This is a genomic window from Haloferax chudinovii, assembly GCF_042663345.1.
GTDB classification, from domain to species: Archaea; Halobacteriota; Halobacteria; order Halobacteriales; family Haloferacaceae; genus Haloferax; species Haloferax chudinovii.
Window position 1 is genome coordinate 110,848 of sequence record NZ_JBHTAB010000010.1, and the last position, 54,349, is coordinate 165,196.

The window sequence follows — 54,349 nt, forward strand, 5'->3', positions numbered from 1 at the left end:
GAGGATGATGGGCGCGCCGGTCAAAGAGCCGAAGACGGCCTCGGCGAGCCACCGCGTCGCGCCCGTGGAGGCGAACGCGTCGGCCAGCGAGATGCCGCCGCCGAAGAGGAGAATCGTCCCCCAGTCGATGTCGACCAGTTCGTCCCACTCCATCGTGTCCGCGAGGACGAGCGCCGGGATGGAGACCATCCCGACCATCACGTAGTACAGGAGGCCCTGATGGCCCTCGACGCCGAGGAGCGTCATGCCCTCGCCGGTGCCGAACAGGGTGTTGAACACCGGGTCCGAGAGGACGCCCTCGAACGCGAGGTCGAGGCCGCCGACGACCCACAGCCCGGCGGTGGCGGCGAAGATGTACGCGACCCGGCGGCCGCGGGTCGAGAGCGCGCCCTCCTCGGCGAGGTACTCGCGCGCCTGTTCGCGGGCACCCTCCACGTCGTCGACCTCGGGCGGGTAGAAGCGGAACGTGAGGAGGTACCAGACGATGGGGAGCGTGATGGCGACGATTGGGAGGCCGACGAGGAGCCACTCGGCGAAGCCGATGTCGTAGCCGAGCAACGCGTTGAGCTGGGTGGCGACGACCGCGTTCGGCGGCGTGCCGATGAGGGTGCCGACCCCGCCGACGCTCGCGGCGTAGGCGGTGCCGAGGAGCGTCGCTATCTGCATGTTCGAGAAGGAGCCCTCGGCGGCGTCGGCCTCGTAGACCTCCTCGCGGCCGAGCACCTGCGCGAGGACGCCGAGCGCAATGGGCGTCATCATCGCCGTCGTCGCGGTGTTCGAGACCCACATCGACAGGAACGCCGTGGCGAGCATGATGGCGAGGATGAGTCGCCGCGGCGACGACCCCATGACGGCCATGAGCCACAGCGCGATGCGGCGGTCGATGTTGTACTTCTGGAGCGCGTTCGCCAGCATGAAGCCGGCGATGAAGAGGAAGATGAGATGGTCGGCGAAGCCGGCGAGCGCCGGGTCGATGTCGCCGTAGACGCCGTAGGCCGTGAGCAACACCGGTATCGACAGCGCCGTCACCGCGAGGGGGAGCGCGCCGGACACCCAGAGGATGCCGGCGAACACCATCGTCGCTAATGCGTACTGACCCCGCGTCGAAAGCCCCTCCAGCGACGGCCCGAAGGCCAGCGCGAGGGACGCGACGAGCGCGAGCGTGAAGACGGCGAATCGTCCGCGAGCAGTCTTTGTAACACCGCGTATCATTGATACACGCTATCTCTAACGATAGTCTTACTTAATTATTTTCAATACGGTAGCGAATGGCGGTATATCGGTGTCGACAGCCGCGTTCCCGTCGGAATCAGCAGACAGAAGCGAGGTTTCGCGCGCGTCTCGACGCGAATTAAAACTGTTCGACGAGCGTTCGGACCTGTCGGTCGTCGAGTTCCGCGGCGTACAGCGAGAGCAGGGCGCGGCGGCGCGACCGCGAGAGGCCGCGGCTCCCGGATTCGAGCATGGAGACGTGCGCCTGCATGAGGTCGTCGACGGCGCGCTCGACGGCCCGCTGGTTGTAGCCGGCGGCGACTCTGAGCAGTCGCCACGCCATCGGCGAGACGTCCGCGATGTCGACGTCCGGGAGCGGGTCGCCGCCCTGTTCGGACATGGAGACGGCTTTGCGGTCGCCCGTAATCAACGTGGGGGGTCGGGCGACCGAACGCTTTTCTTCCCCGGAGACGGGCGTCAACTATGGCTATTGGCGACGTCGAACCCGTCCCGGACAGCACGGACCTCTACTACGTCGACAGCGGCATGTACGAGGTGGAGAAGTACGGCTCGGTCTACCTCGTCGACGCCGAGAACCCGGCGCTCATCGACACCGGCATCGCCGCCGACAGGGAGGCGGTCTTCGGGATGCTCGACGAGGTCGGCGTCGACGACCTCGCGTACATCCTGCCGACGCACGTCCATCTCGACCACGCGGGCGGCGCGGGCTACCTCGCCGAGCGCTACCCCGACGCGACCGTCATGACCCACGAACTCGGCGCGCCGCACCTCGTGGACCCCTCGCGGCTCATCGAGGGCACGAAGGCGGCGGTCGAAGACCAGTGGCGGTTCTACGACGAACCGCTCCCAATCGAGGAGGACCGCGTCGCGGGCCTCACCGACGGTGACGAAATCGACCTCGGCGACCGGACGCTCACGGTCCACCACGCGCCCGGCCACGCGCCGCATCAGGTGATGTTCCACGACGACGGCGACGACGTGCTGTTCGTCGGCGACGCGCTGGGCATCTGGGAGCCGAGGTCGCGGACGCTCCGCCAGACCTCGCCGCCCTCGCAGTTCCACCTCCAGAAGGCGCTCGACGACGTGCGGACCATCGAGGATATCGACCCCGAGACGGTCTGTTTCGGCCACTTCGGTCCGAGGCCCTACGACGCCGACCTCGCCGAGGCGTACAAGCGCGTCCTCGTGGAGTGGGTCGAGGCCATCCGACAGAAGCGGGCTGAACTCGGCGACGACGAGGCCGTCATCGACCACTTCGTCGAGCACACCCAGATGGACGAGGTGTGGGGCGCGCGGAAGGCCCGCGACGAAGAGCGCCTGAACACCCGCGGCGTGCTCGGCTACCTCGACTACGTCGGCGACGACGACTGACGCGACCGGAGCCACAATCAACGTGTCCCCGCGGTACTGCGGGTTTTCAACAGACATCACGTACATAGTTTTTAGATGTTGAATTATTACTAACAGAACATGGACTGGCGGGACGCGGAGGCGGCGTTCGACGACCCGGTCATCGAGCGGTCGACCCTCCCACGGATGTTCGAGGCGAGCGCGTCGCGGAACGCCTCGCGAGTCGCACAGCGATACAAAGGCGGCGTCTACCGGCGGTCGCTGGTCGCCGAAGGCGTCGTCCCGGCGGCCCCCGACGGCGACTACGCCGACCTGACTTACGAGGAGATGCGAGGCGTCGTCCACCGTCTCGCGGCCGGGTTCCGCGACCTCGGCATCGAGTGCGGCGACCGGGTCGGTATCCTCTCGCACACGCGCATGGAGTGGGCGCAGACGGACTTCGCGGTCCTCGGCGCGGGCGGCGTCGTCACCACGGTGTACACCTCGTCGTCGGAGCGACAGACGCAGTACCTGCTTTCCGACCCCGGTGCGGACGCCGTCGTGGTCGAAAACGGGGAGCTACTGGAGCGCGTGCTCGCCGTCGAAGACGAGCTGGAACTCCGCTTTATCGTCGTCGTGGACGAGTACGACGGCCACGACGACCGCGAGGACGTGCTGACGCTCGGCGAGCTCTCCCGCCGCGGGGAGGAAGTGTACGACGAGGCGGCCTCCGAGTCGTGGCTGGACGAACGCGAGCCCGACGACCTCGCCAGCCTCATCTACACCTCGGGGACGACGGGCCAGCCGAAAGGCGTCCAACTCACCCACTGGAACTTCCGGTCGAACGTCAACGAGAGCTATCGGCGGTTCGGTCCCCGCCCGGACAAAGGCGACACGCCGGTCATCGGTCCCGACTCGGTGACGCTTTCGTTCCTGCCGCTGGCGCACGTCTTCGAGCGCATGGCCGGGCATTTCATGATGTTCGCGGCGGGCGCGACCGTCGCCTACGCCGAGAGTCCCGACACGCTCCGCGAGGACTTCCAGCTGGTCCGGCCGACGACCGGGACGAGCGTCCCCCGGGTGTACGAGAAGCTGTACGACGCGATTCGGGCGGAGGCCGGCGAGTCACCCGTCAAAAAGCGCGTCTTCGAGTGGGCCGTCGGCGTCGGGCAGGCGTACCACACGACCGACGCGCCGGGCTACCTGCTCACCGCGAAACACCGCCTCGCCGACCGCCTCGTGTTCGGGCAGGTGCGCGAGGCCCTCGGCGGCAACCTCGACTTTTTCATCAGCGGCGGCGGGAGCCTCTCGGCCGAGCTGTGCGCGCTCTACCACGCGATGGGCCTCCCGATTTACGAGGGCTACGGCCTCACTGAGACCTCGCCGGTCATCTCGGTCAATCCCCCCGAGGAGCCGAAAATCGGCACCATCGGCTACCCGCTTCGGACCGTCGAGACGAGACTCGACACGACCGTCGTCGGCGACCGGCTCGGCGACGCGGGCGGCGAGGTGGGCGAACTGCTCGTCCGCGGGCCGAGCGTCACCGAGGGCTACTGGAACGACCCCGAGGAGACCGAGGCGGCGTTCGTCGCGGGCGACGAGGGCGACGAGGGCGGACGGTGGTTCCGCACCGGCGACGTGGTCGAACGCCGGCCCGACGGCTACATCGCCTTCCGCGAGCGCGCCAAGCAGATTCTCGTCCTCTCGACGGGCAAGAACGTCGCCCCCGGTCCCATCGAGGACGCCTTCGCCTCCTCGCCGGTGGTCGAGCAGTGCATGGTCCTCGGCGACGGCCGCAAGTTCGTCTCGGCGCTCATCGTCCCCAGCTTCGACGGCCTGCGGGAGTGGGCCGACGAGGAGGGCATCGACCTCCCGGACGACCCGAACGCCGTCTGCCGCGACGACCGGGTGTCCGAGCGCATCGAGGCCGAGGTGGCGGCGGCCAACGAGAGCTTCGAGTCCTACGAGCGAATCAAGCAGTTCCGCGTCGTCCCCGAGGAGTTCTCCGAGGGCAACGACCTGATGACGCCGACGATGAAGAAAAAGCGCCGGAACATCCTCGACCGCTACGCCGACGAGGTATCGCTCATCTACGACGAGGACCGCCGGGCCGAAGAGCGGCGGAGCCGCGGCCGGGACGCGACCCGGTGAAAATCTGACACCCTACACTTTTTCGTGGTTTTTGCGGGCATACGTATTCACAAGGCCGCGGAAATACCGCCCGAGATGTATGGTTTTATCTTCCGTCGCCACATGAACCGAATCCATGGAGGCGATATAAGTGGCCGCAGCAGGAGGGGCGAACCTCATCCCGCTCGTCGCCGCGATAATCGGCATCGGCGTGGTCTCGCAGGTGCTTTCGGACCGGTTTCAGGTCCCCAGCGTCGTGTTCCTCATCGCGTCGGGCATCCTGCTCGGCCCGGAGGTTCTCGGCGTCATCTCTCCCGACTCGTTCGGGAACGCACTACAGGCCATCGTCGGTCTCTCGGTCGCTATCATCGTGTTCGAGGGTGCGTTCCACCTTCGAATCGACAAGCTACGGGAAGCGCCGGCCGCGACGTTCCGACTCGTCACCGTCGGGGCGATAATCTCGTTCATCGCGACCGGCGTCGTCGTCCACTACGCGCTCGGCGCGCCGTGGCCGGTGTCGTTCCTCGTGGGCGCGCTCCTCGTCGCGACCGGGCCGACCGTCATCGCGCCGATTCTCGAAGTCGTCCCGGTCCGCGACCGGGTCGGCGCGGCGCTCGACACGGAGGGTATCGTCAACGACGTGACGGCGGCCATCGTCGCCGTCGTCATCTTCGAGGCCATCCTCGAAGGCGTCAGCAGTCCCGACGCTCTCGTGACGCTGTTCGCCGAGCGCCTCGGCGTCGGCGTCATCGTCGGCGCAGTCGTCGCCGGGACGCTGTACTACGTCCTCCGGTACGTCGACCTCTCGCCGGGCAACGCGCCGCAGAACGCGCGCCTGCTCGCCCTCGCCGGCGCGCTCGTGTCCTACGCGGCCGCCGACTACGTCGCCACGGAGGCCGGCATCGCCGCGGTGGCGACCGCCGGCATCCTCCTCGGCAACGCGGACGTGCCGTACGAAGAGGAGATTTCGGCGTTCAAAGGCGACATCACGCTACTCGTGCTGTCGTTCGTCTTCATCGCCCTCGCGGCGCTGTTGGACTTCCAGAACCTCCTGAACCTCGGCGTCGGCGGCCTCGCGGTCGTCGCCGCCGTCGCGCTCGTGATTCGGCCGCTCTTGGTCTTCGTTTCGGCCCGCGGCGACCGCTTCACGAGAGAAGAGAAGCTCTTCATGAGCTTCGTCGGCCCGCGCGGCATCATCCCCGCGTCCGTGGCCTCGCTGTTCGCTATCGCCCTGCAGGAGGAGGCGACGCGACTGGCGGCCGAGGGAATGGCCCAGCAGGCCGCCGCGCTGAACCAGAGCGCCTCGATTCTCGTCGGCACGGTCTTCCTCGTCATCCTGACGACCGTCGTCTTCGAGGCCGGCCTCGCTCGCCGGATTGCAGAATACCTCGACGTCATCCCAATGCGTGTACTCATCATCGGAGGCGGGAAAGTGGGCCGTGCGCTCGCCGAACGCCTCGCAGACCGCGGAGAGAACGTGGTCCTCATCGAGCAGGACCAAGAAGTAGTCCAGGCCGCCCGGAACATGGGCTTTACCGTCCATCACGGCGACGGCGCCGACACGAGCGTCTTACGCTCCGCGGGGGCCGCGAACGCCAAGTTCGTGGTCGCCGCGACCGGCGACGACGACGTGAACCTGCTCGTCGCGCAGTTGGCGAACTCGAAGTTCGACCCCGAGAGCGTCCTCGCGCGGGCGAACAACCCCGACAACGTCGAGGCGTTCGAAGAACTCGGCGTGCGGACCATCTCGTCGACCATCGCCACGGCGCAGGCGCTCGACAACTACATCGAGCGCCCGTCGATGTCGAACTGGATGGGCGAAATCGGCCGCTCCGGCGACGTCCAAGAGGTCGAGGTCACCGCCGAGCGACTCGTCGGACGGACCATCCGCGAAATCGGTCCCGAACTGCCCGACGGCTGTCTCGTCACGCTCGTCTCGCGGAACGGCGACACGACGGTCCCCAACGCGGAGTACACGCTCCAAGAGGGCGACCGCATCACCATCATCGGCGAGCGCGAGGCCGTCCGGAGCGCCGAAGAACTCGTCAATCCCGAATAGCGGCTCTCGCCGCCCGCTCGACTTCGGTTTTTCGCGTCGTCCCCGACCGGTCAGCGCCGCACCCACCGGACGAACATCGCCCAGTAGCGCCCAGTAGCCGCCGATGAGCGCGACGAGGACGTCCCAGACGGGCGCGCCGAAGTCGGGGCGCGGAACGAACTCGCCGGCGCCCGGAGTACGAACGTGACGAAAGGCGCACGTCTGTTCGTGAGCGTTAGCGGGGGAGGGACCGAACGAAAGCGAACGACGCGACGTGCGCCGGGTTCCCTCGCTCCGCTCGGCAACAATCTGGACCAAAAAACAGCCGAATCCCAACCCTATCTGCTGAACTCGATTGCCGCGCCACTGCCACCTTTTTCCCTCGCTCCGCTCGGCAAAAATCTGGACCAAAAAACAGCCGAATCCCAACCCTATCTGTTGAACTCGATTGCCGCGCCTTGACCGAAGCCGACGCAGAGCGACGCGAGGCCGCGGTCCACGTCGCGCTTTCGCATCTCGTGGATGAGCGTCACCGGGAGGCGCGCGCCGGACGCCCCGAGCGGGTGGCCGAGGGCGATTGCGCCGCCGTTGACGTTGAGTTCGTCCGCGTCGATGCCGAGTTCGCGCCGGGAGTACTCACACTGGCTGGCGAACGCCTCGTTGATTTCGACGAGGCCGTAGTCGTCGATGTCGGTGCCGGCGCGGTCGAGGAGGCCGCGGGTGGCCGGGACCGGGCCGATGCCCATGACCGTCGGGTCGACGCCGGCGACGTTGTTCGTGCCGACCGACGCGAGCACGTCGAGGCCGCGCTCGTCGGCGAACTCGCGGCTGGTGACGAGGACGGCGGCCGCGCCGTCGGTTATCTGCGAGGAGTTACCGGCGGTGACCGAGCCGTCGCCCGAGAAGGCGGGGTCGAGACCGCCGAGAATCTCCATCGAGGTGTCGCGGCGGATGCCCTCGTCTTCGGTGACGACGCCGTCGGCCGTCTCGACGGGCACGATTTCGTCGTCGAAGCGACCCGAGTCGGTCGCCTCGGCGGCGCGTCGGTGGCTCCGAAGCGCGAATTCGTCTTGGGCCTCGCGGGAGACCTCGTACTCCTCGGCGACCTTCTCGGCGGTCATCCCCATCTGCAACTGGAAGACGTTGTACCGCTCGCTCAGTTCGGGGTGGAGGTGCTCGTAGGAGTCGCCGTCCATCGGCACGCGGGACATGCTCTCGACCCCGCCGGCGACGATGCACTCGCGGTTGCCGGCGGCGACGGCGTCGGACGCGGAGATGATGGCCTGCATCGAGGAGGCGCACCACCGGTTGATGCTCGTCGCGGGCGTCCCCTCGCCGAGGGCGGACAGGAGCGCGATGACGCGGGCGACGTTGTTGTCCTGTTCGGTGCGCTGTTGGGCGACGCCCCACATCAGGTCCTCCACGTCGTCGGGGTCGACGTCGTGTTCGTCGAGGATGTGGTCGATGAGGGTGACCGAGAGGTCCTCGCTTCGAACGTCCTCGAACACGCCGCCCGCCTTGCCGAACGGCGTGCGGTACGCGGCCGCGATGACTGGCTCTGGCATGACACAGCATCGGGGTTCGAACACCATAAATAGTTTAGAACTCGCTATTCGTCGCGACGAGTTGTTGTCCGGGTCGAAAAACGCCGAGAAAACGGTGAGCGTGGAGACGACGGCACCGACTCTCGGAACGTCAGGAACGAGTGGCGGGGTCGCTGTCCGGCCGACCGGGGATTCCGCCGGTACCCGCGTCGGCGACCGTTGGGTCCGCGGGGAAGAGTTCCGGCGCGACGTCCGCCGAGGCGTGCTCGAAAGGCGCGTCGGCGACGCGGGTGTCGGCGTCGTCAGCCGGGTCGTCGGACGCGATGCGTTCGGTCATGTTCAGTCGCTCGTGACCGGCTGTTCGGCCTGCGCTTCGTCCTCGGCGAACGGGTACCACGACTGCTTCGCGTCGTGCATGTACGGCGCTTCGAACGCCGTCTCCTCGGGGACGCAGTACTCCGTGACGGCCTCGGTCCCCTCGGCTTCGACCCACTCGCGGAACGTCTGACCGGGGTCGCGGCGCTCCGCGAACGCCTCAACGAGCGACGCGATAGCGCCCGGTACCTCGTCGGCCGGGACGCGCTGTCGAACCCACTCGACGAACGACGGCTCCTCGCCGATGCCGCCGCCGACGCCGATGTCCATCGCTTCGACCATCTCGCCGTCCTTCTGGGCGCGCATGCCGAACAGGCCGATGTCGGCCGTGTTCGCCTGCCCGCAGTCGGCGGTACAGCCGGAGTAGTGAATCTTCAGTTGGCTCACGTCATCGGGCACGTCCACGTTGTCGCGGAGCCACCGGAGCATCCGGGCGGTCCGCGCTTTCGTCTCCGTGAGCGCGAGCGAGCAGAACTCCGTGCCAGTGCAGGCGACGGTACCGCGCTGGAACGGGTTCGGGACGGGCGTGTGCTTGCCGAGGAGCGGTTCAGAGAGCAGGTCGTCGAGCTTCTCCTCCGGCACGTCCATCAGAAGCGGGTTCTGCCGGCGGGTGAGTCGGACCTCGCCGGAGCCGTACTCGTCGGCGATGTCGGCCAGTTCGATGGCATCCGACGCCGTGAGCCGGCCGACGGCGACGCTGAGGCCGACGTAGTAGTCGCCGTCGGCCTGCTCGTGGACGCCGACGTGGTCGTGTTTGCCGGCGGACTCCGGGCGGCCCGCGTTGTAGGTGTATCCGTCGCGGATGTTCTCGCCCGCAGACCGGAGTTCGAAGTCGACGTACTCCGCTTGGAGGAGGTCGCGAATCTTCTCCGTGCCCCATTCGTCGACGAAGAAGCGACTGCGGGCGCGGGCCCGAACGTCGCGGTTGCCGTGTTCGTGGTAGAGTTCGACGAAGCCGCGGACGACCTCGTAGGCGCGGTCTTCGTCGGCGACGAAGATGTCGAGGTCGCGGGCGACGCGCGGCTTTCGGGAGCCGAGGCCGCCGCCGACGCGGACGTTGAAGCCGGTGACCGTCTCGCCGTCTATCTCCTTTCTCGCGGGTTCGAGCCCCACGTCGTTTATCGAGTCCTGCGCACAGCCCTCGCGACAGCCGGTGACGCTGATGTTGAACTTCCGCGGCATGTTCGACAGCGCGTCGTTCCCGCGGAGGTCGGTCTGGAAGCGGTCGAGGAGCGGCTGGGACTCGACGAGTTCGTGCTTGTCGCGGCCGGCGACCGGACAGCCGGTGATGTTCCGCATGGTGTCGCCGCCCGCGGACCGCGAGGAGACGCCCGCGGCTTCGAGCTTCTCCCAGACCTCGGGGATGTCTTCGAGTTCGAGCCAGTGGAGCTGAATCGACTGGCGCGTCGTCAGGTCGACCCACGCGTCGCCGAACTCGGGGTTCTCGACGGGGCCGGAGGCGTAGTCGCGAGCGACCTCCCCGATGGCCCGGAGTTGCCCCGGTTCGAGGACGCCGTTGGCGTTCGTCAGCCGCATCATGAAATAGGAGTCCTGGCCCGTCCGTTGCTGGAAGACGCCCCAGAACTTGAAGCGGGTGAACCACTCGTCGCGTTCCGCCTCGGGGATGGCGTCGACCCCCTTCTCGGCGAACTCCTCGATCTTCTCGCGGACCGCGTCGCCGTAGAGCTCCGACTTCCACGCTTCCTTCTTACTCGCCATTTCCGACCACCAGTGGGCAATCGTCCACTATCTGTGTGCGTTTGTGTGCGAACTCGGTCATGTTTCGTGATAACACGACTTGATAGAAGCTGATAAGAGTATTCGTTGAAAATGTGTAGAAATACCCCATATATACCGTATTCGTCCAATCTATAACCAGATATCCCGAATATAAGGTCGTATTTTGGGCAGATTCCCGTTCGTTTATTCGACAATCAGAACCTAACATAATGTTCGATAGTGTGGTATAGGTCTCGAACGGGATTCACCGACGATGGGTGAGCGCGCGCAAGTCGTCGAAGGAGTTCACGTTGTGAAACACGTGCGTGCCGGCGTGAGCCTCCACTTCGCGGTCGCCGAGGACGGTGACGTCGAGGGCGGACATCACGGTCCGTAGGCGGTCGTCGCCGGCGCGGATGGTGTCCGTGCAGGCGACTTCGGCGGCGCGGCAGTGAACGACCGCGGGAAGCGGTTGCGGCGTCTCCGAGACCCGCGGGACGACGCCCGCACCGCCCTGCAGGCGGCCGAAGAGGTGCGAGATGAACCCGCTCGGAACCAGCGGCATATCGGTCGGGAGGACCGCCGCAAACTCGGCGCTCGTCTCCCGCAACGCGGTCCGCAGACCGAAAACGGGCCCCCGGTCGGGATGGGCGTCCTCCGCGAACCGGACGTCGAAGTCCAACAGCGCACCGGCGAGTGAGTCCCGCTGTTCGGCGCGACAGTTGACGACGAGTTCGTCGACGACGGGGTCGAGCGAGGCGGCGACCCGGTGAATCATGGGCTGGCCGCCGACGGTGGCCGTCGCCTTGTCGATGCCGCCGAATCTGGTCGAGCGGCCGCCGGCGAGGATGATGCCGGCGCGGCCGGTGTCGAGGTGAGGGTGCGACACGTCGGCCATTCTCAGGCGGCGGTGCGTTCGAGTTCGCGGGACCGTCCGACCGCGGCGACGACTGCCATCAGTCGCTCACCTCGGCGGGGAGGCGGTCGGACGCGGCGGTCGTCTCGGGGCGTTCGAGGCGGACGGCGCACTGCTTGAAGTTCGGTTCGTTCGACTGCGGGTCGACCGCGGGGGTGGTGAGTCGGTTGGTCATGGGATGGTGAATAGAGAGCCAGACGACGCCCGGCGGGACGGCGTCGTCGGGGTCGAGCGTCGCCGGGACCGACGCCCGGCGGGAGACGACGGTGGTGCGACGGTCGCCCTCGGAGTCGGCGACCGCGTCGCGGTGCGCGTCGATGGTGTCGGGATGCGCGCGGGCGACCGGGTGGTCCGGCGTGTCGCTCCGGGTGCGGACCCCGGTGTTGTACCCGTCGGCCTCGCGGCCGGTCGTGAGGGTCAACGGGTACGACTCGTCGGTGGGGTCGGGGAGCGACGACCCCGAGAGCGCGCTGAACTGCGCTTTCCCCGACGGCGTCGGGAACGACCACGTCGGGTCGCCCGACTCAGCCGAGTCCTCGTAGTAGCGGTAGCCGCCCTCGCTCGTCGGGTCCGGCGCGGGCCAACGGACGGCTCGCTCGCCGTCGAGTCGCGTGTACGACAGCCCCGAGCAGTCGGCGTCGGTGCCCGCGGTGAGCGCGGCGAACTCGTCGAACAGCTCGCTCGGCGAGACCGACGGCCTCGGGAGCAGTCCCGGCGCGACGCGGGCGGCCACGTCGGCGATGATGTCGAGGTCCTGTCTGACCCCCGGCGGCGTCTCCGTGGCCGGGCGGACCCGCGAGACCGTCCGCTCCATGTTCATCGTGGTCCCCTCGGACTCGCCCCACGTCGCCGCGGGGAGCACCACGTCGGCGAGTTCGACCGTCTCGGACCGGAAGGCGTCCTGCACGACGAGGAAGGCGTCGTCGAGGACCTCGCGGGCGGCCGTCGCGTCGGGGAACCCCGCGAGCGGGTTGGTGGCGACGGTCCAGACGACCGACGGCGACGACTCGAACATGCCGACCGGCCCCGGCCCGTTGTCGTCGGGGAGCCGAGAGACGGGCACGTCCCACGCCTCGGCGACGGTCCGGCGGTGGTCCGGGTGCTCGAACGGTCGATGGCCGGGCCACGTCCCCTTCGAGGAGACCACCCGGGTGCCCATCGAGTTCGCCTGGCCGGTGAGCGAAAAGGGGCCGGAGCCGGGGCCGAGGTTCCCCGAGGCGAGACAGAGGTTCACGAGCGCGCCGGCGGTCGCGGTGCCGCGGACGCTCTGGTTGACGCCCATGCCCCAGTAGACGAGCGTGGGCGCGTCGAGGAGCGACGCCAGTTTCTCCACCGCATCGAGGGTGACGCCGGCCGCCGACGCCCCCTCCTCGACCGGGGGGAGTTCGTCGACGACGCGGTCGAATCCCTCGGTGTGCGCCTCGACGAACGCCTCGTCCACGCGGTCGGTCTCGACGAGGTGTCCGAGAACCGCCTGCGCCAGCGCGAGGTCGCCGCCGGGGTCGATGGCGACGTGGTCGTCGGCGACGCCCGCGGTCTCCGTCTCGACGGGGTCGACGACGACGAGGTCGCCGTCGTCGGCCGACTGGCGAATCCACCGGAACATCACCGGGTGGGCGACCGCCGGGTTCGCCCCCCAGACGAGGTGCGTCTCGGCCTCGGGGACGTCGTCGTAGGTCGGCGGCGGCGCGTCGCTCCCGAAGGCGCGGTAGTAGGCTTTGACCGCGCTCGCCATGCAGAGGGTCGTGTTCGCGTCGTAGTGTCTGGTGCCGATGCCGCCGCGGGCGAGCTTTCCCAGGGCGTAGGCGGCCTCGTTCGTCTGTTGGCCGCTCCCGAGGACAGCGACCTCGTCGGGGTCGTCGGCCATCGCGTCGGCGATGGCGTCGCTCGCGCGAGAGAGCGCGGTGGACCACGAGGTCTGACGGAGTTCGCCGTTCTCCCTGACGAGCGGGCGCGTGAGCCACGACCCGTCGGGATCGGCCGACTCGCGAATACCGCGACCGCAGGCCAGTCCGTTGTTCACGGGATGCGAGGGGTCGCCCCGGACCGCGTCGAGACCGTACGCCGTGTCGGAGCCGAGGTGGACGTGGCCACAACCGACCGCACAGCGCATACAGGTCGTCGGAACTTGTTTCGCCACGCGAGTCACCACCCACCGTCCGCGTCGGATGTACCGTATTCGGGCATATATCCCGTGCCGTTCGTGAATATCATTTCACTTTCTTGGCTCACAGTGGCGGAATATAAGCATAAAGGCCTAATCATTTAAGAACCAATATTTTTGTCCCGTATTCTGGATGAAGAAACAGTATACAAACGCATGGAAGGAATATAACCGCGTAATTCCGCCGTTTTCAAATATGTTTTTGTATTATTTTTCTGAAATTAATATTGGCGGGCGGTCCCGCGCCGCGTTCCTTGCCATGGCGGTCGTTCGGTCGCGCGCGGCTCCCGGCGGCGCTCCGACGCTCTTATGCGTCTCCCCGGGCAATTTCTGGGGGATGAGTGAACGGGCGCTCGAGGTTGTCGAGTTTCTGCTGACGGCCCACCTCTACACTGACGACCGAACGCTTGACGAAAACGACCTTCCCCCGCGGTATCGACGCGTCTTCTGGGCGGACGCCGAGGACGACGGCGACGAGGACGACTCGTCGATGGCCGGCATCGAGCGACCCCTCGTCGTGACCGAGTCCGTCGCGCGGAAGGCGACCGGCGTCGAACACCCCTGGGACGCGATTTCGGACCTCATGTTCACCCAGCGTGAGGAGTTCTCCGGGCGTCTCTCGCTGACCCAACCCGAGATGGCGCTGGAGTGGTTCGTCAAGCGGGCCGACCACGACCGGCTCGTGACGAACCCGACGGTCGCGAAGTCGGTCGAGGACCGCGACGACGTGGACGTGACCCACGCGGACGCGAGAGAACAGACCCGGCCGATTCACGCCGACCGCGTGTGGATAGACAGCCTGCTCGACGAGTACTTCGACGACGAGGACGACGCCGAGATGCTCGACCTCGTGCAGGTCCGCGCGCCCGAGGAGATCGAGATGACCCTCGACGACCTCGTGCTCACGACGGACCAGGAAGGCGAGATTCACAAGCTGATGAAGGCCATCGAGCACCGCGAGTACCTCGCGGACATCGGCCTCCGCGAAATCGGGAAAATCCTGTTCGTCGGGCCGCCGGGGACCGGCAAAACCACCGTCTCGCGGGCGCTCGCCCACGAGCTCGGCCTCCCGTTCGTCGAGGTGAAGCTCTCGATGATAACGAGCCAGTACCTCGGCGAGACGGCCAAGAACGTCGAGAAGACCTTCGAGGTCGCAAAGCGGCTGTCGCCGTGTATCCTCTTTATCGACGAGTTCGACTCGGTGGCGAAGACCCGCCGGTCGGACGAGCACGCGGCGCTCAAGCGCGCGGTCAACACGCTACTCAAGAGCATCGACGACATCTCGCTGATTCGCGACGAGGTCATCCTCATCGGCGCGACCAACCACCCCGACCAGCTCGACTCGGCGGCGTGGCGGCGCTTCGACGAAATCGTCAACTTCCCCAAACCGGACCGCGGGATGCGCGCCGACATCCTCCGCGTCATCACGAACCGAATGGACATCAACGAGTTCGACCCCTCGGCCATCGCCGACGTGACGGAGGGCCTCACCGGCTCCGACCTCCGACTCGTCCTCCGCGAGGCCGTCCTCGAAGCGCTCACCGAAGAGCGGATGGAGCTCACGCAGGACGACCTGCTTGAGGCCGTCGCCGACTTCGAAGAGCGCGACAACCTGAAGAACCTCGACATGATGTCCGACTCGTCGGAACTCGTCGCGGGGGCGGGGTCGGAAGACGGCCACGACCACGACCACGCGGACGAACACGAAGGCGAGACGCAGAAACCAGAGCAATAAACCGCGCTTCTCCGTATTTTAAAATCCAGCCCCGAGTGGCTAGAGCTCGTATTCTGCCAGAGATATCATTTTTATATGATATTGGGAATGAATAAGTATTTGCAGAGGAGCGTTAGCGATTATGCAGAGAAGAGAGTATATTGGAGCGACAATCTCCGCACTCGGCACAGGATTTCTAGCAGGCTGTACGGGCGATACATCTACTCACGAGGGAACCACCACCCCGACTGCACAACCAGATAAGGCAGCAGAACACCTCGAAGAAGCGGGGAGTGCTCTCCAAAGTGCTGGAGAGCAACTATCCAGTGAGAGTGAGAGTTTATCTGAATCAGAATTTGAGGATGGCAGCGTCGACTTCAATCCCTCAAAGGTCTACACCTACCTCGATGAAGCAGCGAACGAATTAGACGCAGCCGAGGAGTATTCGACTGACGAACAACGAAGCAAAATCAACTCTGGACGCGAGTACATTGAGTTCGGACGAAAGATCACCGATTTCCTCGATATAGTAGTGGAGGGATACAGTCTGGTGTACTCCGGTCTCACGTACTTCCAGTCTGAGAGATACACGGACGCGGCAGCAGAGCTCGAAGCTGCTGAACAGAAGCTTGGCGACGCTGACGACCTCTTGAGTGTCGTTCGTGATCGGACGTCACAGCTTGAGACGGAAGAGTTAGATGACTTCGATAAAGTTGATGCTGAAACACTTCAGATCGACCTGACCACACTCGACGAGCTGATTCCAGTTCTCGAAACGATGGCAACAGGAATCAGAGAGATGTCGCTCGGGATGGAGGACCTGAACGAGGCCGAGAGTTACCTCGACGAAGAAGCGCTCACCCAAGCACAGAAAGCCTTAGATAGGGCAGCAGAGCACTTCGGAACCTCTGAGAGCCTCTTCAAACGACAGGAAGGTGAATCCCCGTCCTCGATAAAATCGACGTTTATCGAACTTACATGCTATGCAGGGTCTCTAAAAGACGGAACTGAACACTTCTCACGAGCAGTGGAGGCGATTGGAGAAGGAGACAACGAACGGGCGAAAGAAGAACGTGACAAGGCATCAGAGTCATACAATAAGTGTAACTTCGACTCGTAGACCCAGATACGTGTGGTCTTGGCTCGCAACTATGACCACACCATGGTCTGCACCATGTTTTGGCAGATATACTGGTTCTGACTCGCCCCCGTCGGCCACGTTTATACCTCGCCGTCCCCGTGATTGAGTCAATGCGCGTGACCCTCCTCGGGACCGGCGACACGACCGGAACGCCCACCGTCGGGTGCGACTGCGAGACCTGCCTCGCGGCCCGCGAGCGAGGCATCGAGCGGACGCGCTTTTCGGTCCACGTCGAAAACGAGCGGACCGGCGAGTCGCTCCTCGTGGACTTCAGCCCCGACTTCCGCCACCAGTTTCTCACGCGGGACGTGCCGCTTCCCGACGAGGCGCTCGTCACCCACATCCACTTCGACCACCTCGACGGCCTCGGGAACGTCTACCGCCTGCTCGACGACCTCGCGGTCCACGCCGCCGACGAGGTCGACCCGGTCACGGGCGAGAGCGTCGCCGACGCGATTCGCTCGAAGTTCGCCTACCTCGACCGCATCTCGGTCGAAGACCAGACGCCGTTCGAGTCGTTCCGCGCCTGCGGCCTCGACGTGACGTTCGTGCCGGTCGTCCACCCGCCGCTGGTCTGTTACGGCGTCGCCATCGAGGACCCCGAGACGGGCGCGAAACTCTCGCTTTCGGGTGATTCCACCTACGCAATCCCCGAGGAGTCCCGCGACGTGCTCCGGGACCCCGACCTGCTTCTCGCCGAGGCAATCGTCCCGGCGTCGGTCTGCGAGTACCACCCCATCGGCGGCGACGACCACGACGAAAACGGGGTCGCGCGGACCTTCGGCACGAAGCACATGACCCGCGAGGGGGCCATCGCGCTCGGCGAGGAACTGAACGCCGGCGAGACCCGCCTCGTCCACGTGGCGCACTTCTACCCCGCCGACGAGGCGTTCGAAGAGCCGCTGGCGGTCGACGGCGAGGTGTACGAGCTGTGAACCTCCGAGCCCTCGCCGAGGACAGGGCGTTCAGGTATCTCATGGTCGCCGGCGTCGTCGCGGCCGCGGGAAACGTCGTCCTGACGTACGTCGACACGGGCCGGCTCGACCTCGTCGGGGCCGCCGTGCAGGTCGTCCTCGTCGCCGTCATCGGCGTCGCGCTCGTCGCCTACTGGAGCTACATGGAGCGGCGGGCCGACGCGGAGTGAGGCGTCAGCGGTACCGGTCGAGTCCCGACTGTCTGCGGACCACACCGGGCGGGTCGGCGACCCAGCCCGTCCGTGACTCGCGGAGCCCGTCGCGGTCCAGTTCGGGCGGGTCGGCCGCCTCGAACGCCGGGCAGTCCGTACCGCACTCCGAACCGGGGTCGACCACGCGCTCGAAGTGGTCGCAGACCGGGCGGCCGTCGGCGTCGACGCGGGCGCGGGCACAGCCCGGGAGATCGTAGGCGCGCCATCCCTTGCCGTAGGCGCGCTCGGCGAGTCGGAGGCGCGCGGTTCGCTTTTCCGCGGGCGAGACGAGCGCCACGTCGGTGTGGAGCGAGTGGTACTCGACGGGTTCGACGCCGGTCGAGCCGGGCGAAAGCGGGCGGGGTTCGCGGACCACCTCGCGGTCGCCGGTGTCTGGGTCGAAGCGCCAGACGCCGACCGCCTCGGGGATGCGGTTGAGGTGCGCGCCGGTGACGTAGCTCTCGGTCGTGAGAATCACCTCGTCGAAGACCGCGAGGCTCGCGTCGAGGCGAAGCTGTCGGAGCAGGTCGCCGGGACTGCCGAGGTCGGGTTTGTTCTCGATGCCGACGAGCCGGGAGAACCAGTCGTCTGGATAGCGGGCGGCGCGGCGGACGTACTCCCGGCTCCGGCGGCGTTCGGACTCGAAGAAGCCGACTTCGACGGCGCGGTCGGTGGCGCGCCGGGCGCGACCGGGACGGCAGTCGAAGCCGTCGCGCCAGAAGACGGCGCTCCCGGTTCCCACGTCGCTTTCGATGGCCGCCGCGGGAACCGCGCGGTCGGTGATGCGGGCGCGGTCGTCGAACCCCGGTCCCGGGACGACGGCGCACACGTCGATGATGCGGCTCCCCGGCGAGGCGACCGACGCGCCGAGTTGGCGCGCCGGGAGCCAGTCTGTCGTCTGTTCGAGGTGGGCACAGAGCGCCAGTTCGAAGGCGAACTCCGAGGGCGACGACACCGGTTCGGGCACGTGAAACGCTCGGGGACGGAGCGGCAAAAAGGTCGCTTTCGGGCCACTAATCGGCGGTTCAGCCGTTCTCGAATTTGATTCTCTGAGGAATACCTATTTGGCCCAGAGCCCGGCAGTACCGACTGATGACGGGGGAAGAAAACGAAGTCAACGGTATCAGGCGGAGAACGTACCTCGGTATCGCGGCCAGCGCGGGGCTCGCGAGTCTCGCGGGCTGTAGCTCCGGAATGACCGCGAGCGCCGCGCGGGCACCGCCGCAGGTTCCCGAGGCGGCGCTCGAAGCCGGCGGCTGGGAGTACATCGGGGGGCACTCTCTGGACCCCGCCTTCGAGCAGTCGATCGGTCCGGCGAGCGTCTCCGCGGCGTTCGAGACGCTCGTCTACGAGGACATGGACCTCTCGGAGACGCTGAAGGAGAAGACGCTCGGGCAGGCCGAGGGGCAGTTCTCGCTGTTCTTCGCGACGCGCGTGACGCTCGACCCGAGCCTGTCGAACCTCCCCGAAGCGGTCCGCGGGACGGTCGTCGACGTGGTCGAAGAACACGCGCGAGCGAACTACGAGGGGCAGTTGGAAGACGTGGACGTCACGGACATCGAACAGACGGACACGCGGTCGACGACGGTCGACACCGGGGAGTCGGCGCGCGTGACCGACTACGAGGCCACCATCGCCTTCGACGAGATTACCTTCCCGTTCACGGACGAAAAGGAGTTCACCATCGAGGGACGGGAGTTCGACGTCAGCGGGATGCTGGCCGTCTGGGAGCACGACGGGACGATTCTCGTCGCGGGCGGAGCGCACCCGGGCGAGAACATCGAACTCAGCGTGACCAAGGAGCCGACCGAGGCCATCGAGGTCTCGGTCGACATCGACCTCGGGCTCACGCCCGACGCCTACCGCGAGGAGCTTCAGTCGCTCGTCGCGGGCGTCGAATAACCGGCGAAGCCCGGAGTGACAGCGGTTCGAGGGGGTACTCGAATCGGTCCGCGAACCGTCGTGCTGGGGGGCACGACGAACCATTTTTCGAGGCGACGCCGGGACCGAGAGACGTGGCTGAATCGCCGCGCGGGGTGTGTGACCGCCCGACGCGGCCACAGCGTCACCGCTCCGAGAACAGCACCTTTATCAGTCGTTCGGAGCCAAGTTCACGCAAGATTACTCTCAGGAGGTCAATGGTGACGAAAAACCCACAACAACCGGAGGTGAACATCGGACTCGTCGGTCACGTCGACCACGGAAAGACGACGCTCGTCCAAGCGTTGTCCGGCTCGTGGACGGACCAGCACTCGGAGGAGATGAAGCGCGGTATCTCTATCCGACTCGGGTACGCCGACGCGACGTTCCGTCAGATTCCCGGCGTTGACGCGCCGGAGTGTTACACGGTCGAAGAGGAAACCGAAGACGGCGAGGAGACCGAGGTGCGCCGCACCGTCTCGTTCGTCGACGCGCCCGGCCACGAGACGCTCATGGCGACCATGCTCTCTGGTGCCGCCATCATGGACGGTGCCATCCTGCTCGTGAGCGCGACCGAGGACGTGCCGCAGGCCCAGACGGCCGAGCACCTGATGGCGCTCGATATCATCGGCATCGAGAACATCGTCATCGCGCAGAACAAGGTCGACCTCGTCGACCGCGAGCGCGCCGTCGACAACTACGAACAGATAACGGAGTTCGTGGAGGGAACGGTGGCCGAAGACGCGCCCATCATCCCCATCAGCGCCCAACAGGAGGTCAACCTCGACCTCCTCATCGAGGCCATCGAGGAGGAGATTCCGACGCCCGACCGCGACGAGACCGAAGACAGCCGGATGTTCGTCGCGCGCAGTTTCGACATCAACCGTCCGGGAACGACCTGGGACGGCCTCATGGGCGGCGTCATCGGCGGTAGTGTCGTCGCCGGCAAGCTCGAGGAGGGCGACGAACTCGAACTCCGCCCCGGCCGCGAAGTCGACGAGGAGGGCCAGACCGAGTGGCGCTCCATCACGACCGAGGTCCGCTCGCTACAGGCGGGCGGCAACATGGTCGATGAGGTCCGCCCCGGCGGTCTCTGCGGCGTCGGGACCGGTCTCGACCCGAGCTTCACGAAGGGCGACGCGCTCGCGGGACAGGTCGCCGGCGAGCCCGGCACGCTCCCGCCGACGCGCGAGCAGTTCACCATGGACGTGGAGCTTCTCGACCGCGTCGTCGGCGGCGAGGAAGACGAGGGTATCGACGAGATATCCACCGGCGAGCCCCTGATGCTCACCGTCGGCACCGCGACCACGGTCGGCGCGGTGACGAGCGCGCGAAGCGGCGAGGCGGAAGTCTCGCTCAAGCGCCCCGTCTGCGCCGCCGAGGGAGCGAAGATAGCCATCAACCGCCGCGTGGGCGCTCGCTGGCGACTCATCGGTATCGGGACGCTCAAGTGACGTGACCGCCACCGTAGTCGTCATGGACACGAACGCGCTCATGATGCCGGTCGAACTCGACGTCCGCGTGTTCGACGAACTCGACCGGTTGCTCGCGGCCGACGCGGACCTCGTGGTCCCCACGGCCGTCCTCGACGAGTTGGAGAAGCTCTCGTCGGGCGGCGGGACCGAAGGCGTCGCGGCGAGCGTGGGCGCGGACCTGGCGACCCGGTGCCGGGCGGTCGAAACCGAGGAACCGTACGCCGACGACGCGGTCGTCGAACTCGCCGAATCGGGCGAGGTCGACTACGTCGTCACGAACGACAAGCCCCTCCGTGACCGGGTGCTCGACTGCGGGACTCCCGTCGTCGGCATCCGGGGGCACGCCACGCTGGCAATCACGGAACCTTAACGAAACTATGTACAAACGGGTACGACTCAAAGATACAGTCGAAGTCCCACCCCGACACCTGGGCGACGTGACGCCCAAGCGGGTCAAGCGACTGTTGCAGGACAAGTTGGAAGGACGGATGGACGAGGACGTGGGGAGCGTCGTGAGCGTCGTGAACGTCAACGACATCGGTGAGGGCACCGTGCTGCCCAGCCGCCCCGGCGTCTACTACGAGGCCGACTTCGACGCCATCACCTACGACCCAGACATGCAGGAGGTCGTCGACGGCATCGTGGTCGAAGTCGTCGAGTTCGGTGCCTTCGTCGGCATCGGCCCGGTCGACGGACTGCTCCACGTCTCGCAAATATCCGACGAATACCTCGCCTACGACGGCGAGAACCAACAGCTCGCGTCGACCGAGTCCAACCAGACGCTCGCCGTCGACGACGAAGTGCGCGCTCGCATCGTCACCAAGAGCATCGACGAGCGCAACCCGCGCGACTCGAAGATCGGCCTCACGGCCAAACAGCCGGGGCTCGGCAAGCACGGCTGGCTCGAGTCGAAGCGCCAGCAGAGCGAGGCCTCGGCGGAGGGTAACTGATGGCGAAGCCCCGTCTCGCCTGCCGCGAGTGCCACTTCGTCAACGACCCGGACAGACAGACGTGCGAGAACTGCGGGTCGAGCAGTCTCACCGAGGACTGGGCGGGCTACGTCGTCATCACCCACCCCGAAGACAGCGAAATCGCCACCGAGATGAACGTCACCGAACCCGGCGGCTACGCGCTGAAGGTCCGCTGAGCATGCTCACCCTGCCGACGGCGCTTCGGGCGGCGTTCAAAGAGCCGTTCGGCCCGGTGTACACCGAGGCCGACGACCTCCTCGCAGACGCATCCAGCGAGGACGCGGGCGCGCCGCTCGTCGCCGTCGGCGACGTCGTCACCTTCCACCTCCGCCGCGCCGGTCGCCCGCCGGACGTGGCCGTCGTCGACGGCAAGACGAAACGCGAGGCCGTCGGCGAAGAGATTCGGCAGGCGGTCGAGACCGGCCGCCTCGTCGAGGTCGAAAACGAACCGGGAACCGTCTCCGTCGCCCTCGTCGAGGCGCTCGTGGCCGCGCTCGACGACCCCGAGCCGACGACGCTCCTCGTCACGGGCGAAGAGGACCTCGCCACGCTCCCGGCGGTGCTCGCCGCGCCCGTCGCCTCGACGGTCGTCTACGGCCAACCCGACGAGGGAATGGTCCGCGTGACCGTCACCGACGCGACGAAAAGCGAGATGCGGGACCTCCTCGCGCGGTTCGACGGCGACTTCGACGCCGTCGTCGCGCCCATCGACGCCTGAGACGCGGGCGCGCTCGTCCCTTCGAAATCCTTTTACTTGCTTCGGGGGGAATTACTGGTAACTGAACCATGGATATCGAAATCATCTCCGAGGAGGAGAACCCCATGTTGCACCGGACGGACGTTCGATTCGAGATCGTCCACGAGGAAGCGACGCCCTCTCGTCTGTCGGTCCGCGACTCGCTCGCGGCCAAGCTGAACAAGGACTCCGACGAGGTCGTCGTCCACGAACTCGACACGAAGTTCGGCATGCGCAAGACCGCGGGCTACGCGAAGGTCTACGAGAGCCCCGAGTTCGCGCGCGACGTCGAACAGGACCACATGCTCGACCGCAACAAGATCACCGACGCCGACGCCGACGTCGAAGCCGAAGAGGCGTAAGCCCGGCTTCGAACCGTCGTTTCTTCACACTCGATGCGCATTCTCGGAATCGAAGGTACAGCGTGGGCCGCGAGCGCCGCGGTTTTCGAGACCGACGACCCCGACGCGCTCCGCTCTGAGACCGGGCGGACGCCCGACCCGGCGGCCGACCACGTCTTCATCGAATCTGATCCCTACCAGCCGGACAGCGGCGGCATCCACCCGCGCGAGGCCGCAGAACACATGGGGAGCGCCGTCCCCGAGGTCGTCGAGACCGCGCTCTCGCACGCGGCGGCGCGGCACGACGGCGACGGCCCCGTCGTCGACGGCGTCGCCTTCTCCCGCGGCCCCGGTCTGGGGCCGTGTCTCCGCATCGTCGGCACCGCGGCCCGCTCGGTCGCCCAGACGCTCGACGTGCCGTTGCTGGGCGTCAACCACATGGTCGCGCACCTCGAAATCGGCCGCTACCAGTCCGGCTTCGACTCGCCGGTCTGTCTGAACGCCTCGGGCGCGAACGCCCATCTGCTGGGCTACCACAACGGCCGCTACCGCGTCCTCGGCGAGACGATGGACACCGGCGTCGGCAACGCCCTCGACAAGTTCACCCGCCACGTCGGCTGGACCCACCCCGGCGGCCCGAAAGTCGAGGCGGCCGCGGCGGACGGCGACTACGTCGAACTGCCGTACGTCGTCAAGGGAATGGACTTCTCGTTTTCCGGCATCATGAGCGCCGCGAAGGACGAGGCGGACGCGGGCACGCCCGTCCCCGACATCTGTGCCGGCCTGCAGGAGACGGTCTTCGCCATGCTCACCGAGGTGGCCGAGCGCGCCCTGTCGCTGACGGGGACGGACGAACTCGTCCTCGGCGGCGGCGTGGGCCAGAACGCCCGCCTCCGCGAGATGCTCGCGGAGATGTGCGACCAGCGCGGGGCGGAGTTCTACGCGCCCGAGCCGCGGTTCCTCCGCGACAACGCCGGCATGATTGCCGCCCTCGGCGCGCGGATGCTCGCCGCGGGCGACACGCTCGCCGTCGAGGAGTCCACCGTCGACCCGAACTTCCGACCCGACCAAGTGGCCGTGACGTGGCGCGGCGCGGACGAGTCGGTCGCGCGCGCTCACACGGACGACGGCGCGATTCGCGGGGCCGAGGCGACCGTCGACATCGGCACCGACGAGGTCGTCAAGCGGCGCGTCCCGAAGACGTACCGCCACCCGGAACTGGACGACAGACTCCGACGCGAGCGAACCAAAGCCGAAGCGCGGCTGACGAGCGACGCCCGACGCGCCGGCGTTCGGACGCCCGTCGTCCGCGACGTGGACCCCGTCGACGGCGTCATCGCGTTCCAGCGGGTCGGCGACGCGGACCTCGCGGAGCGACTCGACCCCGAGGCCGTCCGCCTCGTCGGCGAGTACCTCGCGCGTCTCCACGGGGCCGGCATCGTCCACGGTGACCCGACGACGCGGAACGTCCGGGTCGGAACGGGGCCGGACGGCGACCCGCGCGTGTACCTCATCGACTTCGGCCTCGGCTTCCACACGGGACACGTCGAGGACCACGCGATGGACCTCCACGTCTTCGCTCAGAGCGTCGAGGGCACCGCCGCCGACGCCGGCCCCCTCGTCGATGCGCTCGAAGCGGGCTACGAGGCCGTCGGCTCCGAGGAGGTCATCGCCCGGTTGCGCGAGGTCGAATCCCGCGGCCGGTACCGATAGGCCGCCACCGGACTCGTCGGAAGGCCAAAACGATTTATCCCGAGCCGGCGTATTCGTCTCACATGGCAGACAAACCGCAGCGCGGAACGCTTTTCGGCATCCCGTACAACTTCGAGCGACCGAGCGCCGGTCGACTGCTCTCGTCGTACTGGCAACCCGGCAAGGGCATGCTGGTGAAAAAGCCGTTCGGCATCGGCTACACGCTGAACCTCGCGAGCTGGCGGTCGTGGGTCGTCCTCCTCGTCGCCGGCGGCCTCCTCTGGAACGAGCGCCAGAAGGTCGAGGAGACGGAAGACGAGTCCGAGGCCGAGGCCGACGACGGCCCCGTCGAAGTCATCGTCGACTGAGGCGAAGCGACCGACACCGACGACTTTTCTACGTCCGCCCGCGGAGGGGCGGGCATGCTCCGATACGTCACCACGAACGCGGGGAAGGTCCGCGAGGCGCTTTCGTACCTCGACGACGACGACGTGAGCCAACTCGACTTCGACTACACCGAGGTGCAGGCGTCCGACCTCGGCCCCATCGCGGCCCACGGCGCGCGCGAGGCCTACCGCTACGCCGACGAGCCGGTGCTCGTGGACGACGCCGGCCTCTTTATCGACGGGTTCGAGGGCTTTCCCGGGCCGTACTCATCGTACGTCGAAGACACCCTCGGCGTCGAGGCGGTCCACCGGCTGGCCGCGGCCGAACTCGACGAACCGCGGCGGGGGTCGTTCCGCTGTGTCCTCGCGTACTGCGACGGCGAACCCTTCGAGGCGAGTCCGGACCCGATAGACCGCGACGACCGGACCGTCGCGGCCGCCCGCGGCGCGGAACAGGGCGCGGAGGAGACGGAGGCGCTCCCGGTGAAGCTCTTTACCGGAAGCGTCAACGGCCGCATCGTCCCGCCGCGCGGCGAGGGCGGCTTCGGCTACGACCCCATCTTCGAACACGACGGTGCGACGTTCGCGGAGCTGAGCGCCGCGGAGAAAAACGGTATCTCCCACCGCGGGCGGGCGTTGGCGAAGTTCGCGACGTGGTTTGCTGAGCGAACGGAGTGAGCGAAGCGAACGTCGTCGGGCGCGGAGCGTCCGACGGAAGTACGCCGAGCGATAGCGAGGCGAATCTCGTCGGGCGAACAGCCTGAACGGGAGCCGCCGACCGTCGCCACCGGCCGCTACGTTTACCCCGGCTGAGCGACCTCGGGACGCATGGACCCGAGCGACTTCTTCGAGGGCGGGACGGTCACCGTCTCGGCGGCGACTTACGCGGTCGTCACGGCCGAGCGGGGCGACCCGGACGCCTTCGCGACGATTCGAGACGAGAACGAGACGACGGTCGTCATCGAAGAGGGGCAGGTCGACGAGACGGCCGCCATCGACGTCGAGTGGGGCTGGAAGCGACTCACCTTCGAGATGGTTCTGCCGTTCGAACTCGTCGGCTTTCTGGCACGGGTCGCGGGCGCGCTCGCCGACGAAGGTGTCCCAGTATTCGCGCTGTCGGCGTACTCGACCGACCACGTGCTCGTCAGAGAGGGTGACGTGGGGGTGGCCGCGACGAAACTCGAATCGCTCGGCTGTTCCGTCGACCGCGCCGAGGGGTTCGGAGACGGAAACTGACGTCGAAACCGGCGGGCGGGCGAACAGCTTGATACGTTCGGCGGAGAAATAGTAGCCACGATGTCCCCCGACTGCGACGAGTTCCCTCTTCTCGTCACCGACCCCTCCAGCGGTATCGACCGCACACGCTCCACGACAGCCGGCCCCGTCACGCCCCACAATCGACAGGGTCCGCACTCAGGGACGACGGGCGCGTACGGAGACGCATGAACCGAGCGAACGTCGTCGCCGCCGGCGCGGCCAGCGGCTACGGCATCGCCGTCTTCGCCGCCATCGCGGTGTTCTTCGGCGAGGCCTCCCGGGGCGTCAGTGTCGCCGTCGCGTTCGGTCTCGTGACCGTCCTCGCCATCTTCGCGGTGACCCGCGTCCTCAGCGACTGAGCCGGCCGACCGCCACCCCTCTCGCTACGCCCGCGGGTCGCGGTCCGGGCCGGGGTACGGCCCGTCTTCGACCTCGGCGTAGAGGCTCTCCGGCGCGAACAGCGACGCGAACGCCTTCGGGTGGCGGACGCTGACCGGGAAACGGCCGCCGAGCGCCGCGCCCGCCCGCGCCGAGTTGAGTCGGTCGTCGAACGTGAGGAGGTGCATCGCGCCGCCGCGGTAGGCCGACGCCAGCGCGGGGTTGTCGCCGTCGGGGTGGGAGACGAGTTCGGCCCACGAGTCGACCTTCTCGCGCCAGTCGGCCGCGAGGTCGGGGTCCGCGAGCGAGGCGACGACCGCCTCGGCGTCGTCGAGAAGCGGGTCGCTGGCGACGAGCGTCGTCCACGAGTGCCGCCGGAGGTGGTCGAGCGCCGCTCTCGCGGGGCCGTCGGCGAGGAGGTCGGCCGCGAGCACGTCGGCGTCGGCGACGACCCGCGCGGGCGAGGACTCCGTCTCAGGCATCGTCGCCTCGGCGGGCGCGGAGCGCCCCAGTGATGTCGGCTTCGGTCGTCTCGTAGGCGGCGGCGCGGGCGAAAAGCGAGTCCCAGCTCATGGGCGCTAGCACGGAGAGGGTCGAAAAGAATCCGACGCAACCGATTTCAGGCGCGAGTCGTTTCGAATCCCCGCGATTGAAATGAATTGTGATTACGTCACATGGGAAACAGTTATTCCCCGTTCGGCGAACCACAATGCATGGCGATAGAGCGACGGCGCTTCTTACAGGCGGCCGGTGTCGGTGCGGTTCTCGGACTGAGCGGATGCACGGGGAACACGAGTCCCCCGGAGGCGAACAACGAAACCACGGAGGGGTCCGGGGGGAGTCAAAGCCAAGGCGAAAGCGGCGCGACCCGGGAGCTCACGCTGGCGACGACGACGAGCACGTACGACACGGGACTGCTGGACGCCCTGAATCCGGTGTTCGAAGAACAGTACAACGCCCGGGTGAAGACCATCTCGCAGGGGACCGGCGCGGCCATCGAAACGGCGCGAAACGGCGACGCCGACGTGATTCTCGTACACGCGCGCGGCGCGGAAGACGAGTTCCTCCGGGACGGCTACGGCGTCAACCGCCGCGACGTGATGTTCAACGACTTCGTCATCGTCGGACCGGCCGACGACCCCGCGGGCATCTCGGGGATGGAGAGCGCGACCGACGCCTTTGCGACCATCGCCGAGGCCGAAGCGACGTTCGTCTCTCGCGGCGACGACTCGGGGACGAACAAGAAGGAACTGCTCATCTGGGAGGCCGCCGGCGTTTCGCCGTCGGGGTCGTGGTACCGTGAGATCGGGCAGGGCATGGGCGACACGCTCGTGCAGGCCGACCAGTCGGGCGCGTACACGCTCTCCGACCGCGGGACGTTCCTCGCGACGCAGGACAACATCGACCTCGAAATCCAGGTGCAGGGGCCGCTCAAGGACGGCCCGACCATCCTGAAGAACCCCTACGGCGTCATCCCGGTGAACCCCGCGAAGTACCCCGAGGTGAACTACTCGCTGGCGATGGCGTACGCCGGCTTCCTCACCGGGCCCGAGGGACAGGGAATAATCAGCGACTACACCGCAAACGGGTCGCAGTTGTTCTTCCCCAACGCGCTCTCGGAGGAGCCGCAGTTCGGCCAGTACGTCCCCGAGGACTACGGCGGGGAGAACGCCTCCGAGTCGTCGGCGTCGGTCTCCGACGCGCAGTTCGAGTCGTGGGTGGCACAGCACGTCCCCGAGGACTTTTAGTCCAGTCGGACCCGACCACCGACCGTGTTCGGCCTCGGCGACCTGAACCTCACGTACCTCGTCAGCATCACGGCCGTCTCGCTGTACGTGAGCACCGCGGCGGTCGCGCTCAGCGCCGCAATCGGCCTGCCCCTCTCGCTCGTGGTCGGCTTTCGCGACTTCACCGGGAAGTCCGCCGTGACCTCGCTCATCTCGACCGGCATGGGCTTTCCGAGCGTCGTCGTGGGGCTCGTCGTGCTCTTGGCGCTCTCTCGGTCGGGGCCGCTCGGGGCGTTCGGACTGCTGTTTACGCCCGAGGCGATGATTCTCTCGCAGACCATCCTCGCGCTCCCCGTCCTCGTGAGCGTCTCGCTATCGGCGGTCCAGTCGGTGCCACAGGACCTCAGAGACGCCGCGTTCGCCGCCGGCGGCACCTCGACGGACGTGGCCCTACTGGTCGTCCGTGAGTCGCGGTACGGCATCGTCACGGCGCTTCTGGCCGCCTACGGCCGCGCCATCAGCGAAGTCGGCTCCGTGCTCATCGTCGGCGGCAACATCGTCTTCTCGGACAGCACGTCGTTCACGCGGACGCTCACGACGGCCATCACCGTCGAGGCGCGGAAGGGGAACATCGAGACGGGCATCGCCCTCGGAGCCATCCTCCTCGCGCTCGTCCTCGGCGTGAACGCCCTCGGCGCGCGCTTCCGCGACCGGACTCCCGGACGGAACGGGAGGAGACGATGACAGCCGGAATCCCCGGGGGCGACGCGTCCGGCGCGTCCGGCGAGTCCGATGGCTCCGACTCCGCATCGACCGGCGCGCGACACAGTCGGACCCGACTCGCGGCGCGCGACCTCAGCCACGGCTTCGGCGACGGCGCGGTGCTGGACGGCGTCTCGCTCACCGTCGAACCGGGTGAGATTCTCGCCGTCGTCGGCCCCTCGGGAACCGGGAAGACGACGCTGTTTCGACTGCTCGCCATGTTCGAGCGACCCGACGAGGGGGCGGTCGAGGTCGGCGGCGACGACGTGTGGGACCTCCCGGAGGCTCGCCGGCTGGCGGTCAGACGCAGGGTCGGGATGGCCTTCCAGACCCGGAGTCTGTTTTCGACGACGGTCGAGGAGAACGTCTCCTACGGGCTCCGCGTCCGCCGACCGTGGTCGGTTCGCGTCCGCGACGCCGTAGGTGGGCTGTTCGGCCGCGACGAGCCCGCAGACACCGTCAGCGACGCCCTTCGGACCGTCGGCATGTTCGACAAGGTCGACCGCGACGCCGGCTCGCTGTCGGCCGGGGAGGCCCAGCGCGTCGCCATCGCTCGCGCGCTCGCTCCCGACCCCGACGTGTTACTGCTGGACGAGCCGACCTCGAACCTCGACCCGCGGAACACCGCCGCCATCGAGTCGGCGATGCGGGCCGCCCGAGACCGGGGCATCGCCGTCGCGCTCGCCACCCACGACATGCAACAGGCCCGGCGGGTGTCGGACCGGACGGCCGTCATCCTCGGCGGGACGTGCATCGAATCGGGGCCCACCGACGCGGTGTTCGAGTCGCCGGACGACGACCGAGTCCGCCAGTTCGTCGAGGGGAAACTCGTCTACTGAGCGCGGGGTGGCCGCGGCAACGTCGTCGTCGGTATAACAGCAGATATTGCGTGTAGATGGCGTGTGACTCCCGTCTGACGCATATTTAAGTTTCCCCGTACGTACCCGAGGATAGGGCGCGAATTCGGCCTCAGTTCCCATCCTCCCACCGACGCGCCCGGCACGAAAACCACCACCATCGTCGTTCTGGTTCCCCCGGTACGACACTTGGCGCCGCCACCACGGCGCTGTTTTCCGAGACCGACTGCCCGTCCAGCGATATCTCGACCGCGGCGGTCGGCGTCCGCGTCGGGTCAGCCGAGCAGTTCCGACCGGACTCGCTCCAGCGCGGTTCGCTCCGTGAGGAGCGCGAGCTGGTCGCCGGGCTCGACGACAGTCCCGGGAAGCGGAATCGTCATCGGCTCGCGCTCCCGGCCGTGGGCGTAGACGCGACCGTCGGCACCGAGGTCGATGTTGGCGACGTGCTGGCCGACGACGGGCGCACCGTCGGGGACGGTCACCGTCGTCAGTCGGAGCTGGTCGGTCAGGTCGCCGATGGCGTTGAAATCGCCGCCGAGAAGCGCCGTCTTCGCGCCGGCCGCGCCGAGGCGTTCTGGGTAGATAATCTCGTCTACGTCGTCCGCGTAGCGCTCGTAAATCTCCTGACGGTAGTCTTCGCTGATGCGCATGACCGTCCGGCAGTCGTACTCCTTGCCGAGCATGCAGGCCGCGAAGTTGACGTTCGGGTCGCCGGTCAGTCCGCCGACGGCGTCCGCGCCCTCGACGCCCGCTTCCGACAGCACGCTCTCGGTCCCGCCGTCGCCGAGAACGGCCTCGAACCCCTCGTCGCGGGCGCGGTCGACCTTCTTTTCGTCGTTGTCGACGACCGTCACGTCGTGGCCCTCCTCGCGGAGCACGCGAGCGGTCCGCGAGCCCACGCGGCCGTACCCAACGATAACGAGTTTCATGATAGTAGTATGCACAGCGGATGGCTAAAAGATAGCCCCCGTCAGGGCCCGGTCCGTTCGAGTCGCTCCCTAATCGAATCGATGGTGTCGGCGAGCGGCGGCGCTCCGAAGAGGGCGACGAGCACCGCGCCGACCGTGTCGAAGACGAGGTCGACGATGGTGTCGGCGAGTCCGTACTGGACGAGGAGGGCCTCAGAGCCGATGGCCTCGGCGGCGAGGCGCGCGCCGAACTCCAGTACCTCCCAGAACACGCCGGCCGCGAGCGTGAAAAGCAGGATGTAGACGAACATGAAGCGGTCGGGGAGGTAGACGGCCTCGGTATACTCGTCGACGGCCCGCGCGGTGACGTAACCGACGGCCGCGACCACAGTCGCCGAGAGCGTGTGGGTGACGTGGCCCCACCAGTCGATGTAGTTGTACGGGCCGAGCATACCAACGGCGTGGAGCAACACCGCCAGCGTCAACCAGAGGCCGAGAAGCGGGTGGAGCCGAATCTGCCAGTCGCGGCGGAGCACCGCGGGAAGGAACGTCGCGCCCAGCGCGAGCACCGCGTTGACGACGACGCTCAGGTTCCGCGTGTAGACGCCGACGACGAAGATACACAGGATGACGACCTGAATCGCCCGCCCCGCGAGTCGCTCGATTCGACGGGGGACCATTACGGTGCGCTACGACCTGAGCGCCCTAAATTCGACCGTGTGACTAGATGGCACGACCACCGACATCGTTTTTCCTCCAGCTTGCATATGCCCCATCGATGATGGCCACCACTCACGCCCTCGCGGGTGTCGTTCTCGGCACCGCCGTGTGGGCGCTGGTCCCCGAGGCCGGGATGCTCCCGGTGCTCGCGGCCGCACTCGGCGGCCTGTTCCCCGACTTCGACCTGTACGCGGGCCACCGGAAGACCCTCCACTTCCCCGTGTACTTCAGCGCGCTCGCCGTGCCCGCAGTCGCGGTCGCCGCGCTGAACCCAACCACGACCACCCTCGCGGTCGCGCTGTTCCTCGCGGCGGCCGCGCTCCACTCCGCGTCGGACGTTCTCGGCGGCGGTCTCGAACTCAAGCCGTGGCTCGGCACCTCCGAGCGCGCCGTCTACGACCACTGGAACGGCCGATGGCTCGCGCCGAAGCGGCTGATTCGCTACGACGGCGCGCCCGAGGACCTCGCGCTGACGCTCGCCTTTGCCGTCCCGCCGGTCCTCGTCTTCGACGGCCTCGCGGAGACGCTCGTCATCGCCGCGGTCGCCGTCTCCGGCGTCTACGTCCTGCTCCGCAAGCCGATGGTCGCTATCGCCGAGACCGCGGTCGACGCGATGCCCGACCACGTCGTCGACTACATGCCCGAGCGGTTCGTCCGCGACTTCCGCTGAGCCACACCCGTTTTTCGAACGCGGTTCGACCCTCGTTACTCCGTGTTTCGGCCGTCGCCGCCAGCTCGAACCCGATGGCCCGCGTGAGGTCTGTCACGGGATAAGACCGTAGTCCGGCGGGTCGCGCCACGGCGAGGAGACGATTTCATCGAGCTTGTCGAGTATTCGGTCTTACTCGGCGGGAGACAGACCATCGAGGTCGTCTTCGGCCGTCGAGGAGAGTTCCCACTCGTAGTCCGTTCCCCGGACATGGTTGCTGAAGCGGAAGTACCGCTTAATGTCCTTGGCGTGGTGTAGGACGGTCGAGTCAATCATCCCCTTCGATTGGTTCAGCACGCGAATGAACTTGTCCGCGTGGTCGGGGGTGAACTTCGTGGTGTACTGGTCTTCGTACTGCCACAGCCAGCGGAACGCGGTTTCGAGTTTGTAGTGCGTGGATTCGAGCGTCGAGTCGGCCAGCCCTTCGTGCTTCTCGGGGTGCTTCCCGTAGTGGGCGAGCCACGACAGGAGTTCGTGCTTGAAGTCGCGGTAGTCGTCCACCATATTCATCCCGAACCCGCCGAGGTCTTCCTCGGAGCGTCGGCTCACGAGTGGGTAGGTGAACTCGTAGTCCTCGGGTGCGGGTGGAATCTCCCCGCTCATCGTGTCCCCACCGCCGAGGTTGTCGAGTGGGTCAGTCGGGTTCATTGACCGACCTCCAAACGCGAATCGCTGTACGGCAGGGTGGCGGACGTTATGGTGTCCTGACAACTATACGAATCGCAAGACGGCGTCGGGGTGCCCGTGTAGTAAAAGGGCGCGTTCTTGAGTACCATTGGTTTCTCTCATAAGAACAGCGTAAAATGGGGAGAGAAACCGTGAAACCCCACTAAGCCTAGGCCGGGATTTGAACCCGGGGTCTCGTCCTTACCAAGGACGCGCTTTACCGCTAAGCTACCCAGGCAGGCATTCCTTGGTTGTCCGGGTTCCTCTTTAGGGGTTTCGATTCGAATCGCCCCGGAACCGTGGTAGCGTATGTCGATTAGCGGTCCGCGGCGGAGGTGACTGCGTCGTCGCCACCGCCGCCTCGGTAGAGGGCCGCGATGCGCTCGACGGTCCCCTCGGAGACGGTCTCGTCGGCCGGGGGGAAGTCGCCGTCGTGGGAGTCTGCCAGCCCGGCGGCGTACTCCACGAGGGCGGTCGGCGGGGCCGAGCCGACGGCCGTGGTGCCGGCGACGACGGCGAGGGTGCAGATGTTCACTTCGAGTTCGCCGTCGAGACCCGGGCGCTCGGACTCGGCGGCCGAGCGGCGGCGGGTCTGGTCGCGGCCGAAGGTGCGGACCGTCTCGACGGCGTGGTCGGCGGCCTCGGTTCGGGCGAGGAGGTAGAAGCCGCGCGAGACGAGCACGTCCGCCGCGAGGATGTCGAGGTCGGCGTCGGTGTCCTCGTCGGGGGTGTCGAGATGCGACCACGGCTCGTCGTGGGCGAGCGACCGGGTGAGCCGGAGGCCCTCGTAGATGAGTTGCACTCCGGCCGCGCGGGAGGCCATCCCGTTCAGGTCGACCTTCGGTTCGACGGCCCGCGCGCTCACGAACGTGAGCACTGCCGGCGTCAAGGAGGCGGCGTCGAGGCGTTCGTCCAGCGCCGCGCGGAGGGCCTCGGGCTCGATGTCGGAGAGGGCCTCGCGCGCGGCCTCGCGGGCTCGCACGGCGTCGTCCATCGGCCGAGACTTACGGTTGGGAGGGCAAAGACCTTTGGAAAACCACGGCACAACGGGCGTATGATACGGACGACAGACGACGGTGACCTCCGGGTCGTGACCATCGACCGCCCGGCGCGGCGGAACGCCCTCAGACCACCCGACCTTGACGCCCTCGAAGCCGCGGTCGCCGACGCCGACGCGCCGGTCGTCCTCCTCCGGGGGAGCGGCCCGGCGTTCTGCGCCGGCGCGGACCTCGACAGCGTCGCCGACCTCGACGACCCCGAGGCGTTCGCAAGGCGGGGCCAGCGCGTCGCCGACACCATCGAAACCGCCGACTCGGTCGTCGTCGCCGGTATCGACGGCGCGGCCCGCGGCGGCGGGGTCGAACTCGCGCTCGCCTGCGACGTGCGGGTGGCCACCCCGCGTGCGACCCTCGGCGAACCGGGCGTCCGACTCGGGCTGTTCGGCGCGTGGGGCGGGACCGTTCGCCTCCCGCGGGTCGTCGGCGAGGGACGCGCCCTCGAATTCTCGCTTTCGGGCCGCGTCGTCGACGCCGACGAAGCCCTCCGAATGGGGCTCGTCTCCCGAATCGTCGACGACCCGCGCGCGGTCGCGGCCTCCATGGCCGACAACGACCACCGGTCGCTCCGAATCGTCAAGGAGCGACTGCGCGACCGCGGCGACCGGGACGTCCGACTCGAACGGGAAGCCGCCGACTTCGCGGAGCTACATCGGGCGAACGCCGACGACATCGCGGCGGCGCGCGAAAAGTGAGTTTGAGTTCTGCGGACGGGGTCGGAAGGGCGGTTCAGCGGCCGGTCACACGTCCAGCGCCGACGGCGCGGGCGGCATCGACCGCTTGTGGGCACTCTCCTCGACGAGGCCGACCACGCGGTCGACCTGTTCTTCGGTCACGTCGAGGTGGCGAACCGTCGCGGACTTCGAGAGCGGGCCGTCCACGTGGAGCGCGAGAATCGCGTCGAGCGCGTCGTAGGTGAGACCGAGTTCGCCCTCGTCGGTCTGGCCGGACCACATCTCGGCCGAGGGGGTCTGCAACACGAGCTCTTCCGGCACGCCGACGTGGGCGGCCAGCTGTCGGACCTGCTGTTTGTAGAGGTTCCCGATGGGATTGCAGTCGACCGCCTGGTCGCCGTACTTCGTGAAGTAGCCGGTCATCGCCTCGGCGCGGTTGCCCGTCCCGAGCACGATGCGATTCTCGTGGTTGGCGACGAAGTAGTTGAGCACCGCCCGCGTGCGGACGTAGACGTTTCCGGCGGCCATGCGGTCGTCGGCCGCCTCGGGGAACGTGTCGAAGAACGTCTCCGCGATGGGCTGAATCTCGACCACGTCGTACTCGATGCCCAGCATCTCGGCGACGCCCTCGGCGTCGCTCATCATGTCCTCGTCGTTCGCCACACTCGGCATGACGAGTCCGTGGAGGTTCTCTTCGCCGAGCGCCTCGACGGCGAGGAAGGCGGTGAGCGTCGAGTCGATACCCCCGGACAGCCCGATGACGGCCCCATCGGCACCGGCGGCCTCGACGGTGTCTTCGATGAAGGTCGTGATGTGCTCGCGGTGTGCTTCGAGTTCCTCGTCGGAAAGCAGGAGGTCGAACGGGGCGTCCTCCGAGAGAACGTCGACGGATGTCATGAAACCCGGTTGGAACCGGGGGCCCAAATAGTCACGTGTCACGCGAAAACAATGGACGCCCGTCCAGTTTGCTCGGGGGGACGATGGGGTGAAGCGCTACGTTCAAGTGCCCCCGCAGTCTACGAATTTTTGCTCCGGAACGCGGGGCGAACGAATGTGAGCGCCGATGGGTGACTGAACGAAGTGAAGTCAGCCACGGGGCGCAAGCGAAGCGAAGCGCGCCGATGGTCCAGTGGTAGGACACGAGCTTCCCAAGCTCGGAGCCCGGGTTCAATTCCCGGTCGGCGCATTTCTGTCGAACGTAGTGAGACGAAATGCGCAGGGAATCTGAACCCTGCCAGTCGCGTCCGACGAGCAACGCGAGGAGGAACGTCTGGCTCAGGTTCAATTCCCGGTCGGCGCACTCCCTACGGTCGTTTGCCGACCGACCTTCGCAAACCTTCGGTTTGCTCAGTCCCGATCGGCGCACTTCCGGTGAGACGCTGTCTCACCGACGTACCGTTCGTTTCACTCACGGTACTCCCTACGGTCGTTTGCCGACCGACCTTCGGTTTGCTCAGTTCTGGCGAGACAGCGTCTCGCCAACGTCCCGCTCACTGCGCTCGCGGTACTCCCGGTGGGCGCACAAGGTCCCATCTTCGAAGGATAATCCACCTCGCCGACTCAGAAAAACAGGTTCTGCACGTCGTCGAACTGCGGGGACTCGGAGCGAAACACCGGCTCGTGGGCGGTCTGGCGAATCATTGCGTGGCGTTCGAGGGCCGAATCGAATTCGAGAATCGCCCGCTCGATGTCGCGGGCGAGCGCGTCGATTTCGCCGTGGAGTTCGTCGTCGTCGGCCATGATACGCGTAGTTAGTCGAGGGCTGGTAAAACGGACTCGGCTACGGGTCGTCACCGGAGCCGTCGGGTGCAGTTCCAGCAGAGGTCGAACGTGGTGTCGGCCTCGTTTTCGGCCCCGCAGTTCGGGCAGATGCGCTCGCCCGTCGGCGTCGTCTGCACGCCGGCCTGCGAGCCGTCGTCGAACGACGCCGCGATTTCGGGGTGGACGTAGCGGTCCGTCCGGGCGGAGTCTCGGCCGGTTCCCTCGCCCACCGTCGGCTCACCGCCGTTGACGAGGTATCGATAGACCAGAAGCTGGAGCAGGGTCAACCCGAGGGCGTAGACGACGATCCAACCCCAGACGTCCATCACACATTGACTTACGTTAGCATGCTATATCGGTTCTTCGGTCGAACGGGTCTGCCGAGGCTCTCGGCGGTGGTCCCGGGCGATGCCGGCGGGGCGGTTTCGCGTCGAAAACGGGGTTACTCGCGCTGGTGGGAGTCCACCGGTCCGTCGAGGTCGCGGTCGAACTCGTCGAAGGCCTCGATGTCGTCGGGGAGCTCGTAGGGTATCTCGCGCTCGTCGGCGCGGCGCTCGCCCCCGGCGTCGAGCGGCTCGGCTACGTCTTCGAAGCCGGGCTTTACTTTCACGCTCTTGGCGGGCGAGCCGACCGCGATGTGGTGGGCGGGCACGTCGCCCTGCACGACCGACCGGGCCCCGACGATGGCGTTCTCGCCGACCGAGACACCGGCGTTCACCATCGCGTCGTAGGTGATGCGCGCGTCGTCGCCGATGGTCGTGTGGTAGTTTCTGACCTCGGTCTGGTCGACGGTGTCGTGGGAGTGGCTGTAGATGTGGGCGCTGTCGGAGATGGAGGCGCGGTCGCCGATAGTGAGTTTGCCGCGGTCGTCGAGGTGCACGTCGTCGTGGATGACCGTGTTGTCGCCGACGGAGATGTTGTGGCCGTAGGAGAAGGTGATGCCCTTGAATATGCGGAGGTTGTCGCCGGCCTCCGCGAACAGGTGGTCCGCGAGCATCTGTCGGAACCGGAGGGCGAACGCGACGTTATCGGCCATCGGCGTCGCGTCGAACTGCCGCCAGAGCCACTGGAGGTGCTTCGAGCGCTTGAACTGCTCGTCGTCCTTCTCGGCGTAGTACTCGGCTTCGAGCGTCGCGTTACAGGGGTCGTACCCTTGCAACCGAACCCGCGTCGCGGGCGAGACGGGCTTGCCGTCCTGCCAGCGCTCCCACGCCTCGCGGTCGCCGAACAGGTCGATGAGGGTGTCTCGAACGACCGTGCAGGTGTCTTCGTCCGAGGCGAGTCGACCGTCGACCTCGTCGATGAACGCCCGTAAGCCTTCTTCGGCGTCCGCCGGAAGCGAAACGTGGACCTTCGTCATTGCACCGTCGTAAGCCGTCGAGATTCAAATGGATTCGGTTGTGCGAACCCCGCGTCAGGCCTTCTCCGGGCAATACTGGCTGGTTTCGGGAGATTGTGGTAGGGTGAGATGCGCCCGCGCGGGAGACGGGCGACAATCCAGACACGGGCGGTGTCGGTTCGGGCGCGAGCGCCGGCAGGCGAAACCGAGCGCCCAGCCTGTCCGGGGATTCCCAGCGTACGGGAACAAAACACACGGAATAAGTCGCCCCAATTCGTAGGGTGGGACATGCACTACCGCGAACTCGGCACCTCCGGAATCGAAGTCAGCGAGGTCGGCTTCGGTGCGTGGGTCGTCGGGACCGACTGGTGGGGCGACCGCTCGGACGAAGACTCCATCGAGATGCTCCACCACGCCATCGACCGGGGCATCGACTTCTTCGACACGGGCGACGTGTACGGCCACGGCCACTCCGAGGAAGTCGTCGGCGAGGCGCTTGCCGACTACCGCGACGAGGTCACCGTCGCCACCAAAATCGGCTACGACTTCTACAACAACCCGCAGGCCGGCCACGGCGAACTCCCCAAGGAGATCACCGGCGAGTGGGTCCGCGAGGCGACCGAACAGAGCCTCGAACGCCTCGACATGGAGTACATCGACCTCCTGCAACTCCACAACGCGAACGTCGACGAGGTCACGCCCGACGTGCTCGAAGCTCTCGACGAGCTGAAAGAGGAAGGCCTCATCAAGGCGACCGGCTGGGCGCTCGGCCCCTCCATCGGCTGGCTGGCCGAAGGCGACATGGCCATCGAAGAGGAGTTCGACGCGCTCCAAATCGTCTGGAACGCCTTCGAGCAGGACGTTGGCAACCACTTCCTCGACACCATCCGCGAGACCGGCTCCTCGACGAGCCTCATCGCTCGCGTGCCGCACTCCTCGGGTCTCCTGAACGAGCAGGTTCGCCCCGAGACCGAACTCGGCTCCGGCGACCACCGCGGCTTCCGCCCCGACGAGTGGTACGAGACGGGCTGGGAGAAACTCGAAGCGCTCCGCTTCCTCGAACGCGACGGCGAGCGGACGATGGCGCAGGCGTCTATCGCCTACCTCCTCGGCTACGACGAGACCACGGCCGTCACGCCGACGTTCCGCACGAAGGACGACATCGACGAGTGGGCGAAGGCCTCCGACGTGCCAAAGCTCACCGACGAGGAGATAACCCGCGTCGAGGAGCTGTACGCGGACAACTTCGGCATCGACCGCTTCGACGGCATGGACGCGCTCCGCTCGTCGGTCGACGGCGACGACATCCGCGCGGCCGGCCTCGACAAGCGCGTCGCGAAAGGCGCGCGCAACGAAGCCTGATGGGTCGCCTGAAGACCCTCCTCGGCGTCACCGCGGTCGCCCACGTCGCGCTCGCGTGGCTGGTCAGCCTCGACGCCAAGAAGCGCGGCGACGACGCCGGCCGCTGGATAGCGCTGACGCTCCTCACCGGCGTCGTCGGTGCCGCGAAGTACGTCCGCGACGGCCGCTGACGACGGCGGCCCCGACAATCCGGGACGTGGAAACGGACCCCGGAATCGGAACCGCGGCGGCGACTAACCCGCCTCGCTCGGACGCGGTTTTTTGTGTTTCGAGAGACACGTTCGACCGATGGTCCTCGAACGATTCGGTTCGGTTCTCTCCCGCGAGGCCCGCGCCGTCGCCCGAAGCCCGCCGCTCTTGGGAGTGGTCACCGGGACGTGGTTGATGCTCATCGCGCTGATGATGGGGCTCGAAGCGCACCTCGCAGTCGTCTGGTTTCTCGTCGTCGCACCGTCGGTGATGGCGCTGGCGTACGGCGGGCGGCGCGTCCTGCGTCGCGTCCGCGGCGACCCCGACGACGACGGCGAGTGGGCGCGGGCGTCGGACGGTTCCGGATACGAGCCGGTCGACGACGAGTCGGCCATCGAGCGACTGCGGGAGCGCTACGCCGCCGGCGACCTCTCCGACGAGGAGTTCGAGCGTCGCCTCGCCAGACTGGTCGAGACCGAGGACCTCCTCGACGGGTCGCAGTCGCGGGCGACCGACGAGTCGGAAGCGACTTTCGAGCGGAACTGAAGCCGATTCGAGACCGAAAAAGCCACAACGCTCGACCGAGTTCGAGACGACTATGCGTAGTTCACTCGTCGACATGCTCCCGGACCTCTTCGAACTCCTCGTCTTCGGCCTCGGCAGTGCGGGGCTTTCCCTCGCCGGCGCGTACATCGAGCGGTTCGCGTTCGTCACCTTCGAGCAGGGCAACGTCGAAATCGCCGCGTGGGCGGTCGTGATGGGCGCGGTCGCGCTGTACTTCGCGTACAACGTCGGGACCGACAAGGTCCGCCCGAAGCTCCGAGACGTTCGCACCGCGCTCGCGTAGAAAAACCCGCGGTCTGATTTTCGACCGGCTCAGGCGAGGAACACGTGTCGCGGCCGGTCCGCCAGCACGTCGCGGCCCCACTGAACCGTATCGCGGAACGCGTCCGAGCGGAAGAACTCCATCGCGTCGTCCTGCGAGCGCCACTGGCTGGCGATGAACATGTCGTCTTCGTCCTCGACGTTGACCATCAGGTCCGTGTCGAAGTGGCCGTCCATCTCTTCGAGGAGGCCGCCGACGGTGCCGAACTTCTCGACGAAGTCGCCGCGGTGTTCGGACTTGACGGTGTAGAACATCCCCATCGTGCCGAAGCCGGACTCCTCGCCGGCGCGCTCGACGATACCGGGAAGCTCCGAGAGGAATCCCGCGGCGGTCTCGGCGGCCGACGCCGTCTCCCAGATGGAGACGACGGCGACCCGACCGCGCTCGTTGGCCTCGTAGACGGCCGTCTTGACGTGCGTCGGGTAGTGGTCGAAGTTGCCGCGGAGGCCCTCGACTTCCTCGAACAGCTCGTCGGCGTCGGCTTCGGAGTAGAGAACCGTCGCGTACACGTCCTCGCCGTGGGGCTTGCCGGCGTAGATGTTCAGGTCTTCGAGCTGACCCCGGATGTCCTCGTCGGTGCTCTCGTCGCCGCCGTCGCCACCGTGGTTGTGGCCGTCGTCGCCATCCTCGCCGTGATGGCCGCTTTCGCCGCCGTGATGGTGGCCGTCGTCGCCACCCTCGGCGTCGTGGTGGCCGCCCTCGCCGTGCGCGTGCGCGCCGTGGTGAGACTCGTCGCCGAACTCGCTCGTCGGGACGGCGTCGCCCGCGAGGAACGCGCCGAGGTCCGACGGCGGGAAGCGCCGGCCGACGTAGAACCGGCCGAACTCGCCGTACTTCGAGGAGACCTCGTCGAAGCGCATCTCGTAGACGATGTCCTTGATGTCGGTCGGGTCGTCGCCGAACAGCGTGACGCCCCACTCGTAGTCGTCGAAGCCGACGGAGGAGGCGATGACCTGCTTGATTTTCCCGGCGTACTCCCGGCCGGTGTCGCCGTGAGTCGACATCAGGTCGCGGCGCTCGTCGAACGAGAGGTCGTACCAGTTGTGCTCTTCCCCGCGGCGCTTCGACATCGGGTAGAAGGACATGTAGGTGTCCTCCGGGATGTCGGGCTTGAGTTTGCCCTCGATGTAGCGGAGCAGGCCGGTGTCGATGTCCTCCTCGTTGCCCTCGAAGTAGTCGTCCGAGACGTAGCCGGACACCTCGGTGACGGAGACGTAAGAGGTCGGCTGTTCGGTGAAGGCCGCGAGCGCGGTCTGCTCGAACTGCCGTTCGGCGCGGGAGACGTCGTCCAGCGTCGGCCGGAAGTGGACGACCACGAAGTCCGCCTTGTGGCCGAGGACGGAGAAGACGGCGGACGCGCCCGCCTCGGCGTCCTCGACGGTCTCGTGGGCGTCGAGGTACGCGACGCCCTCCTCGATTGCGCGGCGGCGCTCGTGTTCGGGCGCGTCACGCCACGCGTCCCAGTCGACGGTTCGGAAGTCGTGCAGCGCGAACCAGCCCTCGTCGGTCTGTGGGGCCTCTACCATACCGTGGCCTAGGGAGTCATCCGGTATTGAAGTTGCGAGTCGTTTTCGCGGTTCGAGAACCGTCGAAGGAACGCGGGAGGGCCCCGGTCGGAGCGGTCAGGAGGGCCGTCGCCCCCGACCGAGGCGCTCAGCCGAGGAGCGTCGGCCCGAATATCATGAGCACGAGCGACGCGAGCATCGTGAGCCCGATTGAGGTCGTGATGGTGCGGACGACAGTGTGGGGGTCGTCGACGGGGAGCCGCGAGACGACGGCCTCCGCCGAGGTCCGCAGGATGCGACCGCCGTCCAGCGGGTAGCCGGGGATGCAGTTGAAAAGCCCCAGTTGGAGGTTAATCCACGCCGTCCAGAACAGGACGTTGGCGAAGATGAAGACGCCGCCGCCGAGGAAGCCGAGCGGGCCGCCGACCTGATAGAAGTTGACGACCTGCCCGGTGAAGCCGGGGAAGTTCGGAATCCCGAGGACGACCGACGCGAGGGGCAAGAGCAGTGACACGTAGACGAGTTGGAGGGGTGACCCGGCGAAGGCACTACCGAGGCCGCCGCCGTCGCCACCGTCGCCGCCGAGAAGCGAGAGGTACGTCCCCGCGGGGTACTCCTGCGTGCCGAAGTCCGTCAGGAGCAGGCCGCTCGTCCCCTGGAAGATGTTGACGCCGAGGAAGCCGTTGCCGTCTTGGTCGTTCTCGCCGAGCGTCACCTGCACCGTCTCGAAGCCGCCGTCGCGGTAGACTTCGACGGCGACGGTCTGGTCGGGGGCAGTCCGGTCGAGTGCCTCTTGAAGCCCCGTCGAGGAGGTGATGCGCTCGCCGTTGAACGACGAGACGATGAGGGGTTGGGTCGTCCCCGTGGCGTTGTACAGCGGGCCGTCTTCTGCGACGTTCGTGATGTAGGCACCGACCGGGATGGTGCGCTCGCCGGCGGAGGTGTCGAGGCGGGCGAACCGCGAGTCGCCGACGGCCGACTCGAAGTCGGCGCGCGTCGAGACGGCGGTCCCGTTGACCGCGGTCACGCGAATCGGGTCGCTCCCGGATTCGACGGTCAGGTTCGCGGGGTTGCCGGCGACGGAGCCGGCGACGACGAGTTCGCGCGTGACCGAGACGGTCCGCTCGCCGTCGAGTTCGACCGACACCGTCCCCGCGTCGGTCGCGAGGAGCGCGGCGTCGAGCTCCTGCGTCGTGTTGACCGGCGTGCCCTCGACGGCGGTCACGCGGTCGCCGCCCGAGATACCCGCCATGTCGGCCGGCGAGCCGGCGTACGCACCGGAGACGGCGACACCCGGCGCGACCGAGATAGAGCCGATGACCGGGCCGAAAAGCAGGGCGAACGCCACGAGCGTGACGGCGAAGTTGTTCGTCACGCCGGCGGCGAACATCCGCGACTTACCGCCGCGGTCGGCGCGGCGCTGGCTCTCCTCAGAGGGTTCGACGAACGCCCCCACGGGGAGTATCGTCAGGAGGACGACGCCCATCGACTCCACGTCGATGCCCTCGACGCGGCTGAGGACGCCGTGGCCGCCCTCGTGGACGACGAGGCCGACGAGGAGGCCGAAGAGGATTTCCGGCGCGACCGAAAGCGGGAGGAAGTCGTTGACGCCGGGGATGACGAGGAAGTTCTGCGGCTGGTTCACCTGCGTCGGGGCGGGCGGGTTCTGGAGGATGACGACCGCCTGATAGACGAGGAGGACGAACGTCCCGACCATGATGACGAGGGCGATACCGAGGCCGACGTTGCTCCACGCCCGCCAGAACCGCTTGGGGGCGGCGATTCTGTCGAGGAGTTCGCGGCCGCGACGGGTGTGGACCGTCGTGAGGGGACCCTGGACGCGGACGTACTCGGGGAGAACGCCGCGAGCACGCAACAGCGCCGCGAGGAGAGAGTAGGCGATGAAGCCGGCGAGAACCCAAAGCAGCGTGTTCATCGCCCGAAGGGAAGCGGCGCGCGCCAAAAGGCGTTCGGGTTACGGTACCACCGTTCGGGTCACGGTACCGCGTTCGACGAGCGCGCGGTCGGCGGTCGCGAGCGCCGGCCCGGCCCGCGACCGAGAGTCGGGTTACTCGTCGTCGCCGTCGTCGCCGGGCGACTCGATTTCGACTTCGACCGCGCCGTCGTCGTTCGCGTCGGTCTCCTCGTCGCTCGCCGAGACGGCCTCGTCGTCCGCGTCGGCAGTCTCGTCCGTCTCGTCGTCTGCCGTTTCCTCCTCGGGGTCGTGTTCGACGGTGACCGTGGCGTCCTCATCGTCCGCCTCGTCGGCCGCCGTCGCGCTCTCCGCCGGGTCGTCGGCGAGCGCGATGTCGGTGAAGGAGTCGCCGGACGACGAGCGGAGCCGAGAGACGGCGTAGGCGACGCCCACGAGGAGCAACGCGACGAGGAGCAGACGGCCCCACGAGCGGCCGCCCGAGGAGTCGTCGTCGACGGCCGCCTGTTCGGAGTCGGCGTCGAACTCCTCCAGTTCCACGTCGAATTCGTCTTGCGATTCCTCCACGGACCGGATGAAGTCGATGAGAGACATGTGAAGTGTACTGCGGCGAGGCCGCGGTCGGCGTCGTTCGCGGGGAACGAGCCTGTCCGCACGTACGCTTTTCGGGGACATAAGTCGTGCCCCAGAAGGGTTTTAGCCACCCCGGCGACCAACGGGAACCGTGTTCGACAGTTCCCGCTACGAGGTCCGACAGAAGGTGTCCATCAGCAACAAGTACGTCGTCTACGAAGGCGACGACCCCATCCTCTCGGCGAAGCAAAAGAAGTTCAAACTGAAAGAGGACTTCCGGCTGAACGACCACGACACCGGCGAAGAGCGGTTCCGCGTCAAGGCCGACAGCGTCCTCGACGTGTCGGCCGCCTACGACGTCGTCGACAGTCGGACCGGCGAGCGCGTCGGCGCGGTCAAACGCGGCGCGTTCTCGTTCGCCAGACACACCTACCAACTGCTCGGCCCCGACGGCTCCGTCGTGGGCCGAATCGTCGAGGACAACGTCCCGATGGCGGTCGCCAGACGGCTCGTCACGACGCTCATCCCGTTTTCTTACCGCATCGAAGACGCGACGGGGGAGCCGGTCGGCGCGGTAGACGGGCAGTTCGCGCTCCGGGACAAGTACACCGTCGACGTGGACCGCGACCGAATCGACCCGCGACTCGCCGTCGTCGGCGCGGTCGTCATAGACGCCATCGAAGAGAACTGACGGTCCGGTGAGGGCGACGGCGAGAGGGGCGAGGAGTCAGTCCTCGCGGCGGAGTCGCGCGACGACGAAGTCGCGCTCTAGCTCGCCGAGGAACTCGCCGAGTCGCGGTCCCTGTTCGGCGTCGAAAAACAGCCGGTAGCCGGCGGCGAAGAAGTCGCCCATCTCGATGTCGTGGCGGCGCGCCGTCTCGTAGATTTCGCCCTGAATCGCCTCGCCGTCGCGGCCCTCGGCGACGAACTCCGCGAGGTCGTCGAGGGCGGCCTCGACCGCGGGGTCGAAGTCGAACTCGGGGAGGTCGACCTGCAGGCGGTAGTTGTACTGGTTGTCCATCTTCTCGGCCCAGCGGCGGGCGCGTTCGACCCGGTCCAGCGCCTCCTCGACCACCTCGTCGGGGGTGTCCTCGTCGAAGAAGCCCTCGTTGCGGGCCATCTTGACGCGCAGGTCCTCGTCGTCGGTCATGCCGAGGACGGCCGCGAACGTGTACGGGAGTCGAACCCGGTCCTCGCGGACCTCGTCGACGACGAACGGGTAGGCGCGCTCGGCGAAGCGGGTCAGGCTCTCGTCGTCGACCTCGCCGAAGTAGGCGCGCTCGAAGCGGTCGAAGTCGTCCACGAGCTGGTCGAGTCGCGTGAGGTCGAGGTCGCGGGCCTTCCGCGGGTTGAGCGCGAAGAAGTACCGAAGCACCTCGGGTTCGAGCAGGTCGAGCATCTCCGAGACGGTGACGATGTTGCCGGCCGACGACGACAGCGCCTCGCCGTTGAGCGTGAACCACTCGTACACCATCGGTACCGGCGGCTCGATGCCGAGGACGTTCTCGGCGATATCCTTGCCGGAGGGCCACGAGCCCTCGGCGTGGTCCTTGCCGAACGGCTCGAAGTCGACGCCGAGGACCTGCCACTGGCCGGGCCACTCGAAGCGCCACGGGAGCTTACCCTCGCGGAACGTCGCGGTCCCCTCGTGGCCACAGCCGTCGATGGTGTTGTCGCCGACGGTCATGTCGGTACAGACGTAGTCGACGGTGCCGGCGTCGAGGTCGATGTCCGTGACCGTCTCCGTGATTTTGCCGCACTCGGCGCAGACGGGATTGAAGGCGACGTAGTCCTCGTCGACCTTCGACTGGTACTCGCCCAGCACCTCGCGGGCGGTGTCGGCGTGTTCGAGGACGTGTTCGACCACGGGGTCGAAGTCGCCGTTCTCGTACAGTTCGGTGTTGGAAATCATCTCCACCGGGACGCCGAGGCGGTCGGCGTCGGCCTTCAGGAGCGCCGCGAAGTGCGCCGCGTACGACTCGGCCCCGCCGAACGGGTCCGGAATCGACGTGTACGGCTTGCCGAGATTGCGGCCGAGCGCGCCGGCGTCGACCTCGCCGAGACCGACGATGTTGCCGTCGGCGTCCGCGAGCTTTCGCGGGAGCTTCCGGAGTGGGTCCTTGTCGTCGCTGGTGAACACCTGCCGGACCTCGTGGCCGCGCTCGCGGAGCACCTCGGCGACGAAGTAGCCGCGCATAATCTCGTTGAAGTTGCCGAGGTGGGCCACGCCCGAGGGGGAGACGCCGCCCTTGACGACGACCGGCTCGTCGGGGTCGCGGGCCTCGATTTCGTCGGCGACCTCGTCGGCCCAGAAGCCGTGGTGGGTGGCGTCCGCGTCGTCGGTGGCGTCCGCGTCGCCGTCAGTGTCGGTCGCGTCCGCGGCGGGGGCGTCGCCGCGGGAGGGGTCGTCGGTCGTCATCTCAGGGGGCCCAGTAGGTCGGTTCGTCGCCGCCCTCGGGGATGATGTCGGTGCCCGTGTGCTCGCCGCGGAGGACGGCGGGCGTGATGCGGTCGGGGTCCGTGCCGTCGAGGACGATAGTGCGCATCTTCGCGCGCTCGATGAGCTTCGCGGCGAGGAGGTCGACCGGGGCGGACGAACCGGCGTTCATCTCGATGTCGCCGATGACGTCGACGAGCTCCGCGGCGGTCATCTCCTCGAACTTCGTCGCGTCGGGGTCCGATTTCGGGTCGGTGCTGAACACGCCGTCGACGCTGGTCGCGTAGACGAGCAGGTCGGCGTCGACGTACTCGGCGAGCGCGGCCGCGACGGCGTCGGTGGTCTGGCCGGGCATGATGCCGCCCATCACCGAGATGTCGCCGCGTCGGATGGCGTCGCCGGCGTCCTCGTAGTCGTGGGCGACCTTGGGGTCGACCTGCGCGCCGAGCGCCGCGATGAGCAGGCGGGCGTTGATTCTGGTCACGTCGATACCGATCTGGTCGAGTTGGACCTCGTTCGCGCCGAGGTCGCGGGCCGCGCCGATGTAGTCGCGGGCGACGCCGCCGCCGCCGACGACCGCACCGATTTCGCACCCGTCCCGCGCGAGCGTTTCGACGACGGAGGCGTGACCCTCCACGCGTCGAGCGTCGAGGTCCGGCGCGAGCACGCTTCCGCCGATGGAGATGACGACTCTCATTGCACACCGGTATCCGCGACCGCATCTTAAGGGTTATCAACTGCGAGACGCCCGTGTCGAGGGCTTTAAACCACTCTCGCGGCGACTACGGCTATGCGACTCGTCACCGTGGAGACGGTCACGCTCGTCGTCGTCGGCTGGGTGCTCGCCCTCGGGGCGATTCTCGCCCGCCACCGACGCGGCGAGTTCGACCGCCGGACCGTCTTCAACTGGGTGCTCGTGGCCTGTTTCTCGGTCGGCTGGGCGCTCTGGCAGTTCGACACGTTGCCCGCGACGGCCGACACACCCGTCGGTGCGGCGGCCCCGTGGCTGGCGACGCTCCTCGGCCTCGTCGGCGCGGCCGTCGCCGTCCACCTCTACCGGACCCGCCCGCGCCCCGAGGCGCGGGACTCGGAGGCGACACCCGAGTCCGACGAGGCCGGCACGGAGCAGTCTTAAATCGGCGCGGGCCGTCCTTCGGGTATGCACGTCCTCGGAATCGTCGGCGCGGGCTCGACGACGCTCTGTGACCGACTCGCCGCGCAGTTGGACGGCCGCGTCGCCACCGTGGAATCGCTCCCCGAGAGCGCGACCGAACCGGAGTCGACAGACGGCGTCGCCGCCGCCTACGGCCTCTCGCCGGACGGTAACTGGGTCGGTACCGGCGACGACCGCGACCTCGATGGTCTCCTCGACGACCTCTCGGCTGAGTACGACTACGCGCTCCTCTCGGGGTTCCCCGACGCGCGCGTCCCGACGGTCGCGCTCGCCGGTGCCGACGCGGCGAACGTCGTCGCGGAGGCCGAAACGGCCGACTCCGCGGACGTGGCGTCCCTCGCCGCCGAGGTCGACGCGCACGAACCGCACGTCACGCTCGAAACGCTGGTCGAACGCGCGAAGGCCGACCCGCTCGAAGTGTACGCCGGCGCGATTGCGACGTTCACCGGGCGGGTGCGCGCGAAGGAGTCCGAGAGCGACGACCCGACGCTCAGCCTCGAATTCGAGAAGTACGACGGCGTCGCGGAGTCCAAGATGGCCGCGATAGCGGAGGAACTGGAGGCGCGCGACGGCGTCCTCCGCGTCCTCATGCACCACCGGGTCGGCGTCGTCGAAGACGGCGAGGACATCGTGTTCGTCGTCGTCCTCGCGGGCCACCGACGAGAGGCGTTCAGGACGGTCGAAGACGGAATCGACCGCCTGAAAGACGAGGTCCCGATATTCAAGAAGGAGATGACCACCGACGAGGAGTTCTGGGTCCACGACCGCTGAGGCGGTGCGTTATTCAGAACACGCGGATAGTCGCGACAGCGCGGAAATCGACCGATATTGCGGCACCGATTTCCGCAAAATGTGGCGTCAGACGGGGTAAAACGGGGCGTTTTTGCCCCAATAATTTCTAATTGATATTTTCAGAAACAATCCCTCAAAATCGGTTCTAAAAAATCTACGCCGATTTCAAAGATTCCTAAAACGAACCGTTTTGGTCGATTCAAGCTGAAAGCGGCCGAACTAATTCTAACGGACCTTCCTTTATAACAGGTAATGGGTCGTTAGGTGGAAGTGAGGTGTACCAGATGAGCGCAACAATACCCCCCTCCACCGACAGTAGCTCCAAGGAAGACCGCCTCAAGCAGTACCTGCTTGACCGTGCGAAAGACGGCGAGATGTACTTCAAGAGCAAATTCATCGCCGACGACGTCGGCCTGTCTCCCAAGGAAATCGGCGCCCTGATGGTCAAGCTCCGAAACTCCGCGACGGAGTTGACCATCGAGAAGTGGTCGTACACGAGCGCGACCACGTGGCGCGTCGAGACCGCCTGAACGCACGCACCGCCCGCTCCGACCGACGCCAGCGTCAGGACGACGCGTACCGCCCGGTCCCCGAACGAACTGAACGAACGAACTGAACGCGACTCCGCGACAGCCCGCGGGAGCCCCGCCGAGCGCACCCGGACCCCACGCCGGGACGCGACTCGACCGCCCGATAACCCCGCTCGGTTCGTGACGCCGACGAACCGACCCCCCGCGGCGCGGAGGACCGAACTCCCCGCACGCCCCGCCGGAACGGCCTCCACCACACATCCCCGGTGACGGCCCACCCGTTCCGCGGCGACGCCCTCACGGTTTCGTGGCGCTTCGCTTTTTGACTTCGGTACAGACGCCCGAGCGACCGCCTCCCGCGCCACCGTCGCCGGCCGGTTCGGGTCCCGACCTAGGCTTGCGTGCCGCGCAAAGTGTAATTCGGACACGGCTCGACCTAGTCATATTTGTCCCCGATTTTCCAGAAGTTGTCCACCCCGTCTAACCGAGGTCTTTGCCGCTATCGAGCGGTCGTTAAGGACACCCGTTGCGGTAACCTCCCCTCACCGTCTGTCGATTTCAATTAATAACGCCTCGAGCGCTAGAACTGCGTGTCAGAACGGATTTGCCGCTTTCAGATATCCGAATCAGTTAGAAGTCCGTGGCGCTTGCCTGATATGCGTCCACTTCTACGTCGTCAGGGAGTTCTCTCATATACGGCTCCATCAGTTGCGCGACAGATGCGGGAACTGCATATTTGCTCCGGTGATTGACCAGCATCCCACCATCTGTGTCCTTTGTCCCGTCGGTCATCGAGTTGAGAATCTTTGTCGGTGCCCGCATATCGAGTACGTCTCCGATGTCAGAAGAAGTCGGGGCTGAGTCCCAGTTGACCTCGTCATCACCGCTTGCGGGTACGTTATCATCGCTATCCGAATACTCAGTCAGATTGCGGACGCACCTGTATATTCGCCGCTTCTTTTTCGTGTCCGACTCGATCTTGAAGAGGTATTTTTCAAACGTCTCCCGAACTCGTGCAAGTTCTTTCTCTTCCTCATCTTCAGCCTCCTCGGTACCCGGGAAACGACGTAGGAATATTGGCCGGGAGATTGCGTCGTACACCAAGACTTCGATGGCTACATCCTGTAGATAGTCGAGTGGGTCGCCTCCATACACTCCTTCAACATAGCTGTTGTCTCGACTCTCGTTGTACCGCTCCGCGAGGTCGCGTGCAAAAGACAGCAACTCCTCATCTGCCTTTTTTCGTTCCCCTGCCAGTAGCATCGAACGGAACTCGGCAAGCCGCTTAGTCGATTTGTCACTCCGAAGAATCATATCCGCGATTGCCATCGCGTTGTTGCGGCCATCGTCTGACATCTCGAATACCTTGTTCTCGCGTTCTGCGATGGAGAATCCCAACCAAAGGTCGTCGGCCTCGTTGTCGCTGATTATATCTCGGAGTGACTGTGGCGAGTCAAATGCGTCGAGTGACCCGTTTTGTCCAACCCCATCCAGCGAACCGCTGTATATCGTATTCAGATATACGTCGCCGTAAAGGAACGAGAGATGGAACGAAATCGACGCATCACTATCCGGTGAGACAGGAACCTCAAATTCCAGTTTGAGATTGTCGGCGTCGAGACTGATATTCCGTAGATCTTCGGTGAACTCTGTTGGAAGTTCTTCTTCAAACTGTTCTATCAGTCTGCGACTCGTTCCCTGCTGTGGGTCTTCTTCCCATCGAGCCGGTGTTCGTTTCTCATTGAAAAGGATGCCAATATGGAAGTGAATATCATCAACACCGACTTGATTCAGTAGTTCGGTTAGAGTATACGAGTCCGCTGGGATTCCGTACTCTCGTTCAACTTCGCCGGAAACCGTGGAAACCTCCTTGGACTTTGTCAGCTCACGAACTAACGCCTTTGGTTTCCTCATCAGCGAGGGCCTCGCGGTCGTCCCACCGCTGACCACGCTTGTTCGATGTTCCCCGAATACGAGTATACCTTCGTCCTCAAAAAATAACGTCGCGTCTGAGTTCGCCTGTTTGTTGTTCTTACCGAGGTTCAGCGTAACAGAGTCTAAATTAGATAACCTGTCTACTTCATCATCAGTAAGCGTTTCGCGGGTGTAATCGAGCGATTTCCAGCAGAGTTCCGGCTCGAGGAGATACTGGGTTAGGTTCCCGAGGTTTCGATCTACGTCAAGACGGTGAGATCCTTCCTCAGCGGCAATTACCTTCTCGAAGAACTTCCCTTTAATCGCATCAAACGACCGAGTGAAGTACTCTGCAACTGTGAACAGACCTCCATAGACGGCAGGAAGTGTGTCTCCGGGGTTTTCCTCTGCAAGTTGGCGTGCCCGTTGAACACCACCGACGCTCTGGTTCGTTAATTTATCTCCCCCATCTTCGTCGTCGGATTGTTTCTCGTGTTCTTGAAACGTAGCCAGCGGAAGCTTTCGGACAGTAGTGTTCACTGTTTGCTTGAGAATCACCTCCGCTTCATTCAACTCACTATCATTATGGATAGAAATTATTTTACGGTTAAAATGGTTCATGATTGGGAACAACGACACAGACAGTATAAATGTGGTTGGCTCAATCTCCGCCTCGCGTCTGTTCCAACCGAGAGATAAGTTCGTCTAAATCGTCCTCCTCGATTTCTTTGGCGACCTCCGTCGTGTGAGGACTTTCGAGAAGAGTTGCAAAGGCAACTCTGGTCTTGTCTCTAATTCGTGCAACAGCGTTGTTAACCGTACCACGAGCCACACCCCGTTCCTCGGCGATCTCCTTGTGGCTCATTTCCGGATGTTCGATTAAATACCGAACAACTTCGAGTTCTGTTTCGCTAAAAGACGGTTCTACATCCGCTTTCTTTGGCACAGATGAACGATGGTAGATACAGCCGATAATTATGTGTGTTGCATATTATGCAACACATTTAACCGAGTCTGAACTGTACGAATTACCGAGATCCGAAGATGACCGATGAAATCGAGTCCTACGGAGAGTTTCAAATAGAACTCTCGGAGTTACTGCAGAGGGCAAAAAAAACCGGGCTTGACAACGCCATGCTTGCCGGTATTCTATTGGATTACCGTGACTATCTCAAGATGAAAGGGAACACTCCCGAAGTTCCAGCAGGTATTAAACGATGACACAGGAAGGTATTAGCAATGACTGAGGAGGCCCCAGGTATGGGAATTGGTTCTCTATACACTCAATACGGGGACGTTGAGATGAGGAAAGAGGGCAACCGAGTGTTCCCAGATTTTTGCTTCGAGGATAATCCGGGTATGGGCGAGTCGCCGGGTGAAATCGGATACCTTCTTGGAGAAGTCCCCAAAGGCGAAGGTGTCGAGTACGCATTTGAGGGAGAGCCGGAAGAGTACCCTGAAATGGATTTTCGAGACCTCGCCAACAGCCTAGGCGATGGAAGAAACATCCCCAACACGACTTATCTCACACACGCTATCCACAAGCACCCCGCCATCTTTATTCCCCATATCCCAAGCTATATTATTCGCCGATTTACAACGGAAAAGAACGAGGATGGAGAAAGGCCACTTGTCCTCGACCCGTTCTCTGGGAGTGGTACTACCGGACTCGAAGCGAAAATCAACGGAAGAGACTACTTAGGAATCGAAATTAATCCGCTCTCCCGATTGGTCTCCGAGGTTTCTACCTCACCCATTCCGCCCAGTTGTTTGGAAGCCGCAGAAGAAGAATACCTTAGACTTCTCGACCAGACCGAAGAACGGGTCTACGAGGAGTACGATGCGGAGTTCCTTGACAGAACAAACAAGGAACATTGGTTCGAGCCCGTCGCAATCCGCGACCTCTCTCGAATCAGGAAAGCCCTCGCCGACTTCATAGGGGGAGCTTTCGAGCCACTCTCCAACATTGGCGAGGATGAACAGGCGGCACTTGCTGACCTTGAGATGGGTACCGACGAGGTCAAAACCCGTCTCAATCGCTGGCTGACGCTGATGATTGCGAATACGGTCTTCGAGGTGTCTAATGCTGACCCCGGTATCTCCAAAGCCTATAGGTCGAAGAAGATGCGGCGGAAAATCGAGGAAGGTGACCATCCACCGGATGTTCTTGACACGCACGCACAACAACTGAAAGAGGCACGGGGTAAACTCGTTGAGTTGTGGAACGATATATACGACACCAACTACAGCGGCGGAACCGTCCAGCAGACCATTCAAACGTTTGGAAACGAAGGGGAAGCAGAGAACGTAGCGAACAATGCCGCTCACAAGGCCAACGTTGATATCAGGTTGAGTGACGCTCGAACCTTCGATATCCCTGAGTATCGGGAGAAGGTAGACCTCGCAATCACATCGCCTCCGTACATCAACGCGATGAATTATTACAGGGGGTCGAAACTCCGGCTCTTCTGGATATATGATTTCCTCGAAGAAGACGAAAAATTCGACGCGAAAGAACTCCGTCAGTCCATCATCGGGACTAACTCTGTGTCGATGAGCAAGGTGGACAGAGAACTCCCCGCCGCGATTCGTGACATCTGGTGCGGAACAGACGAGGAATACGAACACACTCGATTGCCCCATCTGGACGCTGATATCGAGGCGATTCACCACCTTGACCACAACGAGGCCGAGCGCAAGGCGTATGTGACGTGGAAGTTCTTCGGTGACGGGATGCTCAAGAACTTAGCCCGTGTCTATGAACACCTGAAACCGGGTGGCTACTACTTCTTCGTCATCGGCGAGAACACGATTGGCGAACGACTCATTCACAGCCACAAGTACGTTGCCGACATCGCACAGAACCTCGGTAAGTTCGAGGGACACGGCGGAGACTTTGAAGCGGACGAGGGATTCCGGCTCATCGGTTCTGCGTGGGACAGTATCACCAACCGTGACCTGTTCAAAGGCAGAAAACATAACGGGGGCGTTATCGAGTGCGAGTGGGCCACAATCCTCCAAAAGCCGAGAGAATAAAACACCTGCACTAGATTATTTTCAGAATCGGTTCATCGATTCGTGTGATGGCGGCGTTTGAGTCCCATCTGTAACTCTCCGGGCACGCTTGTGAACTACCCTACCCTACTCACTCGCCGCTGACGCGGCTCGTTCCTTGAGGGTAGGGCTTCCTGCTTCCACGACGCGCTTTGCAGGAACTGTGGTGGTTCCCGTAGGGAGCGCAGTCTCCACAGG

Annotated in this window: 57 protein-coding genes, 2 tRNA genes and 1 pseudogene (1 of these 60 cut by a window edge); 35 read left to right on the forward strand and 25 right to left on the reverse strand. The window is 65.8% G+C overall.

Annotated features, from left to right (window positions below):
- Positions 1-1,212: the 5' portion of an SLC13 family permease gene (locus ACFQI8_RS16130; RefSeq protein ID WP_390246562.1), read on the reverse strand. The gene continues 357 nt to the left of window position 1, outside the view; only the first 1,212 of its 1,569 coding nucleotides appear in the window; it begins with the start codon at positions 1,210-1,212; its stop codon lies off the left edge, out of view.
- 139 nt (positions 1,213-1,351) lie between these two features.
- A complete protein-coding gene (locus tag ACFQI8_RS16135; protein ID WP_390246564.1) occupies positions 1,352-1,612 on the reverse strand; it encodes a hypothetical protein in 261 nt (86 codons plus the stop codon).
- Between the two features lie 83 nt (positions 1,613-1,695).
- Between ACFQI8_RS16135 and ACFQI8_RS16140 the strand changes: the two genes are divergently transcribed.
- The 3 genes from ACFQI8_RS16140 to ACFQI8_RS16150 all read left to right on the forward strand — a co-directional run bounded on the left by ACFQI8_RS16140 (position 1,696) and on the right by ACFQI8_RS16150 (position 6,751).
- Entirely contained in the window at positions 1,696-2,604 is a 909-nt protein-coding gene (locus ACFQI8_RS16140; protein ID WP_390246566.1) for an MBL fold metallo-hydrolase, read from the forward strand.
- A gap of 99 nt (positions 2,605-2,703) precedes the next feature.
- On the forward strand, positions 2,704-4,713 hold the full coding sequence (locus tag ACFQI8_RS16145; RefSeq protein ID WP_390246568.1) for an AMP-dependent synthetase/ligase: 2,010 nt from the start codon (positions 2,704-2,706) through the stop codon (positions 4,711-4,713).
- Positions 4,714-4,843: 130 nt separating this feature from the next.
- Positions 4,844-6,751, forward strand: a complete 1,908-nt coding sequence (locus tag ACFQI8_RS16150; RefSeq protein WP_390246570.1) for a cation:proton antiporter domain-containing protein — start codon at positions 4,844-4,846, stop codon at positions 6,749-6,751.
- A gap of 410 nt (positions 6,752-7,161) precedes the next feature.
- On the opposite strand, the gene ACFQI8_RS16155 is transcribed toward ACFQI8_RS16150, so the two are convergent.
- The 5 genes from ACFQI8_RS16155 to nasA all read right to left on the reverse strand — a co-directional run bounded on the left by ACFQI8_RS16155 (position 7,162) and on the right by nasA (position 13,397).
- On the reverse strand, positions 7,162-8,295 hold the full coding sequence (locus ACFQI8_RS16155) for a thiolase family protein (RefSeq protein WP_390246572.1): 1,134 nt from the start codon (positions 8,293-8,295) through the stop codon (positions 7,162-7,164).
- Between the two features lie 130 nt (positions 8,296-8,425).
- On the reverse strand, positions 8,426-8,611 hold the full coding sequence (locus ACFQI8_RS16160) for a hypothetical protein (RefSeq protein ID WP_390246574.1): 186 nt from the start codon (positions 8,609-8,611) through the stop codon (positions 8,426-8,428).
- 2 nt (positions 8,612-8,613) lie between these two features.
- Positions 8,614-10,368 (reverse strand): nitrite/sulfite reductase, encoded by a 1,755-nt coding sequence (locus ACFQI8_RS16165; protein WP_390246576.1) that lies wholly within the window; start codon positions 10,366-10,368, stop codon positions 8,614-8,616.
- Positions 10,369-10,633: 265 nt separating this feature from the next.
- Positions 10,634-11,266: a molybdenum cofactor guanylyltransferase gene (locus ACFQI8_RS16170; RefSeq protein ID WP_390246578.1), complete on the reverse strand. Its 633-nt coding sequence runs from the start codon at positions 11,264-11,266 to the stop codon at positions 10,634-10,636.
- A gap of 58 nt (positions 11,267-11,324) precedes the next feature.
- Positions 11,325-13,397 carry an assimilatory nitrate reductase NasA gene (gene nasA / locus ACFQI8_RS16175; RefSeq protein WP_390246677.1) on the reverse strand — a complete coding sequence of 691 codons (2,073 nt, stop codon included), beginning with the start codon at positions 13,395-13,397 and terminating at the stop codon, positions 11,325-11,327.
- A gap of 388 nt (positions 13,398-13,785) precedes the next feature.
- Here nasA and ACFQI8_RS16180 point away from each other — a divergent pair, with 388 nt between their 5' ends.
- The 4 genes from ACFQI8_RS16180 to ACFQI8_RS16195 all read left to right on the forward strand — a co-directional run bounded on the left by ACFQI8_RS16180 (position 13,786) and on the right by ACFQI8_RS16195 (position 17,447).
- Positions 13,786-15,183, forward strand: coding sequence for an ATP-binding protein (locus ACFQI8_RS16180; RefSeq protein ID WP_390246580.1), 1,398 nt, complete (start codon positions 13,786-13,788; stop codon positions 15,181-15,183).
- A 121-nt stretch (positions 15,184-15,304) separates the two neighbouring features.
- Positions 15,305-16,282 carry a hypothetical protein gene (locus ACFQI8_RS16185; protein WP_390246582.1) on the forward strand — a complete coding sequence of 326 codons (978 nt, stop codon included), beginning with the start codon at positions 15,305-15,307 and terminating at the stop codon, positions 16,280-16,282.
- 131 nt (positions 16,283-16,413) lie between these two features.
- A complete protein-coding gene (locus ACFQI8_RS16190) occupies positions 16,414-17,238 on the forward strand; it encodes an MBL fold metallo-hydrolase (RefSeq protein WP_390246584.1) in 825 nt (274 codons plus the stop codon).
- Positions 17,235-17,447 (forward strand): hypothetical protein, encoded by a 213-nt coding sequence (locus ACFQI8_RS16195; protein ID WP_390246586.1) that lies wholly within the window; start codon positions 17,235-17,237, stop codon positions 17,445-17,447. The genes ACFQI8_RS16190 and ACFQI8_RS16195 overlap by 4 nt, the downstream gene beginning before the upstream one ends.
- Positions 17,448-17,451: 4 nt before the next feature.
- Here the strand turns inward: ACFQI8_RS16195 and ACFQI8_RS16200 are convergent, their stop codons facing one another.
- Entirely contained in the window at positions 17,452-18,435 is a 984-nt protein-coding gene (locus ACFQI8_RS16200) for a DUF5787 family protein (RefSeq protein WP_390246588.1), read from the reverse strand.
- 227 nt (positions 18,436-18,662) lie between these two features.
- Here ACFQI8_RS16200 and ACFQI8_RS16205 point away from each other — a divergent pair, with 227 nt between their 5' ends.
- The 12 genes from ACFQI8_RS16205 to ACFQI8_RS16260 all read left to right on the forward strand — a co-directional run bounded on the left by ACFQI8_RS16205 (position 18,663) and on the right by ACFQI8_RS16260 (position 26,605).
- Positions 18,663-19,370: a DUF6517 family protein gene (locus ACFQI8_RS16205; protein ID WP_390246679.1), complete on the forward strand. Its 708-nt coding sequence runs from the start codon at positions 18,663-18,665 to the stop codon at positions 19,368-19,370.
- A gap of 236 nt (positions 19,371-19,606) precedes the next feature.
- Positions 19,607-20,842 carry a translation initiation factor IF-2 subunit gamma gene (locus ACFQI8_RS16210; RefSeq protein WP_390246590.1) on the forward strand — a complete coding sequence of 412 codons (1,236 nt, stop codon included), beginning with the start codon at positions 19,607-19,609 and terminating at the stop codon, positions 20,840-20,842.
- Positions 20,843-20,864: 22 nt separating this feature from the next.
- Complete coding sequence (locus tag ACFQI8_RS16215; RefSeq protein WP_390246681.1) at positions 20,865-21,233, forward strand: twitching motility protein PilT; 369 nt, start codon at positions 20,865-20,867, stop codon at positions 21,231-21,233.
- Between the two features lie 7 nt (positions 21,234-21,240).
- Positions 21,241-21,813: a DNA-directed RNA polymerase gene (locus tag ACFQI8_RS16220; protein WP_390246592.1), complete on the forward strand. Its 573-nt coding sequence runs from the start codon at positions 21,241-21,243 to the stop codon at positions 21,811-21,813.
- Complete coding sequence (spt4, locus tag ACFQI8_RS16225) at positions 21,813-22,010, forward strand: transcription elongation factor subunit Spt4 (RefSeq protein WP_148416463.1); 198 nt, start codon at positions 21,813-21,815, stop codon at positions 22,008-22,010. Before ACFQI8_RS16220 ends, spt4 begins: the two co-directional genes overlap by 1 nt.
- Positions 22,011-22,012: 2 nt before the next feature.
- Positions 22,013-22,552: a GTP-dependent dephospho-CoA kinase family protein gene (locus tag ACFQI8_RS16230; RefSeq protein WP_390246594.1), complete on the forward strand. Its 540-nt coding sequence runs from the start codon at positions 22,013-22,015 to the stop codon at positions 22,550-22,552.
- A gap of 68 nt (positions 22,553-22,620) precedes the next feature.
- Positions 22,621-22,932 (forward strand): 30S ribosomal protein S24e, encoded by a 312-nt coding sequence (locus ACFQI8_RS16235; RefSeq protein WP_390246596.1) that lies wholly within the window; start codon positions 22,621-22,623, stop codon positions 22,930-22,932.
- Positions 22,933-22,965: 33 nt separating this feature from the next.
- Positions 22,966-24,624, forward strand: a complete 1,659-nt coding sequence (locus tag ACFQI8_RS16240; protein WP_390246598.1) for a bifunctional N(6)-L-threonylcarbamoyladenine synthase/serine/threonine protein kinase — start codon at positions 22,966-22,968, stop codon at positions 24,622-24,624.
- 62 nt (positions 24,625-24,686) lie between these two features.
- Entirely contained in the window at positions 24,687-24,971 is a 285-nt protein-coding gene (locus ACFQI8_RS16245) for a DUF5808 domain-containing protein (protein ID WP_390246600.1), read from the forward strand.
- 54 nt (positions 24,972-25,025) lie between these two features.
- Positions 25,026-25,667: a non-canonical purine NTP pyrophosphatase gene (locus ACFQI8_RS16250; protein ID WP_390246602.1), complete on the forward strand. Its 642-nt coding sequence runs from the start codon at positions 25,026-25,028 to the stop codon at positions 25,665-25,667.
- A gap of 150 nt (positions 25,668-25,817) precedes the next feature.
- Positions 25,818-26,225, forward strand: a complete 408-nt coding sequence (locus tag ACFQI8_RS16255) for an ACT domain-containing protein (RefSeq protein ID WP_390246604.1) — start codon at positions 25,818-25,820, stop codon at positions 26,223-26,225.
- A gap of 206 nt (positions 26,226-26,431) precedes the next feature.
- Positions 26,432-26,605 carry a hypothetical protein gene (locus tag ACFQI8_RS16260; RefSeq protein ID WP_390246606.1) on the forward strand — a complete coding sequence of 58 codons (174 nt, stop codon included), beginning with the start codon at positions 26,432-26,434 and terminating at the stop codon, positions 26,603-26,605.
- Positions 26,606-26,629: 24 nt separating this feature from the next.
- Here ACFQI8_RS16260 and ACFQI8_RS16265 read toward each other — a convergent pair whose 3' ends face one another.
- Positions 26,630-27,106, reverse strand: a complete 477-nt coding sequence (locus tag ACFQI8_RS16265) for a PIN domain-containing protein (RefSeq protein ID WP_390246608.1) — start codon at positions 27,104-27,106, stop codon at positions 26,630-26,632.
- Between the two features lie 231 nt (positions 27,107-27,337).
- Here ACFQI8_RS16265 and ACFQI8_RS16270 point away from each other — a divergent pair, with 231 nt between their 5' ends.
- From ACFQI8_RS16270 to ACFQI8_RS16280, 3 genes are read left to right on the forward strand one after another with little or no spacing between them, the layout of a single operon-like run.
- A complete protein-coding gene (locus ACFQI8_RS16270) occupies positions 27,338-28,372 on the forward strand; it encodes an ABC transporter substrate-binding protein (protein WP_390246610.1) in 1,035 nt (344 codons plus the stop codon).
- A 24-nt stretch (positions 28,373-28,396) separates the two neighbouring features.
- Positions 28,397-29,095 carry an ABC transporter permease gene (locus ACFQI8_RS16275; protein WP_390246612.1) on the forward strand — a complete coding sequence of 233 codons (699 nt, stop codon included), beginning with the start codon at positions 28,397-28,399 and terminating at the stop codon, positions 29,093-29,095.
- The gene (locus ACFQI8_RS16280) at positions 29,092-29,952 is read left to right on the forward strand and encodes an ABC transporter ATP-binding protein (RefSeq protein WP_390246614.1); all 861 of its coding nucleotides are present in this window, start codon (positions 29,092-29,094) and stop codon (positions 29,950-29,952) included. The genes ACFQI8_RS16275 and ACFQI8_RS16280 overlap by 4 nt, the downstream gene beginning before the upstream one ends.
- 293 nt (positions 29,953-30,245) lie before the next feature.
- Here ACFQI8_RS16280 and ACFQI8_RS16285 read toward each other — a convergent pair whose 3' ends face one another.
- Together ACFQI8_RS16285 and ACFQI8_RS16290 are read right to left on the reverse strand one after the other, a co-directional pair.
- Positions 30,246-30,899 (reverse strand): potassium channel family protein, encoded by a 654-nt coding sequence (locus tag ACFQI8_RS16285; protein WP_390246616.1) that lies wholly within the window; start codon positions 30,897-30,899, stop codon positions 30,246-30,248.
- 41 nt (positions 30,900-30,940) lie between these two features.
- Entirely contained in the window at positions 30,941-31,558 is a 618-nt protein-coding gene (locus ACFQI8_RS16290) for a DUF2238 domain-containing protein (protein ID WP_390246618.1), read from the reverse strand.
- A gap of 98 nt (positions 31,559-31,656) precedes the next feature.
- On the opposite strand from ACFQI8_RS16290, the gene ACFQI8_RS16295 reads away from it, so the two are divergent.
- A complete protein-coding gene (locus ACFQI8_RS16295; RefSeq protein WP_004967464.1) occupies positions 31,657-32,268 on the forward strand; it encodes a metal-dependent hydrolase in 612 nt (203 codons plus the stop codon).
- 105 nt (positions 32,269-32,373) lie between these two features.
- On the opposite strand, the pseudogene ACFQI8_RS16300 reads toward ACFQI8_RS16295, so the two are convergent.
- From ACFQI8_RS16300 to ACFQI8_RS16310, 3 genes and pseudogenes are all read right to left on the reverse strand, one after another.
- A pseudogene (locus ACFQI8_RS16300) lies at positions 32,374-32,547 on the reverse strand (type II toxin-antitoxin system RelE family toxin); the annotation flags it as partial.
- A gap of 592 nt (positions 32,548-33,139) precedes the next feature.
- Positions 33,140-33,211: transfer RNA gene (locus tag ACFQI8_RS16305), tRNA-Thr, on the reverse strand.
- 78 nt (positions 33,212-33,289) lie between these two features.
- The gene (locus tag ACFQI8_RS16310; RefSeq protein ID WP_390246620.1) at positions 33,290-33,967 is read right to left on the reverse strand and encodes a DUF7114 family protein; all 678 of its coding nucleotides are present in this window, start codon (positions 33,965-33,967) and stop codon (positions 33,290-33,292) included.
- Positions 33,968-34,027: 60 nt separating this feature from the next.
- Here ACFQI8_RS16310 and ACFQI8_RS16315 point away from each other — a divergent pair, with 60 nt between their 5' ends.
- Positions 34,028-34,723 (forward strand): enoyl-CoA hydratase/isomerase family protein, encoded by a 696-nt coding sequence (locus ACFQI8_RS16315; protein ID WP_390246621.1) that lies wholly within the window; start codon positions 34,028-34,030, stop codon positions 34,721-34,723.
- 45 nt (positions 34,724-34,768) lie between these two features.
- Here ACFQI8_RS16315 and ACFQI8_RS16320 read toward each other — a convergent pair whose 3' ends face one another.
- A complete protein-coding gene (locus ACFQI8_RS16320; protein ID WP_390246623.1) occupies positions 34,769-35,599 on the reverse strand; it encodes an NAD+ synthase in 831 nt (276 codons plus the stop codon).
- A 218-nt stretch (positions 35,600-35,817) separates the two neighbouring features.
- On the opposite strand from ACFQI8_RS16320, the gene ACFQI8_RS16325 reads away from it, so the two are divergent.
- Positions 35,818-35,888: transfer RNA gene (locus ACFQI8_RS16325), tRNA-Gly, on the forward strand.
- Between the two features lie 374 nt (positions 35,889-36,262).
- Here ACFQI8_RS16325 and ACFQI8_RS16330 read toward each other — a convergent pair.
- The 3 genes from ACFQI8_RS16330 to ACFQI8_RS16340 all read right to left on the reverse strand — a co-directional run bounded on the left by ACFQI8_RS16330 (position 36,263) and on the right by ACFQI8_RS16340 (position 37,823).
- Positions 36,263-36,442 carry a hypothetical protein gene (locus ACFQI8_RS16330; protein ID WP_390246625.1) on the reverse strand — a complete coding sequence of 60 codons (180 nt, stop codon included), beginning with the start codon at positions 36,440-36,442 and terminating at the stop codon, positions 36,263-36,265.
- Positions 36,443-36,492: 50 nt separating this feature from the next.
- On the reverse strand, positions 36,493-36,789 hold the full coding sequence (locus ACFQI8_RS16335) for a DUF7577 domain-containing protein (protein WP_188424729.1): 297 nt from the start codon (positions 36,787-36,789) through the stop codon (positions 36,493-36,495).
- Positions 36,790-36,905: 116 nt separating this feature from the next.
- Positions 36,906-37,823 carry an acyltransferase gene (locus ACFQI8_RS16340; RefSeq protein ID WP_390246627.1) on the reverse strand — a complete coding sequence of 306 codons (918 nt, stop codon included), beginning with the start codon at positions 37,821-37,823 and terminating at the stop codon, positions 36,906-36,908.
- A 267-nt stretch (positions 37,824-38,090) separates the two neighbouring features.
- Between ACFQI8_RS16340 and ACFQI8_RS16345 the strand changes: the two genes are divergently transcribed.
- The 4 genes from ACFQI8_RS16345 (at position 38,091) to ACFQI8_RS16360 (ending at position 40,200) form a co-directional block, all read left to right on the forward strand.
- Positions 38,091-39,164, forward strand: a complete 1,074-nt coding sequence (locus tag ACFQI8_RS16345; RefSeq protein WP_390246629.1) for an aldo/keto reductase — start codon at positions 38,091-38,093, stop codon at positions 39,162-39,164.
- Complete coding sequence (locus tag ACFQI8_RS16350; protein WP_006601108.1) at positions 39,164-39,334, forward strand: hypothetical protein; 171 nt, start codon at positions 39,164-39,166, stop codon at positions 39,332-39,334. Before ACFQI8_RS16345 ends, ACFQI8_RS16350 begins: the two co-directional genes overlap by 1 nt.
- A gap of 118 nt (positions 39,335-39,452) precedes the next feature.
- Positions 39,453-39,899, forward strand: coding sequence for an SHOCT domain-containing protein (locus tag ACFQI8_RS16355; protein ID WP_390246631.1), 447 nt, complete (start codon positions 39,453-39,455; stop codon positions 39,897-39,899).
- A gap of 52 nt (positions 39,900-39,951) precedes the next feature.
- Positions 39,952-40,200, forward strand: coding sequence for a hypothetical protein (locus ACFQI8_RS16360; RefSeq protein WP_390246633.1), 249 nt, complete (start codon positions 39,952-39,954; stop codon positions 40,198-40,200).
- Between the two features lie 29 nt (positions 40,201-40,229).
- Here the strand turns inward: ACFQI8_RS16360 and ACFQI8_RS16365 are convergent, their stop codons facing one another.
- The 3 genes from ACFQI8_RS16365 to ACFQI8_RS16375 all read right to left on the reverse strand — a co-directional run bounded on the left by ACFQI8_RS16365 (position 40,230) and on the right by ACFQI8_RS16375 (position 44,271).
- Positions 40,230-41,765, reverse strand: a complete 1,536-nt coding sequence (locus ACFQI8_RS16365) for a heme-binding protein (protein WP_390246635.1) — start codon at positions 41,763-41,765, stop codon at positions 40,230-40,232.
- Positions 41,766-41,892: 127 nt separating this feature from the next.
- Positions 41,893-43,680 carry a site-2 protease family protein gene (locus ACFQI8_RS16370; RefSeq protein WP_390246637.1) on the reverse strand — a complete coding sequence of 596 codons (1,788 nt, stop codon included), beginning with the start codon at positions 43,678-43,680 and terminating at the stop codon, positions 41,893-41,895.
- Positions 43,681-43,812: 132 nt separating this feature from the next.
- Positions 43,813-44,271: a hypothetical protein gene (locus ACFQI8_RS16375; protein WP_390246639.1), complete on the reverse strand. Its 459-nt coding sequence runs from the start codon at positions 44,269-44,271 to the stop codon at positions 43,813-43,815.
- Positions 44,272-44,401: 130 nt separating this feature from the next.
- On the opposite strand from ACFQI8_RS16375, the gene ACFQI8_RS16380 reads away from it, so the two are divergent.
- On the forward strand, positions 44,402-44,941 hold the full coding sequence (locus ACFQI8_RS16380; protein ID WP_390246641.1) for an LURP-one-related family protein: 540 nt from the start codon (positions 44,402-44,404) through the stop codon (positions 44,939-44,941).
- A gap of 36 nt (positions 44,942-44,977) precedes the next feature.
- Here the strand turns inward: ACFQI8_RS16380 and lysS are convergent, their stop codons facing one another.
- The gene (gene lysS / locus ACFQI8_RS16385) at positions 44,978-46,669 is read right to left on the reverse strand and encodes a lysine--tRNA ligase (RefSeq protein WP_390246643.1); all 1,692 of its coding nucleotides are present in this window, start codon (positions 46,667-46,669) and stop codon (positions 44,978-44,980) included.
- A 1-nt stretch (position 46,670) separates the two neighbouring features.
- Entirely contained in the window at positions 46,671-47,384 is a 714-nt protein-coding gene (pyrH, locus tag ACFQI8_RS16390; RefSeq protein ID WP_390246645.1) for a UMP kinase, read from the reverse strand.
- Positions 47,385-47,477: 93 nt separating this feature from the next.
- Here pyrH and ACFQI8_RS16395 point away from each other — a divergent pair, with 93 nt between their 5' ends.
- The 3 genes from ACFQI8_RS16395 to ACFQI8_RS16405 all read left to right on the forward strand — a co-directional run bounded on the left by ACFQI8_RS16395 (position 47,478) and on the right by ACFQI8_RS16405 (position 49,183).
- Positions 47,478-47,822 (forward strand): hypothetical protein, encoded by a 345-nt coding sequence (locus tag ACFQI8_RS16395; protein WP_390246647.1) that lies wholly within the window; start codon positions 47,478-47,480, stop codon positions 47,820-47,822.
- A gap of 24 nt (positions 47,823-47,846) precedes the next feature.
- On the forward strand, positions 47,847-48,632 hold the full coding sequence (locus ACFQI8_RS16400; RefSeq protein WP_390246649.1) for a molybdopterin synthase: 786 nt from the start codon (positions 47,847-47,849) through the stop codon (positions 48,630-48,632).
- 305 nt (positions 48,633-48,937) lie between these two features.
- A complete protein-coding gene (locus tag ACFQI8_RS16405) occupies positions 48,938-49,183 on the forward strand; it encodes a DUF7123 family protein (RefSeq protein WP_390246651.1) in 246 nt (81 codons plus the stop codon).
- A 630-nt stretch (positions 49,184-49,813) separates the two neighbouring features.
- On the opposite strand, the gene ACFQI8_RS16410 is transcribed toward ACFQI8_RS16405, so the two are convergent.
- Entirely contained in the window at positions 49,814-51,718 is a 1,905-nt protein-coding gene (locus ACFQI8_RS16410; RefSeq protein WP_390246653.1) for a hypothetical protein, read from the reverse strand.
- Positions 51,719-51,758: 40 nt separating this feature from the next.
- Entirely contained in the window at positions 51,759-52,043 is a 285-nt protein-coding gene (locus tag ACFQI8_RS16415; protein WP_390246655.1) for a helix-turn-helix transcriptional regulator, read from the reverse strand.
- 98 nt (positions 52,044-52,141) lie between these two features.
- Between ACFQI8_RS16415 and ACFQI8_RS16420 the strand changes: the two genes are divergently transcribed.
- Both ACFQI8_RS16420 and ACFQI8_RS16425 read left to right on the forward strand, forming a co-directional pair.
- Positions 52,142-52,318: a hypothetical protein gene (locus tag ACFQI8_RS16420; protein ID WP_390246657.1), complete on the forward strand. Its 177-nt coding sequence runs from the start codon at positions 52,142-52,144 to the stop codon at positions 52,316-52,318.
- Between the two features lie 18 nt (positions 52,319-52,336).
- Positions 52,337-54,133 (forward strand): DNA methyltransferase, encoded by a 1,797-nt coding sequence (locus ACFQI8_RS16425; protein WP_390246659.1) that lies wholly within the window; start codon positions 52,337-52,339, stop codon positions 54,131-54,133.
- The last annotated feature ends 216 nt before the right edge of the window (positions 54,134-54,349 follow it).

What these genes read in the sequence shown, in the direction of transcription:
- ACFQI8_RS16135 (WP_390246564.1), bottom strand. Translation starts at nt 1,612, where the DNA reads ATGTCCGAACAGGGCGGCGACCCGCTCCCGGACGTCGACATCGCGGAC.
- ACFQI8_RS16140 (WP_390246566.1), top strand. Translation starts at nt 1,696, where the DNA reads ATGGCTATTGGCGACGTCGAACCCGTCCCGGACAGCACGGACCTCTAC.
- ACFQI8_RS16145 (WP_390246568.1), top strand. Translation starts at nt 2,704, where the DNA reads ATGGACTGGCGGGACGCGGAGGCGGCGTTCGACGACCCGGTCATCGAG.
- ACFQI8_RS16155 (WP_390246572.1), bottom strand. Translation starts at nt 8,295, where the DNA reads ATGCCAGAGCCAGTCATCGCGGCCGCGTACCGCACGCCGTTCGGCAAG.
- ACFQI8_RS16160 (WP_390246574.1), bottom strand. Translation starts at nt 8,611, where the DNA reads ATGACCGAACGCATCGCGTCCGACGACCCGGCTGACGACGCCGACACC.
- ACFQI8_RS16165 (WP_390246576.1), bottom strand. Translation starts at nt 10,368, where the DNA reads ATGGCGAGTAAGAAGGAAGCGTGGAAGTCGGAGCTCTACGGCGACGCG.
- ACFQI8_RS16170 (WP_390246578.1), bottom strand. Translation starts at nt 11,266, where the DNA reads ATGGCCGACGTGTCGCACCCTCACCTCGACACCGGCCGCGCCGGCATC.
- nasA (WP_390246677.1), bottom strand. Translation starts at nt 13,397, where the DNA reads ATGCGCTGTGCGGTCGGTTGTGGCCACGTCCACCTCGGCTCCGACACG.
- ACFQI8_RS16180 (WP_390246580.1), top strand. Translation starts at nt 13,786, where the DNA reads ATGAGTGAACGGGCGCTCGAGGTTGTCGAGTTTCTGCTGACGGCCCAC.
- ACFQI8_RS16185 (WP_390246582.1), top strand. Translation starts at nt 15,305, where the DNA reads ATGCAGAGAAGAGAGTATATTGGAGCGACAATCTCCGCACTCGGCACA.
- ACFQI8_RS16190 (WP_390246584.1), top strand. Translation starts at nt 16,414, where the DNA reads ATGCGCGTGACCCTCCTCGGGACCGGCGACACGACCGGAACGCCCACC.
- ACFQI8_RS16205 (WP_390246679.1), top strand. Translation starts at nt 18,663, where the DNA reads ATGACCGCGAGCGCCGCGCGGGCACCGCCGCAGGTTCCCGAGGCGGCG.
- ACFQI8_RS16210 (WP_390246590.1), top strand. Translation starts at nt 19,607, where the DNA reads ATGGTGACGAAAAACCCACAACAACCGGAGGTGAACATCGGACTCGTC.
- ACFQI8_RS16215 (WP_390246681.1), top strand. Translation starts at nt 20,865, where the DNA reads ATGGACACGAACGCGCTCATGATGCCGGTCGAACTCGACGTCCGCGTG.
- ACFQI8_RS16220 (WP_390246592.1), top strand. Translation starts at nt 21,241, where the DNA reads ATGTACAAACGGGTACGACTCAAAGATACAGTCGAAGTCCCACCCCGA.
- spt4 (WP_148416463.1), top strand. Translation starts at nt 21,813, where the DNA reads ATGGCGAAGCCCCGTCTCGCCTGCCGCGAGTGCCACTTCGTCAACGAC.
- ACFQI8_RS16230 (WP_390246594.1), top strand. Translation starts at nt 22,013, where the DNA reads ATGCTCACCCTGCCGACGGCGCTTCGGGCGGCGTTCAAAGAGCCGTTC.
- ACFQI8_RS16235 (WP_390246596.1), top strand. Translation starts at nt 22,621, where the DNA reads ATGGATATCGAAATCATCTCCGAGGAGGAGAACCCCATGTTGCACCGG.
- ACFQI8_RS16240 (WP_390246598.1), top strand. Translation starts at nt 22,966, where the DNA reads ATGCGCATTCTCGGAATCGAAGGTACAGCGTGGGCCGCGAGCGCCGCG.
- ACFQI8_RS16245 (WP_390246600.1), top strand. Translation starts at nt 24,687, where the DNA reads ATGGCAGACAAACCGCAGCGCGGAACGCTTTTCGGCATCCCGTACAAC.
- ACFQI8_RS16250 (WP_390246602.1), top strand. Translation starts at nt 25,026, where the DNA reads ATGCTCCGATACGTCACCACGAACGCGGGGAAGGTCCGCGAGGCGCTT.
- ACFQI8_RS16255 (WP_390246604.1), top strand. Translation starts at nt 25,818, where the DNA reads ATGGACCCGAGCGACTTCTTCGAGGGCGGGACGGTCACCGTCTCGGCG.
- ACFQI8_RS16260 (WP_390246606.1), top strand. Translation starts at nt 26,432, where the DNA reads ATGAACCGAGCGAACGTCGTCGCCGCCGGCGCGGCCAGCGGCTACGGC.
- ACFQI8_RS16265 (WP_390246608.1), bottom strand. Translation starts at nt 27,106, where the DNA reads ATGCCTGAGACGGAGTCCTCGCCCGCGCGGGTCGTCGCCGACGCCGAC.
- ACFQI8_RS16270 (WP_390246610.1), top strand. Translation starts at nt 27,338, where the DNA reads ATGGCGATAGAGCGACGGCGCTTCTTACAGGCGGCCGGTGTCGGTGCG.
- ACFQI8_RS16280 (WP_390246614.1), top strand. Translation starts at nt 29,092, where the DNA reads ATGACAGCCGGAATCCCCGGGGGCGACGCGTCCGGCGCGTCCGGCGAG.
- ACFQI8_RS16285 (WP_390246616.1), bottom strand. Translation starts at nt 30,899, where the DNA reads ATGAAACTCGTTATCGTTGGGTACGGCCGCGTGGGCTCGCGGACCGCT.
- ACFQI8_RS16290 (WP_390246618.1), bottom strand. Translation starts at nt 31,558, where the DNA reads ATGGTCCCCCGTCGAATCGAGCGACTCGCGGGGCGGGCGATTCAGGTC.
- ACFQI8_RS16295 (WP_004967464.1), top strand. Translation starts at nt 31,657, where the DNA reads ATGATGGCCACCACTCACGCCCTCGCGGGTGTCGTTCTCGGCACCGCC.
- ACFQI8_RS16310 (WP_390246620.1), bottom strand. Translation starts at nt 33,967, where the DNA reads ATGGACGACGCCGTGCGAGCCCGCGAGGCCGCGCGCGAGGCCCTCTCC.
- ACFQI8_RS16315 (WP_390246621.1), top strand. Translation starts at nt 34,028, where the DNA reads ATGATACGGACGACAGACGACGGTGACCTCCGGGTCGTGACCATCGAC.
- ACFQI8_RS16320 (WP_390246623.1), bottom strand. Translation starts at nt 35,599, where the DNA reads ATGACATCCGTCGACGTTCTCTCGGAGGACGCCCCGTTCGACCTCCTG.
- ACFQI8_RS16330 (WP_390246625.1), bottom strand. Translation starts at nt 36,442, where the DNA reads ATGGCCGACGACGACGAACTCCACGGCGAAATCGACGCGCTCGCCCGC.
- ACFQI8_RS16335 (WP_188424729.1), bottom strand. Translation starts at nt 36,789, where the DNA reads ATGGACGTCTGGGGTTGGATCGTCGTCTACGCCCTCGGGTTGACCCTG.
- ACFQI8_RS16340 (WP_390246627.1), bottom strand. Translation starts at nt 37,823, where the DNA reads ATGACGAAGGTCCACGTTTCGCTTCCGGCGGACGCCGAAGAAGGCTTA.
- ACFQI8_RS16345 (WP_390246629.1), top strand. Translation starts at nt 38,091, where the DNA reads ATGCACTACCGCGAACTCGGCACCTCCGGAATCGAAGTCAGCGAGGTC.
- ACFQI8_RS16350 (WP_006601108.1), top strand. Translation starts at nt 39,164, where the DNA reads ATGGGTCGCCTGAAGACCCTCCTCGGCGTCACCGCGGTCGCCCACGTC.
- ACFQI8_RS16355 (WP_390246631.1), top strand. Translation starts at nt 39,453, where the DNA reads ATGGTCCTCGAACGATTCGGTTCGGTTCTCTCCCGCGAGGCCCGCGCC.
- ACFQI8_RS16360 (WP_390246633.1), top strand. Translation starts at nt 39,952, where the DNA reads ATGCGTAGTTCACTCGTCGACATGCTCCCGGACCTCTTCGAACTCCTC.
- ACFQI8_RS16365 (WP_390246635.1), bottom strand. Translation starts at nt 41,765, where the DNA reads ATGGTAGAGGCCCCACAGACCGACGAGGGCTGGTTCGCGCTGCACGAC.
- ACFQI8_RS16370 (WP_390246637.1), bottom strand. Translation starts at nt 43,680, where the DNA reads ATGAACACGCTGCTTTGGGTTCTCGCCGGCTTCATCGCCTACTCTCTC.
- ACFQI8_RS16375 (WP_390246639.1), bottom strand. Translation starts at nt 44,271, where the DNA reads ATGTCTCTCATCGACTTCATCCGGTCCGTGGAGGAATCGCAAGACGAA.
- lysS (WP_390246643.1), bottom strand. Translation starts at nt 46,669, where the DNA reads ATGACGACCGACGACCCCTCCCGCGGCGACGCCCCCGCCGCGGACGCG.
- pyrH (WP_390246645.1), bottom strand. Translation starts at nt 47,384, where the DNA reads ATGAGAGTCGTCATCTCCATCGGCGGAAGCGTGCTCGCGCCGGACCTC.
- ACFQI8_RS16395 (WP_390246647.1), top strand. Translation starts at nt 47,478, where the DNA reads ATGCGACTCGTCACCGTGGAGACGGTCACGCTCGTCGTCGTCGGCTGG.
- ACFQI8_RS16400 (WP_390246649.1), top strand. Translation starts at nt 47,847, where the DNA reads ATGCACGTCCTCGGAATCGTCGGCGCGGGCTCGACGACGCTCTGTGAC.
- ACFQI8_RS16405 (WP_390246651.1), top strand. Translation starts at nt 48,938, where the DNA reads ATGAGCGCAACAATACCCCCCTCCACCGACAGTAGCTCCAAGGAAGAC.
- ACFQI8_RS16410 (WP_390246653.1), bottom strand. Translation starts at nt 51,718, where the DNA reads ATGAACCATTTTAACCGTAAAATAATTTCTATCCATAATGATAGTGAG.
- ACFQI8_RS16420 (WP_390246657.1), top strand. Translation starts at nt 52,142, where the DNA reads ATGACCGATGAAATCGAGTCCTACGGAGAGTTTCAAATAGAACTCTCG.
- ACFQI8_RS16425 (WP_390246659.1), top strand. Translation starts at nt 52,337, where the DNA reads ATGACTGAGGAGGCCCCAGGTATGGGAATTGGTTCTCTATACACTCAA.